Below are 54,437 nucleotides of genomic sequence, written 5' to 3'. Positions count from 1 at the left end.
ATGAACTTAGAATTTATTTATTTTGGGCTTATATCTTTATTAAATTTGGATAATCAATTTAAAAACTGAAAGAAACTTTAGTTTCTTTCTGATTTTTGCTCCCTGCAAGGGCCGGTTAAGGGGGTTCGTTGAAAGGGGTTTAAGGGGAAAAATTGTGGGGACAATCGGAAGTCCCCTAATTTGTCCCCTTAGTAACGAAGTATTAAAAATTAATTGTAATTTAGTAAATCATAGAAAAACATTAAGCTTAAAAAATAAAAAAATCTGCATTTAAAAAAGGACTATTTCTAGTCCATTTTTACTCTTTTTAAAAGTGCCATTGCAAAAATAGCTGTTATTATTACAGAAATAACTCCATTTATTGAAGAAACTCCAAGTTTTTGTACAACTTCTACCATATTTGCTTCAAATGACAATCCCATTGCAACTTTATTTTTTATAAAAGTGTATAACAAATAAAGAATAATATAAGTTATTTGTCCAAAAAATCCTGCAAGAGCTGCTTTTGCTTTTTCATTTTTTATTTTTGTTTTGTGAAAAATCAAACCTGCCACAAAGCCCATCATAAATTTATTTATAAATGTAAATGGTGCTGATGCAAAATAAAGTGGATTTGTTAAATCAAAAATTGCAGAACCAACTCCTGCTGCAAGTCCTCCAAGTCCTGGTCCTAAAATTATTCCTCCCAAAAGACAAAAGGCATTTCCTAAATGAAATCTTGTATCTCCCATTGGCGTTTTGAGTGGTATTTGAAAAAATGCTGAAAAAATAAATACCAAGGCTATAAAAAGTCCTGTATATGTAAGTTTTTTTGTAGATAATTTATTCATTAGTCCTCCTATTTTTATTTCTACGTTTTTCTATCACAAACTAATTATATAATACAAAGGAAAATGTGTAAATATATCATTTTTCTATAAAATGTTTTATAAATATCCATTTTCAAATTTAAAATTCAATTTTTTTCTATAAAATTAAAAATGTAACATGAGTTACAGAAATTAATTTGAATTTTTTATATAATAAATTAAAAACAAAAAGGAGTTATAGATGAGCGAATTTTTAGGACCAATACATTATATGATGTATGAAAAAATAAAATTTCAAGATAAAATTACAAATTTTCTTTTAGATGGCAATACAAAAGAAATTGACGAAAAAATTAAACCAGTTTCAACTGATAATTTGGAAAATTTAATCGACCAAGAAAATATTCACGGCTGGCTTGATTCAAAAATTGATGTTGTAGAAAATAGACTTGCCTATGCAATAAAAAATAGCGAAAATACAAAAGAAAAATTATTTGATTTTGGAAAAAAACAAGGAGAAGGGAAAAATTTCTCTGATTATAATGAAATTTTTCAAGATTTAAACATGATGCTCCTTGATGGAATGCCTTGTGATAACGGACTTTCTGCAACAATAGATGAAAATGGAGATTTATTTTTAATTACAAATGTAAATACTCACGAAAAATATTTCAAAGATTTTATAAATCCAGAAGATTCTCTTTCAAATACTTGTGAAGGAGGTCACAGCCACGATCACCACGAAGCTTTTGAAATTAATAAAAATGGTTTTGAATTAAAAGAAGAAATTTCTCCATACCATGAATATAGGTATGAATTTTTGAAAGGATATTTTGATAATTCCCCTTACGCAGTTGACCTTGTTGGTGGAATTAATTATAGAATTTACAAAAAATAAAAAATATTATACAAAATGGATAAGTATATCTTGGAAAAATAATAAGGAGGCTTTATGAAAAAATTAAGTGCAAATATTTTAGATGGTAAATTTGAACACTTGTTAGACGAAGACAAACTACAAATTACCCACCTTCAAATCAAAAAAGGTGAAGAAATTCCAAGCCATAAGTCAGATAAAAATGTGGTGGTTGTAATTTATAAGGGCAAGGTTGATTTCGTTGGAGAAAATGGAAATGAGATTATAGTTCCTGGCGATATAATATCTATGGATCCTAATGAAATGCACGCCTTAAAGGCAATCAATGATAGTGATTTGATGGTTATAAAGGCAAAAATTTAAAAATTTTAAAAATAAAAAAGGATGTTGCAAAATTATTAAATCGTTCCAATATTATGATAGAAAATCATAACGAAGTTTCGCATAAATAAACCGATAAGCTTAATACGAAACTTCTAAAAAATCTATGATAATAGGACGATAGTAATTTACAATTTGCAACATCCAGTTTTTTATTTATTTTTCTTTTTAATTTTTAATTTTTTTTCTCTTCCAAACAATTTATTTGTTGAATAATTTAGGATATTTTTCTTGTAAACTCTTGCTGCGATTATATACATTAAAACAATTCCTACTAACAAAATTATTAGGGAAATCATTCCTTGTAAAAGGCTTGCGTTTTCGTAGATTAATCTCATTGGCATAAAAAATGTTGACAAGAATGGGATGTAGGATAGGATTTTTATAAAATTATTTGGCTCACTTCCTACAAATGATGTGGAAATAAAATAGCAAAACATAATTATTAGCATAATTGGTGTTGCCATTTTTCCTGCATCTTCTTGCTTTTGTACCAAAGATCCAAGCATAGCTGAAAGGATTATATATAAAATCAATCCCAAAACCATAAATAAAACTATTTCTCCAACTAATTTATAATTTATTCCTTCAAAAATTTCAGAAATATTAAATCCTAGCATCGTTTTTATTTTTTCGTAAAATCCTGTAAATTTAATTATGGCAAATCCAACAAGTCCCAAGGCTAAATAAATTCCAAAATGAACTAGCATAGCAAGAATTGTTCCAAAAATTTTTCCAGCCATATAAGTGCCAGCTTTTACTGATGAGAAAATAAATTCTAGCATTTTTGTGCCTTTTTCAACTGCAATATCTTGCATTATTATTTGTGAATAAAAAATTAAAACAAAATACATTACAAAAATTGTAGCAAATAGGGCTAGCATATTTCCTGGATTTTTTAAATTATCTTTTATTTCGTGAAGATTTACCACAGGTTTTTGGCTAATTATCGCATTTTGCTTGGCGTCAATATTTGAATTTTTTAAATTTTCTTTTCTTTGCATGGACTCTGCCAAAGAATTTATTACAAGCATTGGAGTTTTTGCTGTTGTATCTCCATAATAATCAAAATTTAAAAGTCCGTCTTTGTTTTTCACTTCAAGATAAGCTGAAATATCTTTGTTATCAAGAGCTTTTTTCGCCTCATTTTTTTCTTTAAATTCAAAATCTACCATAGGATTATTATGGAAATTTTTCTTGTATTTTTCTTCCGTTACAACTGCAATTGTGTCTGGAGTTTTAGTTGAATAAGAAATGTAGGAAATTATTCCAATAACTACCGCCATAATAAAAGGCATAAGAACCATAATCCAAAAAGTAGGCGATTTAAGGTGTTTTTTTAAAGTATCAACTGATACAGTCATAAATCTATTCATTTTCTTCCACCTTTCTTGCAAAAATTTCATTTAATGTAGGAGGCGATTGGTCAAAATATGGAACAAAGCCAATATTATCTACAATTTTTTTGAAAATAACTTTTGCGTAATCTTCATTTTTTAAAATAAAAGTCCACTTATTACCGTCTTGGCTAATCATTTCTATATTTTCATCGTTTAAGAAAAATAAATCTTCGCTTGATTCGACTACAATTTTCTTTCTTTCGTAAGAATTTCTAATTTCTTGTGGCGAACCATTTAAAACTATATTTCCTTTTTTAAGCATTATCAATTTTTTGCAAAGACTTTCCACATTTTCCATATTGTGAGATGAAAACATAATTGTCGTTCCTTCTTTGTTTACATCTTTGATTATTTTTTCCAAAAGTCTGATGTTGTATGGATCAAGACCTGAAAAAGGCTCATCCAAAATTACAAACTCAGGCTTATAAATTAAAGCACAAAGAAGTTGAACTTTTTGTTGGTTTCCTTTTGAAAGTTCCTTGATTTTTGACGATAATTTTCCATCAATTTCAAAATATTCAAACCATTCTTTCAATTTATCATCAGAAATATTATTCATTTTATTTAATTTGGCAAAATATCTTATTTGATCTTCAACTTTTCTTTTTGAATCAAGAGATCTTTCTTCTGGCAAAAATCCAATTTTTTCTAAAGGAACTTTTGAAAATTTTTTCCCATTATAAGTAATCTTGCCATCATATTTTGAATAAAAGTTCATTATACACCTAAAAAGTGTTGACTTTCCAGCGCCATTTTGTCCTATAACTCCAAAAAGTTCTCCATCTTTTACTTCAAAATCAAGTTGATTTAAAGCAAGAAGATCGCCAAAACTTTTACTTAATCTTTCTACCTTTAGCATACGTACTCCTTAATTTTTTAAATACAAAATGTATTCATTACTATTTTACCATAGAAAAGTGGATTAAAAAAAGACAAGAGTTTATCTCTCATCTTTTTGTCTTTTGTATTTAATATATTTTAAAATTTCAAAATCAATTGAATTTACCAAAATAGCAATTACAACTCCTACCAATGTATCCAAAGTTCTATTTAGGGCAAAATTTATAGCTCCAAAATTTTCTCCATAATGATTTATTGAAACAGATGCAAAAACAATGCACATAATAGAAATTGCATTTGGCTTATCCATTGATGATAAAATCCAAATTAAAAATGCCATTATTATAGAAATCAAAAAATAATTTCCTATATCATTTGTAAAATTTTTCCTAACAAATAAAAGATATAAAAATCCAACAAAGCCTCCAATGCACGTTCCCAAAATCCTATTTAATCCAATATCAATTGAGCCGTTTACGTCATTTTTTGTACAAATTATAGCAGCTATGGCAGAATAAAATGGCAAGGCATTTGCCGATCTAAAATGCGAAAATGTAAAAGATAAAAATACAGCCAAAGCTGTTTTGAAAATTCTTTGTCCCGGTTTTTTTAATTTCATAAGCCAAGCCTATCAAATAAAAAATCAAAAAATGTATCTTCATTTACTCTGTTTGCTATATATTTTTTATTTTTTGAATTGATTTCAACTATACTTCCCCTATCAAAATCTTCATTTACCTTGATAGCTTTTTCTTCAAAAATAAATGCTTGTGGTTTCAAAACCATATAAATTAAGATTGCAGCTTTGATTTCTCTTTCATTTTTCGGATAAAATTTATAAAGATTTTTGATATTTTCAAAAACAGGATCAGAAGTTGATTTTTTCAAAATTTCATCAGGCAAGGTCAATGAATTCGAAATATCTATTGGCAAAATAAAAGTTTCAATATCTTCTTTCAAAACAATATTTGTAGCCTTTGGGTCGGTAAAAAAATTAAATTCTGAATTTTTTGTAATATCTCCAGAAGAAAAATTTGAACCCAAAATAAAAATATGGTCAATGTATGAAATAAAATCATCATATTTTATTATTGCTTTTGCTATATTTGTAAGAGGACCTGTCGCAATAATATCAAGTCTTCCACAATCTTTCGCCAAATCATATAAAAAATCTTCAGGACTTGCATCAGATAAATAATCTTTTGTCTTGTCAAAAATCAAAGAATTTTCTCCTCTAATCAAAATTTCTTGATTTTTTAAATTTGAAGATGAACCCTCACAAATTGGCAAAATTAAATCTTCCATATTTGCCATAGAAAGAATATTTTTTGCGGCAAATTTCGAATCCATAAAAGAGCTTACAGAAGAAATTCCAACAATTTCAAATTCATTAGAATTAAATGCCATTTTAAGCATCAAAATTTCTGATAAAGTAAAATTTGTATCTATATAAATAAATGGTTTTTCTTTTTCCATAATTCACTTCCTTTTTTTAAAAATTATACCAATATTAATTGAATTTTCTATCAAATTTTATAAGCAAAAATATAAAGAATATATTTTTAATTTTTATAGTCAATTAAAACTTCTTGGTTTTTAATTTTATTTTCAAAATATATAATTGTTTGACAAAATACAAATTAATTAAATAAATATAAGAAGATGAACGATTATTGTGAATATTTACAAATAATAATTTATATAATAAAATAGTTTTTAATGATTAGGAGGAAAAAATGAAAGAATTTTTAAAAAGAAAAGGAATAAGTTTATCGGCAAAAGTTTATTTTATTGATGCCCTAGGCTCAATGGCTTTCGGACTTTTTGCAACACTTTTGGTTGGAACAATTTTAAACACAATCGGCAAATCTTTTGACATAAAATTTTTGTCAGAAACAATTTGGCCTCTTGCCCAAGAAGCCACAGGACCTGCAATCGCCGTATCAATCGCCTACGCTTTAAACGCTGACAGGTTGATTTTATTTTCATCAACAATTGTAGGACTTGCCGCAAATAAATTGGGAGGTCCAATGGGAGTTTTTATAGCTACATTAATTTCAGTAGAAATTGCAAAAATAATTTCAAAAGAAACAAAAATCGACATAGTTTTAACTCCAGTTGTGACGGTTTTAGTCGGAGTAATGATTGCAAATTTAGTAGGACCTTTTATCCAAACGCTTATGACAAAAATCGGAATAATTATAATGGATGCAACAAAACAAAAACCCTTTATAATGGGAATAATTGTTTCAGTAATTGTAGGAATTGTTTTAACCCTTCCAATTTCATCGGCTGCTCTTTGTATGACCATAAGTCTTTCGGGGCTTGCGGCAGGAGCTGCAACAATTGGTTGTTGTTGTCAAATGATAGGATTTGCAGTAATTTCATTTAAAGAAAATAAAACCCAAGGCTTAATTGCTCAAGGACTTGGAACAAGTATGTTGCAAATGCCAAATATAATGAGAAATCCAAAAATTTTAATTCCACCAATACTTGCTTCAGCGATACTAGGACCATTTTCAACAATAATTTTTAAACTAGAAAATTCTCCAATAGGAGCAGGAATGGGAACATGCGGTTTGGTAGGACAAATTTCAACTTTCACAGCAATGGGCCATGTCCCATTTTTAAAATTATTATTTACAATAATAATTATGCACATAATTCTTCCAGCCATAGTTTCCTTAATAATTTATTATTTCATAAAAAAAATAGGCTGGATAAAAGATGGAGATATGAAGTTGGATTTTTCCAAATAAAATTTATTTAATAAAAATATTTTAAATTTAAAAATGGACTATGCAATGCACAGTCCATTTTTATTTGTAATTTTTTAAATTCTTATCCAAGTTTTCATCTGTTAAATTGAATTTATTTATTTTTTCTTTTTTTAGAAACAAATAGGCCGCCTACAGAACCTGCCAAGATTGTCAAAATACTTGCTGATGAACCTACTCCAGTTTTGACATTTTTTGTTTTATTATTAGCTGGTGTAAGTTTTGCTTTTTTAGAATTTGATGTGATTTCTTTTGCTTTTTTACTTACAAGCTTAGAGCCATCAATCATATTTTTTGAACCATCTGGATATGTTATTGTTACACTACCATTTTTTGTCACTTCAATGTTTATAGCCTTTGGATTTGATTTTTTAACCTTACTAGCAATTTCTGCTTTTTCTTTATCAGTCAAATTATTTTTATCTTTAACCAAAGTCTTAGCTGGAATTACTGCTGGATTATTTTGAGCATCTGTTTTATTATTTTGTGCTTGTCCCATTTTCTCAACCAAATCGCTAGCATTAATTGTATCTTTAGAATTATCTGGATATGTTACACTTACATTTCCTTTTTCATCTACTTCTACTTGTGTTCCTTTTGGGAAATTATCCTTGTTTAGTTTCTCAATATTATTTTTAATTTCCTCTTTTTCTTTTTCTGTTAATTTTTCTAAATTTTTAACTTTTACCCTATCTTTTGGAAGAATTGGATCAATTGTATCAGCAATTGGTTTTTGTTCTAAAGCAGCTAACATTTGTCTTTTCTTAATAATTTCAGCTTTTAGATTTTTTATTTCCAAATCTAAACCATTGATTTTTTCATCTATTTCTTTTATTTTTTCTCTTAACTCTTTTTCTTTTTCATCTTCAGCCTTTTGTTCTTCTTCTAATTTCAAGAGTTTTTCTTTAAGAGTTTTTATCTCATTTGCTGTCTTTTCACTTAAAGCCTTGCTAGCATTTTTTTCTTTTTCTAATTCTTCTATTTCTTTCTTATTTGCGTCAATTTTTTCTTGAATTTTTGCTTTTTCTTCTTCAAGATCTTTAATTGCTTGGTCTTTATTGTCTACAGCCTTTAATCTATTTTGTTTTTCTTCAATGCTATTTTGAATATTTTTAAGATTTTCTTCTTCTACTTGCAAATCTTTTTTAGCTTTTTCCAAAAGATTTTCTTGTTCTTCTTTTGCCTTTTTAAGTTCTTCAACTCTTTTTTGAGTTTCTTTTTTAGCCTCTTTTGTACTTTCAATGTATTTTTCTAATTTCTCTATTTTTTTATCAAGTTCATCTAAAGCTATAAAATCTTTTATTAATTCCTTGTTTTCTTTTAAACCTTTTTCAAAAATCTCTTTTGATTGTTCTACAATCCCAATAGCAGTTTCTCCACCCACAACTTTATTTTCAAGAAGTTTTATTTCTTTTTTCAAATCTTCAATTTTATCAAGTAAATCTTTTGAAGGCTTGTTTTGAAGTTGTTTTTCCAAACCATCTAATTCTTTTTGTACTTGTCCTGCTTGGGTTTTTTTATCATTAACACTTGCTTCTAAATTTTGAATTTCTTTACCAATATTTTGATTTTCAAGGCTTAAATTACTTGATGCATTTTTTTCTTCATTTTGTTTGCTGGAAAGTTGGTTGATTTTTCCTTCTATACTTGCTTGTTCAGCTTTTTTAGCTTGAATTTCAGCTTCAATATCCTTAAATATTTTGTCAAAATTAGGAACTTTTTCGCCTGTTTGAGCTGCATTGACAGCATTATCTTTTTTTGAATTCTCATAATTTTTCTTTGCAGCCTTTGCTCTTTCAAGAGAATCATTCAAATTTGAAAGATCTGCCTTTACCTTATCAAGCTTAGTTTTTTCTGCATTTATTTCGCCTTCAAGTCTTTCAATTTCCTTAGTTTTTTGTTTTATCAATTCAGAATTATTATCCTTTTGACCTTTTAAATTTTGAATTTTTGTATCAAAATTTGAAATTTCACTTTCTAATTTTTTGAATTCTTTTTCTTTAGAATCAATTTTACTATCTAAATCCGGATCATAATCTGGATTTTCATCCATAATTTTTTTAAGTTCAGCTTTTTTTATTTCCAAATCAGCTTTAGCCTTATTATATTTTTCTTCGGCATCTTTTTTGAGTATTTCATTGATTTCATTATTCTTTTCTAATTCTGCAATCTTTTCCTCAATTTTTGCCCTATCTATATTTGATTTGTCAGTTTTTTCTTTAAGTTTCTCTTTTTCTTCTTTTAATTTAGACAAGTCCTTTTCAGCTTTAACTAAATCTAAATCATATCTTTCAATAAGGGCGTTTTCCCTATTATAAGCATTTGTTTTCTTAGTTAAATTTTCATTTTCCTTATCTACATTCGCCTTTAAATCTTTTGTTTTTTCCAAAGATTCTTTTTCTTTTTTCTTATCTTCTTCTATACTTTCTTCAAGGGTCTTCTTATCCTTTGCTGGATCAAAGTTTTTTACATCCTCAATTTCTTTTTCCTTTTTCTCAAGGGCTTTTCTTAAATTTTCTTTTTCCTCATTAGCTTTTGCTAATTTTTCATCAAAAGATTTAAGAATTTTTTGGTTTTCAGCTTCTTTATCCTCAAGTTCCTTGATTTTATTTTTTAAATCATCAATTTCCTTAGCCAACTTGTCATTTTTCTTGGATAATTTATTAGAAAGTTCAGATTTTTCTTTAAGCAATTCTTCTTTTTCTTTTAATTTCTCATTCAATTGCTTTTCTAATTGAGCAATTTCTTTTTTAATAAGCTCAATTTTATTTTCAATTTCTTCCTTACTATCCATATTTATAGAATTTACATTAAGATTTTCTTCAGCCCTTACCATTTTTCCATTTGAAAAAATAATGCTAGAAGACAAAGCAAGCACCATAGCGTATTTTGCTAATTTTTGTTTTTTCATAATTTATACCTCATCTTTTATATTGTATTAGTTTTGTTTTATACATTATTTTCATATCTTACCAAAATATTTCTAAAGTGTCAACAAAAAATTTTCAAGAAAGTTTATTGATTTAATTTAGCAAACTTAATAGGTGTATGTTAGTAAATATGAGCTTTTTGTGAAATAAAAATGTATGAAATGTGAGGGATTTTTTAAATAGCAAAAGCAAAATTTGATTTTTAAATAAATATATCTAAAATTTACTCTGGGGAGAAAAAATATTTGAAATTTTAAAGATAAAAATAAATAAAAATTATTTATTAGAAAATTTCAAATTATTCATAGAATTTTTTAAAAATTTTCAAAAAAAGAAAGTGCGAGCACTTTCTAAGTTTTTAAATAGTAGAATTTTTTCTCATTGTCAGTTAATTTTATTTTTTAGAATTTTTTTCCAGCTTTGTGGGATAAATATTAAAAACGTGCACACTGGCACGTTTTTAAGCTAATTATACGCTAACTTATCATTCTTTTTGTAATGATTTTGCATAATATTTTATTTTTCGAAATTTAATTCCTTGTTTTAGTCCGCGGGATAAATATTAAAAATGTCCACACAGGGACATTTTTAAGCTATTTATCTGCTAATTATCACTCAGTTTTTAATAATCTAGCATCGTATTTTATTTTGCATAATTTAATTCTTAGTTATAGTCCGTGGGATAATCATTAAAAATGTGCCACTGGCACATTTTTAAGCTGATTATCAATCCTGGTCGCTGTATTGTTTTAGTTTTCCTAGGGCTTGGTTTTCTATTTGTCTTATTCTTTCTCTGGATAGATTATAAATTGTTCCTATTTCTTCTAGGGTTTTTGGTTTTTCGTTATCCAAACCGTATCTATAAATTATTATTTGTTTTTCTCTATCTGATAATTGATCCAAAGCTTTCATTAGGAAATCTTCCATATCTTTTTTTAGGATTTGATCGTCTACTGGGATTGAATCGTCTCCTACCATATCCATCAATTCATCGCCTGTTGAATCTTCTGAATCTAAATTTATATTCAAGCTTGTTGAATTTACTTGATTTCTATTTATTAAAAATAAATCGTCGGCTTGTTTTTTGTCGATTCCTTCTTGTTTTAAAATCTTGTATAATTCTTCTTCGCTTGCTTCTGGATTTGCTTTTAATATTTGTTTTAATTTGTTTAATTTTAAATATTTTCCTGCTGGTATTCTTATTGTGTGACCTTCTTTGTTGATTGCTTTTCTTATTGCCTTATCAATCCATTTATAGGCATAGGTTGTAAATTTGTATCCTAATGTCAGGTCGAATTTTTCTGCAGCTCTTATCATTCCAAGCATTCCTGATTGGACCAAATCTTCAAGCTCAAGGTCGTTTCCGTGTGAGCGATAAAAATATGAGGCTCTGCTTCTTACTAGTCCTTGGTTTTTGTCTACCAAGGCGCCAAGAGCATTTTGGTTTCCTTCTTGAAATTGTTCTACAATTTGCTCATTTGTTAAATCTGAAAGTCTAATTATGTCGGATCTTTGCCTTGCAACGATAGAATTTTTAATTTTTTTTCTATCTTCTTCCTCTTCTATTTCCAGCTCTTCATCTTCCAAAAACTGTTCAAATTCTTCTTTTTCATCTTCTGTTAAGCCCTTATAAATTTTTTGGGCTTGTTTTTCATCAATATCATCTTCATCGAAAAAATCTTTAAATTTTTCAAAGACTTCTTCGTCATTAAAATCTATTTTATCCATATAACCACCATAATTGATCTGCCTAAGCAGTCAAGTTCTTATAAAAATGATTTGAATTTTTATAAATTGAATTTATCTACCTTTACCATTTATTTTTCCAAGTCTTTTTTTATATCATCAAGTTTTTTTATTACATCTTCTGATAAGGGAAATTGCTTGAAATTATTTGAAAAATCTTTTTTTTGATTTCTTTTTATTTTTACCCTTTTATTTAAAAGATCATTCCTAAGCTCAAGGGCTGTAATCCTGCTTGCTCCTCTTTCAAAGGCAAGTGATTGAACTTGCCCATCGTCGGTTACAACTTTTACATTGTGGCGACGGGCGTATTTGTTGGTCATTTTTTCAATGTAGGTGTCTGCCGTTTGAAATTTTTTAGTATAGACTATTTTTATGCCTAATTTTTCAAATATATTTTCTTTTTCGCCGTCTGAATTGTAGGCATCAAAAACCACAACAAGATTTTCATTTGAAAGGGATGCGTACTCTGCCATCTCGTCTATTAATTTTTCACGAGCAAGCTCTAGGGAATTTTCTTTTATATGATTTAATTCAGGCCAAGAATTTATTATGTTATAGCCATCAACATAGGTTATATTTTTTTTAGTTAAAGCCATTTTGTCTTAGACTTTCATATATTGCGATTGCACTTGCTACCGATGCGTTTAATGAATTTATTTTGCCAAGCATTGGTATTTTTATTAGTCCATCGCAATTTTCTCTTACAAGTCTTGAAAGTCCCTTTCCTTCATTGCCAACAACTAGGGCAATTTTTCCTGTAAGATCTGTTTGGGTAATATCCCCTTCTGCTTCTCCAGCTAGTCCATAAACCCAAAAATTTTCTTCTTTTATTTCTTTTATGGCCCTATTTATATTTTTAACCATGGCTATATCAATGTTGTTGATTGCCCCTGCACTTGTTTTGTAAACTGTTGAGTTAACTTTTGCAGATCTTCTTTCTGAAATAATTATTCCATCAAAACCAAAGGCTTCTGCACTTCTAATTATTGCCCCAAGATTGTGAGGATCTTCTATTTGATCTAGAATCATTAGCCTTTTTTTATCTTTTAAATCATCAAGGTCTTTGTATTTGTAATCTTCAACTTCGATTTCAACACCTTGGTGGTTGCCAGAAATTTTTGAAAAATAATCCTTATCCTCATAAAATATTGGCACATTTTTATCTTCTAATTTATTTATAATTTTATCAATTAGCTTGTGATTTTTGCCCTTGTTGTCCAAAATATGAGCTTTTTTTATATTTTCACCTGCATCAATGGTTTCAAGCACAGATTTTCTTCCATATATACTTGCCATTATTTAAGCTCCCACTTGGTTCCTTCTCTGGTATCTTTGATTAAAATTCCCATTTCAGAAAGTTTGTCACGAATTTCGTCAGCTTTAGCAAAATCTTTTGCTTTTTTCGCTTCTTTTCTCTCATCAATTAGTTTATTTATTAAATCTTCATCAAGAGAATCGTCTGTTTTTTTCCTATTTTCTATACCAAGTACATCTTCAAGTTTTATAAATAAATCTCTAGTTTTTTCTACAAATTCTTTTGAAGAATTTTCATCAAGTTTAGTATTAGCAAATTTTGAAATTTCAAATAAAACTGTAAGGGCATCTGCAGTGTTTAGGTCATCATCCATTACTTTTCTAAAATTATTTTCAAAATTATCAAGCTCTTTTACCAATTCTTTTTCTTCATCTTTTAAATTTCCACTTGCTTTTTCTAAAAGATCATCCATCCTAAATTTGGCGTTGTTTAATCTTTCTAGGGAATTTTTGGCTTGTTCTATTATTTCTCTTGTGAAATTTATAGGGAGTCTATAGCTTGCAGACAAAAGCCAAAATCTTACAATCATAAGGTCATATTCTTTTTTAATATCGTGTAAAGTAAAGAAATTTCCCAAAGACTTGCTCATTTTGGTTCCATCAACTTGGATCATGCCGTTGTGCATCCAATAATTTGCAAATTTTTTGCCTGATCTTGTTTCTGATTGGGCAATTTCATTTTCGTGATGAGGAAATTGTAAATCTTCTCCACCAGCATGAAGGTCTATTGTTTCTCCCAATATTTTTTTACTCATGGTTGAACATTCTATATGCCAGCCCGGTCTACCCTTACCCCAAGGAGAATCCCAAGAGATTTCTCCCTCTTTTTTTGTAGCTTTCCATAGGGTAAAGTCCATAGGATTTCTTTTTTTGCCCTTGTCCTTATCATCTAATCTGTTTGATGCGCCTTCTCTTAAATCTTCAATATTTTTTCCTGAAAGATGACCATAATCTTTGGCTTTTGAAATATCAAAATAAACATCTCCATTTGATTCGTAAGCACAATCCTTATCCACCAATTCTTTTACAAATTCTATAATATCATCCATAGTTTCTGTAGCTTTTGGATGGATTGTATTTTCTTCGTCAAGATTTAAATCTTTTGCATCTTCCATATAAGCTTTTATATACTTATCTGTAACTTCCTTAGTTGATATCTTATCTTTAATGGCCTTATTTATAATTTTATCGTCTACGTCTGTAAAATTTACAACATATTTTACGTCATTGCCAAGATATCTTAAATATCTTCTCATTGTATCAAAAATTACCAAAGGACGGGCGTTTCCTATGTGCATATAATCATAAACTGTTGGGCCGCATACATACATTCTTACCTTATTTTCATCAATTGTCTTGAACTCTTCTTTTTGTCTTGTGAATGTATTATATATTTTCATATTAAAAATTTTCCTTAACGTAATTTAATCTGTCGATCATTTTTTCCTTGCCCATAATTACAAAGGCATTTACAAGTTCTGGTCCGTGAACATTTCCTGTAAGTCCTGCCCTAACTGGGAACCATAAATTCTTTCCTTTTATTCCTGTTTCTTTTTGGATAGATTTCATTATGGTTTTTGCAAAGTCTAGGTCAACTTCATCAACTTCTTCAAGCTTTCCAATAAAGGCATCAAACAAAGTTTTAGCCTCATCAGTTTTTATAGCTTCAACTGCTTCATCAGTCCATTTCATATCTTTATCATCTACATAATAAACATAAGCTTCGTCTTTAATATCTGTGAATTTATCAATTGCTGATTGCCAAGTTGCTGCAAGAAGATTTAATTTTTCTTCTGGATAATCTTCACCGAAAAATCCAGCTTCAATACAATATGGTTTAATAGCTTTTGCTAAATCTTCAACGCTCATTTCCCTTACATAATGACCATTAACCCAATCAAGTTTTCTTACATCAAAAACTGCTCCGGTTTTATTTACCCTATCAAAAGTAAATTGGTCAGCAAGTTCTTTCATTGTAAAAATTTCTTCTTCACTATCAGGTGACCATCCCAAAAGAGCCAAATAATTTATAAGTCCTTCTGGTAAATATCCTCTTTCGATGAAATCTTCAACCATTCCATCTCCATTTCTCTTAGAATATTTTTTGTGATCTTTATTTAAAACTGTAGGAAGGTGGATATATTCTGGAGCTTCCCATCCAAAAGCTTGGTATAAAAATACGTGTTTTGGAGTTGAAGAAATCCATTCGTCCCCTCTTACAACGTGGGTGATTCCCATTTCATGGTCGTCAACAATAACTGCAAAATGATAAGTTGGGTATCCGTCTTCTTTTATCAAAACTTGGTCGTCCATATCATTTGTATTAAAGGTGATTTTTCCCTTAATCCTATCTTCGAAAGAAATATCTGTATCTTTTGGAAGTTTTAATCTTACAGTATATTTTTCTCCTTTAGCAATTTTTTCTTTTGCTTCTTCTAATGTTAATGAACGACAAAGTCCATCATATTTTGGTGTAAGGCCATCAGCTTTTTGTCTTGCTCTTAAATTATCAAGTCTTTCCTTTGAGCAAAAGCAATAATAAGCCTTGCCTTCTTCGATTAATTTTTCAATATATTTATCATAAATTCCAGCCTTAACCCTATCTGATTGGATATAAGGGCCGCAATTTCCTTTTTCGGTAATTTCTCCATTTTCATCAAGCATAACACCTTCGTCAATTTCAATTCCTGACCATTTTAAAGTCTTCAATAAATTTTCCAAGGCTCCTTCAACAAATCTGGTTCTGTCTGTATCTTCAATTCTTAAAAGCATTTTTCCACCAGTATGTCTTGCATAAAGGAAATTAAAAAGTGCTGTTCTAAGTCCACCGATGTGGAGGTAACCTGTTGGTGATGGTGCAAATCTAACTCTTGTTTCTGTCATAAGTCCTCCTTAAAAATATCACTTTTATTATATAATATCTCGACTAATTTATAAACTTATATTTTTTTGAAATTTTTCACATTTTTTAAAAATAGCGAAAAGTAAAGGGAGTGCAAAACTCACTCCCTCCCAAATACTGCTTATATTCTAGCATAAAAAATAAATTTTTTCAAGATTTATTATCAATTATAAGGATCTACTTTTAAATGAAAATAAATTATTTTTCAAAAAATAACTTCCTATTACTAATTGATATTTTTATATTTTAAATATGATATAATTAAATAAAATTAAGGAGGAACAAATGGCAAGATATTTAATAGGCAATTCTAACGATACTTGGAATTTTTATCAAGCTTATTATGCTTGTAGTCCTGGCGATATTTTAGAATTAAAAGAAAATTTTCATCTAATTTTAGAAGATGGATTTTTTGAAATAGATAAAGATTTGACCTTAGAAGGTCACGTTAATTTTGAAGATAATACAAATTATTATACAAATAAAATTGTTGGAAGACTTAACATAAAAAATAAAGCAAATGTAAATATAAATAGTTTGTGGTTAGAATCAAATAATAAATTTGATAATATTTTAAATATTAAAGATTCTTCCACTGTTTTTTTAAATAAAGTAATAATAGATAGGACTGACCTTATAAAATTAGATTCTAGTCAAGAAAAATATCCAGAAGTTTTTGTTTCTGAAAATTCAAGCTTAAATTTTGAAAATGTTACTACATTTGATAAGGGAGATTTTTATTCTAAATTATTTGCAAAAAATTCTAATATAGAAATCAACAATTCAGACTTATGTCTTTCTTTATCATTTGATTATTCTAATGTAAGTATTAACAAGTCCTGTATAAAAAAATATTACACAAATGCAATAAATGCTAAACATTCAGATTTAAAAATTAATAACTCCACTGTCAACGGAGGAGATACCCAAAAAAGATATCCTTGTTTATACATTTATAACACCAATATAAATTCAAATAACAATTTATTTATACAAAAAAATTACCCTAGCTGCTTGTTTTTAAATGAAAACTCATATTTGATCTCTAATGATGACATAGTTTCATCTGTGGATATTAATTCTAGTAGAGCTTTTATTTCAAAATTAACTGTTAATGAAATATTTTGTATAAATCAAAAATCTCTTGCAATTGTAGAAGACTCCTTTAATTTAAAAGGAGAGAATAATGAAAAAATTGACTTGCTTATTCAAGATAACTCCATACTTAAAGCTTACGAAATTTCCCTTAATAGATATTTTGCCCCTAATATTAGAATTAATGGTAGCTCTACCTTATTAACTGAATTTTTATCTATTAACGGCGAATATTATTATGATGAAAATTCTCCAATAAAAATAGAAAGGTCTGATGATTCCTATTATAAGGTCGGCTTAATTGAAAATGATGATTTGGATGAGGAATTTTTATATGACGATATAGATGATGAAAATATTTCATCAAATGAAAACGAGCTTTCGCCATACGATAAGCTTAATAAATTAGTTGGATTAAATTCTGTAAAAAATGAAATAAACAAAATGATTAGGATGGTCGAATTTAATAATAAAAGAATCCAAATGGGTTTTCTTCCTGAAGAAAATTCGCTCCATTCTGTATTTCTTGGAAATCCTGGAACTGGAAAAACAACAGTAGCAAGGCTTATTGGAGAGATATTATTTGAATATAAGGCCTTATATAATAAGGAAGAATTTATTTTCATTGAAGCTAGTGAATCTGATTTAATTTCATCTAACGTCGGTCAAACTGCCGAGCAAACTTATAAATTATTAGAAAAAGCAAAAGGCGGAATTTTATTTATAGATGAGGCTTACACCTTAAATAAGGGAGATTCCTCTGTAAATTTCGGTCAAGAAGCTATAAATACTATTCTTAAATATATGGAAGATCACAGAAGTGAAATTATGATAATTTTCGCTGGATACACTAAGGAAATGGAGGAATTTTTAGATACAAATCCTGGTCTAAACTCTAGAGTTGCCAACAAATTTGTTTTTGAAGATTACTCAAGTGATGAGATTGTTCAAATCGGAGAAAGTATTTTAATTGAAAAGCAATATGTAATAGAAGATAGAAATTATTATGAAAAAAATGTGAAATTTGCTTATGAACAATCTATAGATAAATCTAACGCTAGATGGATTAGAAACTTTAACGAAAAACTACTAAAAGTATTTGCGACAAGAGTTATCGAAAGTGAATCAACAGATCTTTCGACTTTAACAAACGAGGATATTGATCAGGTATTTAATATTGGCAAATACAAAAACTATGATGGAAAAGATGAGGACGCTTATAATAAATTACAAAATCTTATAGGAATAGATCAAGTAAAAAGGCAAGTTGATGAATTTATTTCTATGGCAGAGCTAAATAAAAAAAGAAGAGATTCAGGACAAAAAATCCAAAACTTCACCTTGCATTCCCTATTTCTTGGAAATCCTGGTACAGGAAAAACCACCGTTGCTAGAATTTTAGGTAATCTTCTCTATCAAAAATCTATTATAAAAGAAAATAAATTTATAGAAGTTTCAAGATCAGATCTTGTCGCAGGTTATATAGGTCAAACTGCAATTAAGACAAGAGCCGTTTTAAAATCAGCACTTGGTGGAATTTTATTTATAGATGAAGCCTACAGCCTATCACAAGGATCTGATAATGATTTTGGAAATGAAGCAATAGATGAAATCTTGAAATTTATGGAAGATTATAGAGAAAGCATAGTAATAATATTTGCTGGATATAGCAAGGAAATGAAAGAATTTCTATCTTTAAATTCAGGTCTTCAATCAAGAGTTCCAAACAAATTTTATTTTGAAGACTACACTGTAGATGAGCTTGTAAAAATCGGCTTATCAAGCTTGGATAAATTCGCATATAAGGTTGATGAACAACTTTACTATCAAGTTGTAAAAAATAATTATAACAAATCAAATGACCATAGTAATGGACGATGGATTAGAAATTTTAATGAAAAATTAATCAGAATAATGAGCCAAAGAATTTCAAATACAAATGAAGATGATGTAAACACAATTACAATAGAGGATTTGGAACAAATTAAGGAGTAAAAATGGCTAATCAAAATCAATATATTAAACCACCATCAAAAGATAATGATAAAGTTATTAATAATGATGATGACGAATATATAACACCACCTTCCAAAAAAGAAGCAGAATATGTAAAACCTCCAACAATTGAAGAAACTACCAATCAAAATGTGACTTACGATAATAAGTCTAAAGATGAATTTATTGACCCCTACAAAAATCCATCTTATTTTTCCACACCAAAAATGGGAATAAGATTTTATATAAATTCATATATAATAATTTCTTCAATTTTTATTATTGCTAGCTTTGATTATAGCTTTCTAAAAGGAATGCTTTATTTAGCGTATTTTTTATTAACAAATTATACTTATTCGTGGTATGCAGATTATAAAAGATATGTTGGTGGAAGATTTTCATCATTTTTCAATCCTTATGGAGCTGTAAATATGGCAAAAGCTTCAAGCAAATTTATGAACTATCACGAATCATCAACTAGCACAAATTGGCTTGGCGAAACAAAAACAATCTACAAAAGAGACATAGGATCTTCTTTACTATTATTTTTAGCTATACTAATATTTTCAGAGTTAATTAAATATTTAATAACACTTCCTTTGGCATTCATAACTTTGTTTTTTCACAAAAAAACAATAAGAAAATACAACGAGGCAGTTGATAATAACAAGTAAAAAATAGGTTGTTGCAAAAAATCTTGCAACAGCCTATTTTTTAAATTGCCCTGCCCTTATTTTTTGAATCTAGGATTTTTTCGTCTAGATTTTCTAGGGCGTCTTCTAATTTTTTTATCATTTTTTCTTTATTTCTCATGTGAGATGTTACTTTTACGAGATTTACTATGTGTCCTGATGAGTAGAGGACATTTCCCGGAACATCTAGATTTTTTAATAATTCTATTTGTTCTTCTAGGTTTTCTCTGTTACTTGTTTCTTTAAAATCTCCGTCTTCTCTCATTTTATATAATTTTGACCCTTTTTGGACGTCTGTACTCATTATAAAAATTCCTATTGGTGGATAGAGGTTTAAAAATTTTGCTGTTTCTCTTGCATTTTCTTTTGAATTTCCATTTCCTGCAACTCCTTGCATTACTATGGCGTTGTAGGTCATCCCTGCATATTTCATTTTCTCTATACCTTTTTTATAATCATCAAGGTCAGCTCCCTTATCAAGCCAGTCTAGGACTTTTTGATTTCCTGTTTCTACTCCAAACCAAAGTTCATTGTAGCCTTTTTCTCTTAAGAGTTTTAAATCTTCTTTGGTTTTATTTTTTAAATTATAAAAACTTGCGTAGGATGTTATGGTTTTTACTTCTGGGATATATTTGTGGATTAAATCGGCAATTTCTACTAATTTTTCTGTTGAAAGAACGAAAGGATCTCCGTTTAATAAATAAATTCTTTCGATTGGTCTTGGATAGGTCATGGAAATTTCTAAGATATCACTTTCTACATCTTTTATAAGAGAAATCCCAAAATTTGTCATATGATACATGGTACAAAAGGCGCACTTGTTGTGGGAACAGCCGTAAGTCACTTCCAAAAGTGGAGTATAGGCTTCAAGTGGTGGTCTATAAACTTGTCCTGTGTAATGCATAATACTAAATCCTTTCTAAAAATTCTTCGATTTCTTTTTCTTGGCTCTTGTAGGTTGTTACAAATCTTGCTACGAATTTATCTTCTCTTTTTTCTCCTACTTCAAAATAAGCAAATTTTTCCCATTTTTTTATATCTTTATCTGAAATTTCTACAAAAACTTGGTTTGATTCAAATTCATAGGCAAGTTTGTAGCCTTTTTCTTCAAAGCCTTTTGCCAATTTTTCTGCCATTTTGTAGGCTTTTTTTGCTCCTTTGATATACAAATCATCTTGGAAGAGTCTTTCAAACATAATTCCTGTAACAAAACCTTTGGCAAGCATAGCTCCTTTTTGTTTTTGCAAATTTCTGAAATTTTTCTTCAAATTATCATTTACAATTACAAGGGCTTCCCCGAACATAAGTCCGTTTTTTGTTCCTCCAAAATAAAAAATATCGCAAAGTTTGGTCAAATCTTTAAATTTTAGATCAGATTTTTCATTTGCCATGGCGTGTGCTAGTCTTGCCCCGTCCATAAATAAATATAAGTCGTGTTTTTTACAAAAATCGTAAATCTCTTCTAAATCTTTTTTACTATAAAGTGTTCCAACTTCTGTTGTGTTTGATATATAAACTTTTCTTGGAACTGTGTGGTGTTCGTTGGTAAAAGATTTATATTTTTCTTCCAATAATTTTTTTGTAATTTTCCCGTCATTTGTTGGAATTGTTTCGATTTTTATTCCACAAGCCTCAATTGCTCCAGCTTCTTGGTCTTCGATATGTCCACTTGTTGCAGCAATTATTGATTCTTGTGCCACCATTCCCACACTTGCCCCAAGAATATTTGCTCCTGTTCCCCCGTGGATAAAATATATATCAACATTTTCATCTTCTAATTTTTCTTTAATCAATTTCTCAGCATTTTTGCTGTGGCGATCAACCCCATATCCTGGATTTACTTGGTCAATATTTTCTTTTATAGCATCTAAAATTTCTGGATAACAAATATCTGAATAGTCATTTCTAAAATTAATCATAAATTCTCCTTACAAAAACGATTTTCTTATTCTATCATACATTTTTCATAAGTTTTTTCCATTTTAAAATTTACAACCATCACTTTGTTAGTCGAATTTAATTCCTAGGATTTCTTTACTTTTAATATTTTTAAAATTTTATTTACTAATTGATTAAATTTTCCCAAAGAAAAAACCAAAGCTTTAAACTTTGGTTTTTAAAATTTATATTTTTTCATATTTTCACTTGCTATAGCTACAGTGGAAATATTGTGTAAAAGTGCTGATTGAGTATTTGTTATAAACGATGTCAAACCTAATGCTATCAATAAACTATTAAAGGCAATTATTTTTTCATAATCATTTTTTACTCTCTTATCTACACTTCTTGAAAGTTTTACAAGATCAACTAATTCTTTGAGCGAATCTGTTTTTATTGAAACGTCAGAGATTTCTTTGGCAAGATCTGCACCTTTTGACATAGAAATTCCCACGTCTGCCCTTGATAGGGCAATTGAATCGTTTACTCCATCTCCTATCATTATAATTTTTCTTCCCATTTGTTTCATTTTTCTTACATAATTTTCTTTGTCCTCTGGAAGAACTTGGGATTTATAAAAATCTAAATCAAGTTTTTTGCTTACAGCTCTAGCAGAATTTTCATTATCTCCTGTAAGCATAGCAATATGAGTAAAACCTAAATCTCTCAAAGCCATCACTGTCTTTTTTGCATCTTCTCTAATTGGATCATCAATACACAAAACCGCCATCAATTTATTGTCATAAGCCATAAACAAAAGAGAATATTCTTCTTTTAATGAATTTATCAAATCTCCTTGTTGGGAATTAATTTTTATTCCTTCGTCTTCAAGAATAAAATGTTCGCTTCCTATGAGAGCTGTTTTTCCATTTATTTTTGATTTTATACCATGAGCCATTATATATTCTGGCTTTGAATGCATTTCTTCGTGGCAAAGATTTTTTTCCACAGCTTTTTTCACAACAGCTCTTGCTATTGAATGAGGAAAATGTTCCTCAAGGCAAGCAGCTATTCTTAAAGCCTCATCCTCATCGATATCAAAGGCAATTACTTTTTTGACTTCTGGCTGGGACTTGGTTAATGTTCCAGTTTTATCAAAAATAATTGTGTCAGCTTTAGCTATGCTTTCAAAATATTTTCCACCTTTTACCAAAATATTTTCTTCTCCAGCCTGACTTATAGCCTTCATATATGCAATTGGAATTGTAAGTTTTAAGGCACAAGAATAATCCACCATCAAAAATGATTTTGCTTTTATGAAATTTCTTGTAAATAAATATGTTAATCCTGCCCCAATAAAAGAATATTTTACCAAAGAATCAGCCATAGACTCTGCTTTTAATTGAGCAAGAGATTTATTTTTTTCACTATCTTCAATAAGTTTTATTATGTGATTTAATCTAGAATCTCCATATTTTTTATTAGTTTTTACTAAAAGCTCTCCTTCTTCAAGAACAGTCCCTGCAAAAACAGTAGAATTTTCATTTTTTTCAACAGCTTTTGCCTCTCCAGTAAATGAAGCCTCATTTACCATGGCAAAGCCCTCAACAACTTCTCCATCCACAGGAATTTTACTTCCCATAGAAATATAAATTAAATCTCCGATTTCTACATCTTTTAGATTTTTGATTATTTTTTGATTTCCATCTTTTACAAAAACTTTATCAACATTTAAAGCAAGCGAAGATTTCAAATTAAGTCTTGATTTTTTTAAGGTATAATCTTCAAGCTCTTCTCCCAATGATAAAAGAGCCATTATGCTAGCAGCATCCCCAAATTTTCCTGTAATTATAGAAATTGTAATTGCACTTGCATCCAAAACTGCCACATCTATTTTTTTATTTTTTATAGATTTTAAGCCTTCCTTTACAAAAGGATAAGCTCTCAAAAGTGTAAAAAATGGTCTAATACTGATAGGCATAAGATAACCAAATACAATTCTCTTGTATGCTGAATTTCTTAATATATGAAAAATTGATTTATCAACTTGAGGAATAAAATCCGCATCTTCAATATCAAAATCATCCAAAGATTTAAGATCAAAGTCTAGGATAAATCTTGCAATATTTCCTATCAAATCTTCTTCATAATTTACAATAATAGATTTTGATATATAAGAAATTTCACAAGATTTCACGCCCTTTACTTGTTCAATTTTGTACTTTAATTTATTGACGTTAGATTTTTTTAGATAATCCTCGTAAATAAACCTACTTCTTCCAAAAGTTCTCGCCTTTATGGCCGCTCTCATCCTAGTCCTCTTTAATTTCTTTTATTATTTCTTCCTTAACTTCTTCTTTAGCTTCTGAAGCAACATTTTCTATATCAAGCTTATCTTTTGCTTCAGCTTCAAGTCTTTCTTCAATTTCATTTTTAATTTTTGCTTCAGCCACTATATCATCAGTTGTAACTTTTATATTTTCTACAGTTTTATCAACAGCACTTTTTGCTTTCAATCCTTGTTGGACTGTAGCTACAGCAGCTTTTTTTGCTAATTTTGATGTAAGAACCTTTCCTCCAATAGCTCCCGCTATTACTCCAATACCTGTACTTATAATTTTTTTGTTTACTTTAATCATCTTTTCCTCCTATTTTTTTTATTGAAATAATTATAACCGCTTTAATTATTTTTTGCAAATTTTTTTAGCTTTATTTTAAATTTTGCTAATAAAAATCTTTATCATTTGTAATGATTTTTTATATCAGCAAAATTTATCGCAAATTATTTTATATTTTTAAAAAAGAGCTTTTGCAAATACATCCCTTATGGAAATAATCAATTTACAAAAGCCTTTCTTAATTAAGAATTATTTTAAAATTAAATCAGTCACAATATGGACATGATTTAGATTTTTCTTTATTTTTTTCTTTTTTACTTTGACACTTTCCACTATTGCAAGAAGTTTTTTGAGCACAGTCTTTGCAACCAAAATTTGAGCCTTCTTTTATAAATCTAGTATAGATTATATAAGAGCAAGTTCCCAAAATTATTATCAAAAGTATCCAAGATTGTATATTCATAAAACCATCCCTTCATAATGATTTTTTTATTTTCTTGCAAAATTTAATTTGTAAGATCTTTTTTCTTCTTTGTATTTTACAGGTCTAAAAATCAAATACAAAACACCTATCAACACTATTATTGCAAGTATTGTCATAAATGAAAATTCTTTATATACAAAGAAATTTGCTAAATGATAGAAAATAAATGCAATCGCATAGGCAAATGCCATTTGGTATCCTATAGCAATAAGTGTCCATCTATTATTATTCATTTCTGTTTTTATAGCTCCAACTGCTGCAAAACATGGCATACAAAGCATATTGAAAAGCAAGAATGAGTATCCAGCAACTGGTGTTCCTATTGCTTGGTTGAAAGCTGTAATTAATTGTCTATTTGTTTCATCAAGATCTGCTCCAATTCCAAGAACAACTCCCATTGTTGAAACTACATTTTCTTTTGCAACAAATCCTGTAATTGTTGCTACTGCTGATTGCCATTGTCCAAATCCTAATGGTTTAAATAAAACCGCCAAATATCCACCTAAAACTGCAAGCATTGAGTTTTCTGATTCAGCTTCTACCAATTTAAATGAGAAGTCAAAGTTTGATAAGAACCAAATAATTATTGATGAAACTAAAATTATTGTTCCAGCTCTTTTTACAAAGCTCATTCCTTTATTAAATACATCTCTTAAAACTGAAGTAACTCTTGGTGCATGATAAGGTGGAAGTTCCATAACAAATGGAGCTGGCTCTGATGCAAATTCTTTAAATTTCTTTAAAATAATTCCAGAAATTATTACAGAAACTATTCCAATTATATAAAATGAAAATGTAACTAGGGCTTGGTTTTCTTTGAAAAATGCTCCAGCGATTAAAGCTATTACAGGAAGTTTTGCAGAACATGGCATAAAAGATGTAGTTATAATTGTAATTCTTCTATCTCTTTCATTTTCTATTGTTCTTGATGATTGGATTCCTGGAACTGAACAACCTGTTCCAATCATTACTGGTATAAATGATTTTCCAGAAAGTCCAAATTTTCTAAATACCCTATCCATTACAAAGGCAACTCTTGCCATGTATCCTATATCTTCAAGAATTGAAAGTAGGGCAAACAATACTAGCATTTGTGGTAAAAATCCAAGTACAGCTCCAACTCCTGCTATAATTCCGTCAGTTACAAGTCCTACTAAAACATCATTAATTCCTATATTTGTTAGAAAATCTGCAACGGCAGGTGTCATTGTATCTTCAAAAAATCCATTTACGGCATCTGTTGCCCCAGTTCCTAAAGTTGAAATTGCTATATAATAAATAACAAACATTACAAGGGCAAAAATTGGAAGTCCCAAAATCCTATTTGTAACTATTTTATCGATTTTGTCAGTTGTTGAAAGTTTTGGAGGAGCTTTCTTTAAAACTTTTTCTCCAACTTCTCCAAGAGCTTCATATCTTTCTGTAGTTATAATTCCCTCAGCAACATCATCTTCTTTTTTCTCAAAATCTTCTCTTAAAGTCTTTATATTTTCTTTTTGGCTAGTTGATAAAGAAATATTTTCAAACATATCTTCATCATTTTCAAAAGCCTTTATTGATAAATATCTTTCTAATTTAGAATCAACAGAATCTGAAATTTCACTAGAAATTTTTTCTAAAACTTCTTCTAGCTCTCCAGAATATATCAATGGCTTAGGTAAAGATAATTTATTTTGTGATTTTACAATTTTTTCTATTAAATCTTTTGTTCCTTTTTTCTTACTAGCAACAATTTCTACAACTGGGCAGCCAAGAATTTCAGAAAGATTATCTTTATCAATAACATCGCCGTTTGATTTAACAATATCCATCATATTCAAAGCTATTATTGTTGGAATACCAAGTTCAATAAGCTGACTTGTAAGATAAAGATTTCTAATCAAATTTGAACCATCAACTAAATTTACAATCAAATCTGGTTTTTGTTCAACCAAATATTCTCTTGAAACCACTTCTTCCATTGTATAAGGAGAAAGTGAATAAATTCCTGGCAAATCTTGGATAATAATATCCTTGTGCCCTTTTAATTTTCCTTCTTTTTTATCAACCGTAACCCCTGGCCAGTTACCCACTCTTTGGCTTGAACCTGTAAGCTCATTAAAAAGAGTAGTTTTTCCTGAATTAGGATTTCCAGCTAAAGCAACTGTATAGGTCATCTATTCCTCCACTACTATATTTTTTGCATCTTCTTTTCTAAGAGTTAATTCATAACCACGCAAATTAACTTGGATAGGATCTCCCAATGGAGCAATTTTTCTTACATAAACTTCAGTTTTTTTTGTAAGACCCATATCCATAATTCTTCTTATGGTAGCTCCATCTCCCTTAATTTTTTTTATTATAGCAGTTTCTCCTACTGCTACATCTTTTAAAGTTTTCATTATTATATCTCCCTCACGTATATTCTTTTTGCTAAGTCTTTGTTAAGAGCATATTTGCTATTGTCAACCATAATAATGTAATTTACTCCATCAAAGAAAAATAATTTAACTTTTTTCCCCTTTACAAAACCTAAATTTGAAAGATGGGTTTTCATTTCATCATTTCCAGTTACTCTAATAACTTCTGCTTCTTGTCCATTATTTAATAAGGTTATTGGCATATATTCCTTCTTTCTATTTATTAATCTATTATTTTAAATAAATTTATTTATGGCTTATAATTATATGATTTTTCGTAATAATAGTCAATATCAGCAATCTCTAAAAAAAATAAATCCATCTAACCGAACCAGTGAAGTTTACTTAGTCATAATAATAGTATGTAAAATAATGATATATATTATCACTATCTTCATAAACAATTATACACCGAATAGTATGATATTGAATATCATTATATTGGTTTTATTTTTTGAGAACCTAAATATAAATAAAAAAATTTTGTTATTAAAAAAATTTTTATTTTCTCTACGCAAAAAAAATAAATAGAAATTTCAAATTTATTTTGTAAAATTTTGTGTGAAAATAAAACAAAAATATAATCAAAAACTTTTTAAAATTTTCCAAAAATAAAAAGCCCAGATGATTGGGCTTAGATTATTTACAAAGTATTAAAAATCACATAGCAAAATTTAATACGAAAATATTTTATTTCAAATTATTAAATCTAATTTATTGGAAAAATCGAACAGAAAATTACTCCATCTCCTAAGTGGGAGCCTATTACTGCTGTTACGTCTATTATTTTAAAATCTAGGGCATTTTCTATTTCCCTACTTAGTCCTTCTTTTAAAATTTCAATTTCTTCTCCACTATCTGCTCCGCCAATTATTATTTGATAATCCTTGTATTTTTTGCAAAGCTTTTTCAAATATTTAATCAATTCTTTGTATGATTTTTTCTTTCCCGTAACTTTTTTTATTAATTTTATTTCTCCATCTTCTATGCACAAAACCGGAGAAAATGAAATTAAATTTGCAAGCTTGGCTATAGTTTTTGGAAGTCTTCCGCCCCTAACCAAGGCATCCAAATTTTTTACAACCCCTGCCACATTGCAATATTTTAAATTATCCAGACTTTTTTTGTAAATTTCATCAAGTCCCATTCCGTCTTTCGCATAAATTGCAGCTTTTATTACAGGATAAATTGCAGCTATTGTGGCTGTATTTGTATCTATTATTTTAATTCTTGCATCTGGATTTTCTTCTACAAATTCCTCTTTCATCATATCCATCATTTGATAAATTCCAGAAAATTTCTTTGTAATTGAAAATATTACAAAATTTCTATATCCTTTTTGATATTCTTCTTCCAATAATTTTAAAAATTTCCCAGGAGATGGCATAGAAGTTGTAACTCTCTCCTTGCTTTCCTTATATTTTATAAAAAAATCTTCCCTACTTAACTCGTAAAGGTCGGTGTATGATTTGTCTTTGAAATTTATATTAAAAGGAAGTATTGAAATGTCATATTCCTTCGCCATGTCAAGGTCTATATTGCATCCCGAATCAGCTATAATTTTTACTTTTTCCATAATAACTCCATCAATTAAAGGCTCTTTATTTATATTATAAATATTTTTTGATACATAATCTTTCGTAAAGTAACTATACTTTTCTAGAAATTTAAAACAATCTTATTAACTTTATTTTACAAAGTAATTATAGAGATTTTATTTATTTCCCTATTTTAATTTTCTTTCCTTATATATAAGAAGAAAAAAGGGTATTTATATTATACAAATAACAAATAAGGAAAATTTCCCAAAAATTATAGAGGTGAAAAATGAAAAAAACATTAAAAATTATCTTTTCCATAATAGGAATAATTCTAATAGGAATTTTAATTCTCCTATCATATCTTTGGATAAAAGAGTACAGACCAGAAAAAATTGAAAATATAGAAATCCAAGGAAATGGCGATAAAAATCCAGAAATAGGAAAAAGTTATACGATAATGACTTGGAATATTGGATACGGCGGACTTGATAAAGACACAGATTTCTTTATGGACGGTGGAAAAATGGTCTTTCCAATAAACAAAAGCCATGTAGAAAAATCAATTAACCACATCATTAATTCAAGTCAAAAAATAAATGCCGACATAAAATTTTTCCAAGAAGTAGATATAAATTCAAAAAGAACCTATCACATTAACGAGTACGAAAAAATAAGAAAAAAACTTTTGGGAAACACGACTTTCGCCCTAAATTTTAAGGCATCCTTTATTCCATATCCAATCCCACCAATGGGAAAAGTAGAATCAGGAATAATGACTCAAACAAATTTTAAAATACAAAAATCAAAAAGGTACCAACAAGAAACCCCTCACAAATTTCCATCAAGACTAGTAAACCTAAAAAGAGCCTTCAACCCTTCATATATTGACATAAAAAATTCCGACAAGAAATTAGTAATAGTAAACGTCCACCTAGACGCCTACGAAAAAGGAAACAACGGAAGAATTGCACAAACAAAAGAAATAATAAATTTCGTAAACAAAGAATACAAAAAAGGAAACTATGTGATAGTAGGCGGAGATTTTAACCAAGAGCTAACAGGAAATTACAAAGAATTGCCAGAAGGAATTTGGAATCCAAAAATTTTGCCAAAAGAATTGCTAACAGAAAATATAAAACTCTACTACGACAAAAACGCTAAAACATCAGTAGTAAACGACAAACCATACACAGGAAAAGACGCCTATCTTTCAACCATAGACGGATTTATGGCAACAGATAATATAAAAATAAAAACAATAAAAACCCAAGAAAAAGAAAATTTCCAATACTCCGACCACAATCCAGTTGTGATGGAATTTGTTTTGAAATAAAATTTAAAAGTTAATATCAAATAAAATATAAAAAAGTGCTTTTGTAAAATGAAATTTATTTCATATATTGCAAAAGCGCTTTTTCATTAAATATAATAAATAACACTAAAATTCAAAAATAATTTAGCTAATATCTCAAAATCAATAGCAAAAATAAAATAAAGATACAGAATATCAAATATTCCGTATCTTTACTAAACCCATTATCCTAAATAAATTTTACAGTTTCATCAATATTTTTACGCTTAAAATGATTTTCTAAAGGCTTAACTCCATCATTCGCATAGCCCAAATCAATCATTGCAACAATTTTTTCATTTTTAGGCAAAGAAAATTCTTCGCTAGCCTTATCAGGATCAAAAAGATTTACCCAGCAAGAATCAACACCAAGGCTTGCAGCTGCCAAGACCATGTGACTTGCAACAATCGTAGCATCTTCAACACCAGTATTATATTTTCCTCCCGGATAAACAAAAGCCTCATTCTCATCAAAAGCCACAAGCAAAACAAGAGGAGCCTTATACCTACAAGGAGTAAGCTCATCAATTTTTATAAGAGCATCCTTTGATCTTGCAACGTAAATTCTTTGAATCTGATTGTTCTTAGCAGTAGGCGCAAGCCTTCCAGCTTCAAGAATAATATCAAGCTTCTCCTTTTCAACTTTTTTATCACTAAAATTTTTACAAGAATAACGATTCTTCACAAGTTCAATAAAATTCATAATATCTCCTTTAATAAAATTTCAAGTAATATACAATGTCATATATTTAATTAAACTATATAGTGAAAAGTTCACTTCAATATATCATATGTTATTAATCAACTATGATTCATAAAATTGGAGTTTATCATATGGACTAATTTCAATACATCTAATGTTACTATTCAACATCTCTTCCTCGTAAATTTCCATTTTCTTTGCCTTTATTTCAATACATCTAATGTTACTATTCAACTTAAATGCTTTTAAAATATTTAATTTATATTCTTCATTTCAATACATCTAATGTTAATAATCAACACATCTCCATCATCCCATTGCCAAATATCTCCCCATATTTCAATACATCTAATGTTAATAATCAACATAGAACCCGTTTGAGTAGAAGCTGGCGTTGGGGGATACGTATATTTCAATACATCTAATGTTAATAATCAACTGAGTTTTTTTTCTGGATATGCAATTAAATTTGCATATTTCAATACATCTAATGTTAATAATCAACGATGAGTGTTGAACAAATGAGACCTCTTACCTTAAAATTTCAATACATCTAATGTTAATAATCAACAAGTTGTTTTCCCTCATCTCCTAATATTTTTAAAACATTTCAATACATCTAATGTTAATAATCAACGCTTTTATTTAAGTGAATTTCTTTTCCTATTTTTACAAGTTCACTGTTATCTTCGAAATTTAATTTGTTGGCAAACAAATAACACTGTCTTTTGCAATGAAAATAATAATTTATTATTGTTCCATTCATATTATGTCCTCAAATTCATCATTCTCATTTTTGTAGTTTAATCTTTCATTGTAAATATATTTTTCTCCATCTTCTATATAAACAAGATTTCCTATTATATCATTTGCTTTTCCAATATATTTTATAAAATCTCTTTTTGTAATTCTATAAAGAAAATCTGACATTTGGGCTTTATTTTCTGAAAGTTTTACCATCTTTTCACTATAATCCATATCTTTATTCTCAATAAGATTTGCGTATTGAGTCCAAATTTCAGATCCATTTATTTCTTTTCCATTTATCCTTAAATTTCTATTTAAAAATAATTCTATCATTTGCCTATTATCATCAATTAATTCCATGTGTTTTGATATTTTTTCAAAATTTAATTTAATAAGGTCTTTTTCAAAATTTATATAGGCATATTCATCCCTATCATTTTTTGCTTTTTGTAATTTTAGGGCAAAATATCTAGAGAAATCTTTAGTTTCAAGATCTTTTCTCCTATCCTTATTTCTTAGAGTCAATATATCTTGGGCATTTTTATAAATTTTCTTTTCATCTGCCATATCAAAAAAATATGCAACTGCATCCTTTTTACTTGCCGCTCTTCCAATTCTTCCCAAAAATTGTTCTTCATTTTCAAGCATAGATATATCTTTGTAACCAATATCCATGTCAATATCAACTCCTGCTTCTACAACTTGGCTTGCAATTAATATGGTTTTTTTAATAACTTCTCCACTTATTTGTCCGATAACTTGAGCCTTTCTTCTCAAATTATCATCTCCTGTTAAAATCAAAATATTATATTTTTCAAAAAATTCTTCCTCATTTAAGATTTTAAAGAAATTTTCTGCGTCTTTTTTTCTAATAAATTCTACCAATATTTTTTGGTGGTTTCCTATATTTTCTTCCATGTGCTTTAAAAGATGATTATAGTCAATTTTTCCCAAATATAGCAAATCATAGTTTATTTTGACCCTATTTTTAAATAAAGGCTCATTAAACATTTCTCTAGGATTTTTAATTAATTTTCCTATATTTTTCTTTTTATCATCATTTAATAAAGCTGACAAGTCAGGAAGAGTTGCTGACATAATAATTATTTTTAGATTAAAAATCTTGGCATAAATTTCTAACATTTCTATAATTTCATTCCACAAATCTTCCCTGTAAGCTTGGATTTCATCTAAAACAATTACAGAATTTGTAAGTTGATAAAGGCCGAAGATATTTTTTCTTTTATTTGAAAAAAGCGTATTAAAAAGCCCTACATTAGATGTGATTATAAAGGGAGAATGAAGAAACTGTCTATCTAAGAGAGATTTTATATAATAATCCCAATCTTTCATAAAATCATCATCTTGGACTTTTCCAATTGGAGTTATTGAATTTATAATAGAAATTTTTTCTTCTATGCTGGTTTTTTTATAGTATTTTAAAAGAGTATTTTTGTTCTGTTCCACCAAGGTGTTAAAGGGATAGGCGTATATTATTTTATTAATCTGAGCATTTAATAATTTGAAAGATAAATTCATAGCAGTATTAGATTTGCCAGAACCTGTGGGAGCTTCTAAGAAAAATATATTCTTATCTTTTTCTTCTTCTAAATTTTTTTCTGCATTTAGAAAAATTTTCGTCCTTAGATCATTTATATTTTCTTTTTTCTCATAAGATTTATCCTTTTCGCTTTTTCTAATACTTTTTATGAGTTTTGAATTATTGTATATCTTTATGAGGTCGTTTTGATTTATTTGAGGAAGATTTGTCTTATATCCATTCATATAATCAGTTGTAGCATAAAAATCAGATGCAACTAAAATAGAATATACAAGTCTTGTGTAAATATATATTTCTTTGGATTTTGATTTTTTGAAATCTGTATAAGAGAAGTCCATATCAAAATCATAGACCAGATCCATAATTTCATTAGATATTTCTTCAAAATCATCAAAAAATTCTTCCTTTATATTCTTATCTTTCCTTAAATATTTTAAAGTTTTATAAAATTTACTTCTTTCATCAATAAATAAATCAAAAAAATTATGGATTGAATATGAAAAGTCTGATAAATCACTATGATGTCTTGAAATTACAAAAGCATTTAAAAAAATAAGATAATAAAATTTTTCTTTTAATTCATCATCAATTTTTAAATTTCTAATTTTTCCTACACAAATATAGACATAAATAAATGATGAAAGTATAGAATGTTGACCTTCTATCCCCAAATCTGTAAGGTCTATTTCAAAGTTTTTTAATTTATTTCTTTGAAACCTAGAATTTATCTTTCCTAAATCATGAAACAAAATTACTGAATCTATCAAATCTTTAAAATAAGTATATCCATCTTTTTCATCAAAAATACTTAGGAAAAATCTTTCAAAGACTTTTCCCAAGTTTTTTTCCTCTATAATTTTTTCATAATATTTAAAAGTTTTATTTATGTGATCTTGTAATTTTTCTTTACTATCTCCAACTCCATCAATATGAGCTAGATAATTATCAGAATTTTTAACTATAAAATCAAGTTTCATAAATTCCTTCTTCGCTGTAAAAAGCAAGTTTTAAATTATTATCTAAATCTTTAAATATGACAGTTTTATCTAATTTTTTTCTAACTTCTCCATTGCTCGCCAAGGTTTTTTTTCTTATATATCTTTCAGTGTTTTCTTCTAGGAAAAATGGAAGATTTTCTTCATATTTATAAATCTTACTTTTTAACCTAAGTTTAAAATCTTCAGCTAAAAATAAAGAATCTATAATATTTTCATCACTTTTTTCTAAATCTACTATTTTGCAATCATTAATATTTGCCATGTGATCATTTGTTCCAAGATAAGGAGTAAAAATTGTTTTTTTATTTAAAATAAATTCTTTTATCATTTCACTTTGGTCACTATCTAATAAAATATAAATTAACCATGAAGGATTTTCTAGCCAAACTTGTTTTACTATAAGATTCCCACCTTCTTCATTCGATGCAAAGGCTGTGGAGTTATTAAATATTTGCAACTTCTTATCAAAAATCCCATCATTTCCCTCTGAAACTATAGAAATTTTAAGGTCTTTTAATTTTTTATAAAATTCAGGATGTTTTTCCCTATCTTTCTCATTGTAGCCCTTATATCCAAGAATTGCTCCCAAAAGTCCAAGAAGGGCGACTCTATGAATTTGACCGTAAGTATAATATAGATAAGTATTTACATCTGGCTGTTTGAAAAAACCTGTTTTACCACTTAATCTAAATCTCAAAGCTTTCATATTAAGCCTCGATTTTTTCTCTTGTGTAAATATTATAAATTTCTATATTATCTGGAAAATCAACCAAGTCTATTTTTTCATTGTCATAATAAATTTGAATTTTTTCTATATCATCTCTTTCTTCTAGAATAGTTTTTCCTGTAAAAATTATCTTATCTTTTGAGTTTTCTTCAGAATTTTTTTCAAATTCAATGTAATTTGCAAGGCTTGGAAGATAAGTATCTAATTTTGTTTCAACAAACATAGAAAATTCATTATTTGCTCCTTCTTTTGAGTTTGTAGCATAGGAAGATGCAGAATCAATTGCTGCTAATTTGAATTTTTCATAATCTTTTTCGCTATAGCCCTCTGTTACTCCTAATTGTTTATAATCATCATAAGCCTTTGGATTTATTACAAAAGAATAAAAATAATGAGCTTCATCTGATACAATTTTATTTCCCAAAGTAGAATTTTGAGCATCCTCTCCTGATTTACTTTTTTCTTTAGCATTAGGATCTCTAAAAGGAGATAAAATTTGTTGAACTTGAGCTTTACTGTCTTCATATTTGTTCATTCCTTGGGAAATTTGCACAGCTCCAGTTATAGAAATATTATTTCCTTTTTCTGCAAAGGTAGCTCCAAAATTTTTTACATCTGTTGCAGAAAATAAGTTAGTCAAAATTTTTTCTGATTCACCAGATTTTATTTCTGTATCAAAAACTTGTTCATATCTTTCCTTTAAAGTTCTAGGCATCAAGTTTCCTTTATCACCTATAGTATAACTTTTTATATAAATTACTTTTTCGCCTTCTTCTAGCCATTTTTTCTTCATAGTATATTTCAAGGCTTTATCTGATCCAAAAATTTCACCAGATGGTAAAGATTTTGGAAATCCTGAGAAATCCGCATTCCAATTTGCCATTTTTGATCCTATACCAATAATCCCATAAACTCTTTTGTTAAGCTCTGTCATTTTCTTCTCCTTCACTTAGTTTTTTTCCATAAAGATATGATTCTTCTAAAAATCCTGCCATTATCCACTTATCATCAGCCTTTTCCTTTTCAAATTCATAAACAAGAATTTGGCTTACTGCCCTGTTAAATCTTACATCTTTAGTGCTAATATTGTGGGCATAAGTTACAAGCAAATGTTTTAAATTTTCGATTATCTTAGAAGTTTTTTGTTCATCCAAGAAATTTCTAATAAAGGTTAAATTTTTATCGCCAATCTTTGAATGATTAAGCAATTTTCTCAAAACTTGTCCTAAGGCAAACAAAATTTCTTCATCACCTTCAAGAGAAATATCGCCTGCCGATTCTAATTTTCTTTTCATTTTTTCTTGAAAATCCATATAATTTTCCTCCTTTTTTTCAAAATATTCTTTCAAAGATAAATAATAATTAAATTGGGTTATAGCCTTTGTATTATAATCATTTGTAAGAGAATATTTGATAGAATCTTTCAAGAGTCTATCTAAAATCTTTAAAACTTCTTTATTCTTATTATTTATTATTGCAAATTCCAGACTTTTCCCATAGTTTAAAATTATCATTTTGAAATTTAACTCTTTTATATTTAAATTCTCCAAATTATACTTATTTCTTTGGTAATAATTATAGAAAAAAACCGAATCTATTTTATTTAAAAGTGTATTTTTTTCAGTAACAAGACCGTATTTTTCTTCTCTTTTAGAAATATCCTCAGCTTTAACATTTTCAGGTAAATATTCTTCAATATATTGGTTAATTTTAATTTCTATATCATCAAAATCTTTTGAATAAATATTATAATCTAAGATAGCCGCCTCATTTTTTTCAGGATACAAAAACAATTCAAAACCTATAAAATTTTTATTTTTTTCAAAACTTATTTCTTTATTTCCTGTATTAAAATATATTTTATTATTTCCTCTTTTTACAGATGATGAAAGATAGGAAAAAAATAAATTTTGTAACTTTGCCATATCTGCACTTATTAAATAAGGTTGTTTTACCTTTCTAGATAAATTTTCTAAATAAGGCTTTTTATCATTTATTCCTAAATTATCATCAGAAACACCAAAAGTTTTTCCATTAACTTCTATATTATATTTATTCTTATTAAATAAATTGGTAAGTAAATACCTATCTTGCTCTCTTTGATAGGATTTTTTTGTTTTTTCTTCATCTTCATAGACAAAAAATATTTTGAAATAATCTTTTGAGCTTGTATCAATATCAAATAATTCTTTCTTATCAATATTTTCAATAAGCCACTTCTCGATTTTTTCTACTTCTTCTAAATTTACAGATCCTAATTTTTCTTCATTTTCCAAATAAAGATTTTTTGCTCTTTTATCCTTATATTTTTTAATAGGATTTTTTAAAACCGAAAAATATCTTTCTATCGCATCTTTATTAATCTTATCTTCACAAGAATTTTCTTTGAAGAAAAAACTATAATAATTAGAACTATGGATCGCTTTTTTATTGTCTATGCTTTTGTTCATGTTTAAGAGATTGGAATTAAAATCCAAATCTCTAATAAAAGAATAATTTAATGGTTGATTTTCGATTTTCTTTTCTTTTTTGTCATATTTAATTTTAAAACTTGGACTTACTTCCCAAGGACTTTTTTCTTTCATAGTAACAAGATAATATTTACCATCTTTGGGAATATATCCTCTCAAAACCATATCAGGATCCTCGTCCAAATTTTTCTTAAAGATTTCCAAACATTCTTCTAGCACATAATCACCTCCTAAATTAAATATTTATATCCCAAAAATCCTGCTCCATAAGCTGCATTTTCGCTAAATGTCACAGCAAGTGCAAAATAGGCTAAGTCTTGGCTTCTTTTATCCATATTGATTTCCAGCTCAAGCTTATCGCCCAAAAGTCTTATATTTTTAAATTTAAAAGCGATTGGTCCTTCATTTAAAAATTTAAGGCTTGTATAAAATTTTCCCTCTTCTACATTTTCATCAATAAAAAATTTATATTTTTTAATTAAATTATCTGTGAATCTCTTTTCAAATTCTTCTAAGGTCAACTTTTCCTTCCAATATCCAAAATCATTTTTTATTATTATAGGATTTAAGGTAAATAATTTTGAAATCGGTGATTTTGGAATTATCCTAACATCAACAGTTAAGTTTTTGAAAACCTTGTCCTTGTAATCAGAAAAACCATTTAACATATAATTTACAAATTCTTCATCAACCGACCTAATTCTGTACTGATAAACCATATTTTTTTTGTAGAACTTTTTTATTGGATATAGATTATCATGGCAATAGGATTTATAATTTTTAGATTCGTGAATATCTAAAAATTTTTCATTTTCTGACAAATAAGAAATTATTGCCTTAGAAATAAATCCCAAAGAATCTGATGAATCAATATCTTCTAATAAAAATGTTCTAATTTTCAATTCGTACACATTCATTTTCTCATCTCCTTTCTATAATTATAATATTTTAATTATTAGTTGATTATATTTTTATAATATCATCTTTGAAAATTTTGTCAAATTTATTTCACATCTTATGTTAATAATCAGTCCAATATTTTAATTTTTAGTATTTCAATACTTATCAAGTTACTAATTAAATATATAAATACTCTACCTCTTATGAAAATTTTAACCACAAGTTCATTATTGTTTTAAAAAGTTTATATTATTTTCAAAAAAATTTCTCCCCACACATTGTTAATTTTATATTAATGATTTATAATACCCCTAGAGATAGTATTTAAGTTTTAAAACTATACTCTTTTACACCATTATATTTAAATTTTAAAAAATGAGCTTATATATTTAGTGAGACTCAAAATATTTTGTTACTTGTGCAAGGTTTTTGTCTGTTTATTAAATATAAACTGCTTTTACCTTGCTTTTTTTAAGGAGATTTTATGGAAATTGAAATGTTAAAAGGAAAAATTCATAGGGCTACTGTGACTCAGGCTGAACTTGACTATGTTGGTTCTATTACTGTTGATGAGGCTTTGCTCAATGCAGCTGGAATTAGAGAGTATCAGAAAGTGCAAGTAGTTAATATTAACAATGGAAATCGAATTGAAACTTATACGATTGCTGGCGAGAAAGACAGCGGTGTTATCTGTCTAAATGGAGCTGCTGCAAGACATTTTTCGCCTAATGATTTGGTTATTATAATGGCTTATGCCTCTTATAATGAAAAAGATTTGGAAAAATATAGTCCAAAGGTTGTTTTTGTTGATGATGAAAATAAAATAAAAAAAATTTCATCTTACGAAAAACACGGGAGATTATCATAAATAAATTTTAGTGGTGTATTAGGCTATCTCTAAATATTTTTAGAGGAGAAGAAAATGAAAGTTATCAAAAAAATTGATGAATTGAAAGATGTTTTGAAAGATTTTAAAAAAGAGGGCAAATCAATCGGCCTTGTTCCTACCATGGGATTTTTGCACAAGGGTCATGCAAGCCTAATTAAAAATGCTGTAGAAGAAAATGACATCGTAGTTGTTTCTGATTTTGTAAATCCAATCCAATTTGGACCAAATGAGGATTTGGAGGCTTATCCTAGAGATATAAATGCTGACAGCAAATTGTGCGAAGACTTGGGAGCTGATTTTATTTTTAATCCTAAACCTTCAGAAATGTATCACGACAAAAAAGCTTTTGTTGATATTGAAGGTCTTTCTGATAATTTGTGTGGAGCAAGAAGAGCTGGACATTTTAGGGGCGTTTGTACTGTTTGTACAAAATTATTTAATATTGTTGGACCTAATAGGGCATATTTTGGACAAAAAGACGCCCAACAACTTTCAATCATCAAAAAATTAGTTTTTGATTTAAATATTCCTGTTGAAATTGTTGCTTGCCCAATCGTAAGAGAAGACGACGGACTTGCTATGTCTTCAAGAAATACTTATCTTTCAGCTGACGAGAGAAAAGCTGCTCTTTGTCTTTCAAAGGCAATTTTTTATGGAGAAAAAATGGCAAAGGAAGGAGCAAGTGTAAAAGAAGTTTTGGAAAAAATGGAAGAAATAATTTCATCAGAAAAACTTGCAAAAATTGACTACATCCAAGCAGTTGACCTTGAAACAATAAAAGACGTGGACAATTTCAATAAAGATACCTTGGTAGCCATAGCAGTTTTCATTGGAAAAACTAGATTAATCGATAATTTTATTTATGAGGTATAAAGATGGAAAAATTTTCAAGAATTTCAGATAAAATAACTCAAAATATCGGTTTAATTATTGTAATATTTTCTGTTGTAGCCTATTTTGTCCCAGATTATTTTTCTTGGATGACAAATTACACCACAATTTTTCTTGCCCTAGCAATGTTTGGAATGGGAACTTCAATCGAAGCCGATGCTTTTAAGAAAATTTTAAAAAATCCTAAGGATATTTTCATAGGAGCCTTGGCACAATTTACAATTATGCCCTTACTTGCATGGATTTTAGCAGTAGGTTTTGATGTAAACAAAGATATTGCCTTGGGAATTATCCTTGTTGGATCATGCCCAGGCGGAACTGCATCAAATGTAATAACCCACATAGCTGGCGGAAATGTTTCAATGTCAGTTTCAATGACAATTTTATCAACCCTTCTTGCCCCAATAGTTACACCATTTTTGGTTTATCTTTTGGCAGGAAGATGGGTTGAAGTTTCAATTTTGGCAATGTTTAAATCAGTTGTTACAGTAGTTTTAATACCAGTTTTGATGGGAATTTTCGCAAAAAAATTAAGCCCAGAAAAAATGGAAAAATCAAAATCAATTTTCCCATTAATTTCATCTCTTGCAATTATTTTAATAATTTCAGGAATAATCGGAGCAAATGCAGAAAAAATTGCAAAATCTGGACTAATCGTTTTATTAATAGTAATGATTCACAATGCCTTGGGACTTTTATTGGGACTTGGCGTTTCCAAATTATTCAAAATGGATTACGACAAGCAAACAGCCCTTTCAATCGAAGTGGGAATGCAAAATTCCGGTCTTGCCATCCAACTTGCAACAGCAAATTTTGCCCTAAACCCACTAGCAACCCTACCAGGAGCAATATTTTCAATCTGGCACAATATTTCAGGTTCAATTTTCGCATCAATTAGAAGAAAAGATGTAAAAGAAATAGCTTTTGCTAGGGAAAAATAAATTTTAAATATTTAATTAAAAAAGATGAGGATCTTTGAAGTCCTCATCTTTTTTCTTTAATAAGGTAAACTAGAATCAAGCTATTAAAAATAAATATAGAAATTTACATCTATGATAAATTAATCTACTAATAAGATAATTCTATTTGAATACATGATTATTATTTTAATATGAGATCTTATTGCTTCATATCATCTAAACTAATCTTTTCGCTAATTTTATAGCTTGTATAAGACTATTTTCACTCGCTTTACCTTTTCCAGCTATATCAAAAGCTGTTCCATGATCTACTGATGTTCTTATAATTGGCAACCCTAAAGTTACATTTACTCCATTATAAAAGTCTAATAGTTTTAAAGGAATATGACCTTGATCATGATACATACAAACAACACCATCATAGATTTTATTTGCAGCTTTAAAAAAAACCGTATCAGGTGGCACAGGCCCTTCAACTGGAATATTTTTTTCTATAGCTTCTTTTACTGCTGGAGCTATTTCATTAGCTTCTTGATTTCCGAACATAGAATTTTCTCCTGCATGTGGATTTAATCCTGCAACAGCTAATTTATAATTATCGCCTTTCAATTTTATCAAGGCTTGATTTAATAATTCTATACATTCTAAAATCCTATCTTTTTTTACCAAATCGCAAGCTTTTTTCAAAGGAACGTGAGTAGAAACATGATTTACTATGAGTTTTTCGCTCCATAACATCATTGAATAAGATCTAGTATTTGTCAAATCTGCAAATATTTCAGTATGACCTTGATAATGAATTCCTCCCTTATTAAGAGATTCTTTATTTATAGGACAAGTTACAACTGCAGACACTTTTCTTTCAAGTGCATCATTTATAGCAGCTTTTATATATTCGTAAGCTTGTCTTCCTGAATATGGATCTACTTTGCCTATTTTTATTTCTTGATTAGATTCTATATTTAATACGTTTATTTTTCCCTCGATAAAATCATCTGTTGATTTTATATAATTTATCTCTTCTTCTATTTTTAAAATATCTTTATAATATTCTAAAATATCCCTGCTCCCATATATTATACAATCATTTTTGTATTCACCATGATTAGCTAACATTTTCAAAGAGATTTCCGGACCTATCCCTGAAGGATCTCCCATTGTTATTGCTATTTTGCTCATTTTGAAATTCTCCTTATCTGATTTAAAGAATTATATATAGTTTTTTTATTGCCGAAAGCTCCTGCTTTTGTAACTAAGTATAAATCATTACTTACACCCTTGATTTTATTCATTATAACACCGTTTTCAATTTCATTTATTAAATTTGTACCTGTCGCACCAATAGATTTTAAGAATTCTATACTCGTTGTTCCACCACTTGTAAATACACCAGAAATATCAACTTCATTAATAATACTAATAGAAATTGATTTTAATAATTTTGATAAAATAAGATCGGTTTTCAAATTATTTTCTCTAAGATATTCTAAAGTTTCTGTGTAATCTCTTCGATCTTTTGATGTCACTATTATCACATCTTTATTTTCTTTTAGTAAACATATTACTTGATCAATCTTATTTTTATAACTATTATTAACATAATCCATCAAAGTAATTTTGATTACAGGAACTCCCATTTTTTTACAATATTCTATAGATTCTTTATTTTGCGATGAAACTGAGCCAACTATACCAACAGCTGGTTTTTTTATTATTAATTCATCAAATAACGCATCACACAAACCTGCGGAGCCTATAAATAATACTCTTCGATCGATTTCTAAGCTTTTTTGTGCTATTTTTAGTAAATCATCGTAAATTTCACAATCAAAAGTATTTATTCCTAGTTTTATATTTAAATCTTTTCTTATTTCATCAATATAGTGATGATGCATTTTATCAGCCAATATATTTTTTATATTATCATTAGTAACTGGTTTTTCAGGATCTTGAGAAAATTCAGTATCTAAAATTCTTTTTCCATTTACATATTGAATACCATCTTTAGTTGTTCTTCCTAAATTCGGATGAGCAGGTGCAAAAATAACAAATTGAGGATTTAAATATTTATATATAGCTTCATATTCACTTCTAATATTTCCTCTTAATGTTGAATCAACTTTTTTATAAATCACTAAGTAATCAGATAAATTTTCCAAATTAGAAATTGTTTTATCTACAATGTCATAAGCTTTGTTTTTATTTAAATTTCTAGTTTCTGTATCAATTATATTAATATTTGAATCGAATTTTTCATTACAATTTAAGCTAATACTCGCATCGTAACCTCTTTGAACTATTTTTATTCCAGAATCATTTGCACCAGTAAAATCATCAGCAATTAATAGCATTTTTTTCATTTTATCACCGATTATACAGCTTGTGATTTTGCATGTTTTTTACTAAAATGATCTGTTAATAACGGAGCAAATAAAGCTGTAACTATTATCGCCGCTGTCAATTGCCCTGTAGCTAAAGTTGAAACTTTCTCAGTTATCGCACCAAGCGCTAAAAGAGCAGCTGGAGTTCCAACTGAATTTCCAGCAGTTGTTCCAATAGCCCAACCTACACCAGGATTTTTAACTTTTAATAATTTCATTATTAAGTAACCACCAAGACCTGTCAATAAAGTACAAATTATTCCTAACAATATTCCAGGTATTCCTGCAGCTAAAAGATTTTTAAAATCTAAATTTGCTCCTAAAGGAAAGGCAAAAAATGGTATAAGTATTTCTGTACCAGGCTTAAGAAATTTAGCTATTTTTTCATCTAAATTACCCAATACAAATCCAATTATTATAGGAACAATTGTTGCTACTAAGGCAATAAATGGTATTTTAGCAATTCCTGTTGCTCCAAGTGCGACCATAGTTAAAAATGGACCATCGTTGATTGACAATATTGAAACCGCACCAACATCAGTAGAATCACCATATTCTGATGCCAAAGCAGCATATAATCCACCGTTTGAATTAGTTAAAGATGCAATTATTGCAACTGGTGTAATTGTTAAAAACCCTATTTCTCCAAATATCAAATTAACTAACCAACCAATTCCTGCTCCTATCAAAAATTTAATTAAAGTTAAAGCAAATCCTTTTTTTAAAGAAACACCCGCTTGTTTTAAACTTATTTGTGCTCCATTGCAAAATAGGAAAGCACCTAACAAGGCATTAGCTCCAGTTTTAAAAGTTGCAGTAGTAAATCCACCTATTTCCAAACTTTGTGGAAAAAAAGTATTGATGAATGCGCCAATTAATAAAGGTATTATCATAAGTCCACCAGGGACTTTTTTTACTTTATCTAAAATATTCATATTTTTTCCTTTCAATAAACATATATTTTTAATTTTTCAAAATAAATATAGTTTTTTCCTATCTGTATTTAATTTTTAAATTAAAAAGTTCCTGTGACTTTAAAAATACCAAATTCTTTATGACCTAAAGCTTCAGATTTTGTTTTCTTACCATTTGCCACTTTTTCAATTTCCTCCATAAGTTCATCGCCCATTTGCTCTAATGTTGCGCCTTCAGAAATAATTCTTCCCATATTCATATCAAGATTATCTTTCATTATTTCGTATGTATCAGGATTTCCAGTTATTTTTATAACTGGTGCTATTGGGTTTCCAGTAGGAGTTCCTCTACCTGTAGAAAATAAAATTATTTGAGCACCTGAAGCAACCATTCCTGTATTTGAATCTATATCTTGTCCTGGTGAATCCATAAAGTAAAGTCCTCTCTTGTTATAATCTATTGGTTCAGCATATTCTAATGCCCCAACAAAAGGTGCACTTCCAGCTTTATGCATACATCCAAGTGATTTTTCTTCAATAGATGTTAAACCACCAGCCTTATTTCCTGGAGTAGGTTGTCCACTTCTTAGATCTTCTCCTAGGTCAAGAGCTCTTTGTTCTACGTCATGAACAAAACCCAAGAATTTTTCTTTTTCTTTATCATCAATAAATCTTTTAGCTAAAAGATGTTCAGCACCTATAACTTCTGTGGTTTCACTTAAAATTGTTGAGCCACCCATTTTGCATATTCTATCAGAAGCTATACCTATTGTTGGATTTGCTGCTATTCCACTTGTTGGATCTGATCCACCACATTCTAAAGCAACTGTTAAATGACTAATATCAAACTCTTCTCTTTCTTGACCAGAAATTTTTTGAGCAAGCTCTCTTAGTATTTTTCCGCCTTCAGAAATTGTATTTAAAGTTCCATGTTGTTCTTGAATTACCAAATGCTTTACAGGTTTTCCTGTTTGAGCAATATCTTCTGCAAGCGAACCAGCTTGTATTCCATCACAACCTAAACCAACAACTAAAACAGCTCCAACATTAGGATTTTTTCCAAATCCCGCTAGAGTTCTTTCGGTTTGACTCATATCAGATCCTATTTGACAGCATCCATGTTGGTTAGGAATAGCTATTGCTCCATCTACCTGAGAAGCAATTTTTGAAGCAGTATCTGCTGCACATACTGATGTTGGAATAACTAAAATGTGATTTCTTATTCCAAACGTTCCATTTTCTCTTTTATAACCAAATAATTTCATAATTCCTCCTATTTATCTCCCCTACCTCTTGTTGATTCTACGTTATGTGTATGTATAAAGTCTCCTTCTTTTGCATCTTGAGTCATATCTCCAATTACTTGTCCATATTTGTAAACAAGATCTCCTTTTTTCAAATCTTTTATAGCAACTTTGTGAAATCTGCCAATATCTTCATTTACAGTTATATCTTTTCCATCTACTTTTATAATCTCACCTTTTTTTATTGCTTTTAAGCATGTAACAACGTTATCTTTTTCATCGATTTTTAATACTTTGTTCATAACCGCCTCCTTAATATTTTAATCTCACGTTTGCAAACGATTTTATTAAGCTTATTAGTACTATATCATTTATGTTTTCATATTGCAACACTTAAAATAAAAACTCCACAATATGTTTCATAACGAAACATATTGTGGAGTTTTATAAATTATATTTCTTCATTTTTCTCCATAAAGTTGCTCTGCTAATTCCTAAGCTATCTGCAGCTTTTGTTTGATTATATTCTTCCTTTTCTAAACATAATTTTATTATTTTATATTCAACCTCTTCTAAAGTAAAATTGCTTATATCTCTCAATAAATCTATATTAGATTTTATTAATCTCAATTCAAATTCATCCATACCAATTACCAAATCTTTACTATTATTTATAATAGAATCCAAAACTTTAATTAAATCATATATTGTTTCATTTTCTATTTTATCGAAATCACAAATGAAATCTTCTTTCATTTTTAAAGGTGTTGTTCCTTTGTTGTTGTGATAATAACTTATATAAAAATCAAAGATTTCTACAATATCTTCTTTTCTTTCTTTTGTTTTTGGTAATATAATTGTATTTAATATAAAATCTTCATCTTGTATCCAATTGGATTCGTTAGTTATAATGATAATCTGTTTATTTGAAATATTTGATAATTTTTTAATTTCATTTAATTGATCATGAGTTGTTATATTATTAAATATTATGTTTTTAACAGAATAAGAACTTAAAGTTTTTATATTTTCATTTTTAAATATTTTTAAGTCTACAAGTATACTATTTGATGTATTATCTCGATGATTATGGATATATGCCAAAAAATTTTCTATTGTAAAATAATCATTACTTGACAATACAAGTAGTGTTTTTTTCTTAGATAGATCTACACATTCTTCTAGTGCTTTTTTCATAGACTTCGAATTATAAACAAGTCTATATAAAATATTTGGAGTATATGATATTATACCTTCTGGATAAAGCATATCTTTATATAATTTTTTAAATTTAAATAAATAAAAATAATCATTATTGTACATTATTCTATTTAGTTGTATTTGCAATTTATCAGAATAATCAATATATATTGTATTTTGAGAGTTATATTTATTTTTATTTTTATATTTTAAACCTATCAGGTTTTCATAGGATACCGGCATACATTCATAATTCAAATATTTCGACTGAAATATCCTATCCCCTTTTAAAATACAGTAGTCTTCACAACTTTTTTCAAAAAATTTAGATCTAATTATATTAATAGTAGATTGCTTATTTAATTGATTAATAAGACTTACAGCATAATCAATTGATATTTTTATAGTTTCATAACTAGATTGAAAAAGTATGGTTTCAAACATCAATTCTTTAGCTTTGCTAACAGCTACTATATCCCCTAAAATTTGATCTATTTTTTCTTTTTTTAGTTTTATCAACAATTGAGTTATATCTGTATCGTCATTTATGGTATATATTTTCATGTCTAAATTTAATAATTCTATTATTTCTTTAGCACCTGTTGTTATATTTGGATAGGCTACAATAGCTGTTCTATGTCCATTATTCGCAAGTAATATTGCTTTTAATATGTCGTTTCCTGAAAGTTTCATATCGACAAGAGGAATATTCATATATTTTTTTATTATTTTAGCAGTACCGCCTCTTGATATTATCGCATCATAGCCCATATTTCCTGCATTTTTAGCTAATTTTAAACCATCATATATATTTCCAATACCGTAATCTATTGTTACGCCATCATAATTATTTTTGATTTTTTTTAAAGATGCCTCCATAGCAGAGTATGGAGCAACAATATATATTTTCAAAATTTACCTCCTAAAGCTAGTAAAGATATTATATCAAATAAATAGTAAAACAAGTACATTTTAAATATATAAAATTTCAAATAAAGCTGATATTATTAAACCAAAATAATTTAGGCATACAAGCTTATTTTTATATATTGTAAATATATATTGAATAAATCACTCTTTGTTCAACTAAATAAACTAAAATTGATGACAAAAAAATGAGGACATTGAGTCCTCATCTTTTTATTTTATATTTTTTGCTTTTGGGAGTTTCCTCTTATGTCAACTTCTATTATTTTTTCAAGCTCATCATTTCTGTAGCCGTAAAAATAATTTGTTAGGTTTGCTGTTGAGCATGAGTGGTTTGGAATTATTTGGATTCTTTGTCCAACTTTTAATCCCTTTTTATCATCTTGAACTTTTCCTACTTCTTCTGATAGGGATTCTATTAAAGAGTTTTCATGTCCAACTATTACTCCATGACCTTTTATCGAATCATTTCCGTGTGCTCCCTTATCAAGTCCAAGGCATTTTGCTCCTGCATCTACCATAAAGGTATTTTCTCTTGGATTTGATGTGACTGATGCCAAAACTCTTAGGGCACAGTCTTTTTCTTTTGCGATACCCAAAGACATTTGGATTGCATCCAAAAATACATAATTTCCTGGATGAAATACATTTATTGTATCATCTTTTACATCCTTTAAATATGTTGGAGTTGATCCTGAAGTAACATATTTTATTTCGTAACCCGCATCTTTCAAAACTTTTTTCGCATAAGCCAAAGTTTCGATTTCATCTTGTACAAATTTGTCCACTTCTTCTGGAAGAGATGCTGAGTAAACATGACCTGGGTGGGATGAAATTCCTACAAAATTTAAGTTTTCAAATTCTTTCATTTTTTCGGCAAATTCTAGAATATTTTCTTTTTCTATTCCAAATCTGTTTAAACCACAATTTACAATTATAGTATAGTTGATTTTTGTATTTTTTTGATGAGCTTTTTCGTTTATTAGTTTTCCTGTTTCTAGATTATCAATTCTTACTATAAAATTGGTTTTTTTGGATAAATTTATTATTCTTTCTATTGCAATTTCGTCTGAAACTGGATATGCGTACATAATATTTTCAAATCCAGCATCCATCGATTTTTCGCACTCATCTAATGTTCCACATAAAACTCCGCTCGCCTTGTTTTCTTTTTGCATTTTTAAAATTTCGCTAGATTTGTGTGTTTTAATCATTGGCCATATTTCTTTATTATTTTTTATCGCCAAATTGTGAAATTTTTTTATATTATTTTCTAAAGCATCAAGATTTAAAATTATTGATGGTGTTTTTAATTCAGTTAATTTCATTTTTTCTCCTTATTAAAGAAGTATTAATTTTAAAACAAAAACTACTACCAAACCTGTTAGAGCTTGAAGAACTGATGCTATTGAGAATGATTTATATCCAAGACCTGTATCGATTTCTAATGTTGAAGTTGCTACCCAGAAGAAATCATCGTTTGCGTGGAAAATCATTGATCCACCTGATGCACAAGCAAGCATTGCAATAACTAGTCCCATTGGACTTGAAATACCCAAAACTCCTAAAAGTGGTGCAAGCATACTTGCTGCTGTAACCATGGCAACTGTTCCTGAACCGATTGCTGTTCTAAATATTGCTCCAATTATAAATGGTGCAAGGATTCCTATATCTATTCCTGAGAAAAAGTTTATTAAAATATCTTGTAATTGTGATGCTCTTAATATTCCACCAAAAGCTCCACCTGCTCCTACTATCAAAACTATTTGTCCAGCTGTTTTTAAAGCTTCTCCAAATCCGCCGTCAAATGTATGAATTTCTTTATCATCTCTATTTAAATTTTTATAAGAAATTAGTGCTATGATCATTCCTATTAACAAAGCAATCATTGGTTCTCCAATAAAGCTTATTATATTTAATAAAGTATTTGCACTTTGTGCATCTTTTGTCATCATATCCGCAAAAGTTTTTACTAGCATCAAGACAATTGGCAAAACTATTGGTGCAAATGACATAAATACTGATGGTAATTGTTGATCTTTTTCAATTTCCATTTCATGTTTTGGTTGAACATAGTATTTTTTTCCTATAAATTCTCCGTAAAAATGTGCAACCAACATTACTGGTATTGATACTAATGCACCAAAAGCTATTACGTATCCTAAATCCGCTCCAACAATTCCTGCAACTGCAAGAGGACCTGGTGTTGGTGGAACAAACATATGTGTTGCATGAAGTCCCATTGTTAACGAAACTGCTATTGATGTCATAGAAATTTTTGTATCTTTACTAATTCTTTTTGCGATTGGTGCAAGAAGAACCACTGCTGCATCGCAAAATACTGGAATTGATACAAAATATCCTGTTATAGCAAGACCCAAGGCAGCGTGTTTTTCTCCTGTTATTTTTAAAATTGTTTGAGCCATAGTTTCTACAGCCCCACTTTTTTCAAGCAAATATCCTGTAACTGTCCCAATGGCAATAACAATTCCAATTCCTGCTATAGTAGAACCCATGCTTTCTTGGAAAGCTGTTAGCATATCAGAAAGTGGCATTCCAGAAATTATTCCAAAAGAAAATCCTGCTGCTAATAGAGCAAAAAATGGATGTAATTTTAATTTTACTGTAGCAAATATCAATATAAATAATGATAAAAATAAAGCTACGACTGTTAAGGTTGATGTGTTCATTTTATCCTCCAATTATAAATAAGTTTTTAAATATTTTTCCATTATTTCATCTGGAACTAGTTTTCCACCTGTTGCCCAAGCAAAATGATTTATATTTTCTTTAATATCAAGCAAATTATTTTCTTCCAAATATTTTTTGCTTTCCTCATACTCAAATAATTTGATAGGTCCTTCAAAAGCAGAGCAAGCTGAAGGTTCAATTTTTATTCCTTCGCTATTATTTAAATCTCTCATATAATCAAATAATTTGTTATCATTCATTGTAAAAATTCCAGAAATTATAGGTTCCATTACTTTTCCAACAAAACCTGATGGTCTTCCAACTGCAAGTCCGTCTGCTTCAGTTTTTCCATCAATCCCAAAATCTTGTACGCAAATATCTCCATTTAATCCTGTAGCCATTCCAATTAACATAGATGGGGCATGAGTTGGTTCAATGTAGAAAATGTGGCAAGAATCTCCAAAAACTTTTTTAAGTCCAAAAGAAACTCCGCCTGGTGATCCACCAACTCCACATGGAAGATAGAAAAATGCTGGATGGTCTTTGTCAACTTTTATTCCTTGATCTTCTATTTGTTTTTTAATTCTATTTGCAGCAACTGCATAGCCCAAAAATAAGGTAGAAGAATTTTCATCATCAACAAAATAAGAATTTGGATCTTCGTCAGATTTTTTTCTACCAAGCTCAACTGCCTTTGTAAAATCTCCATCATATTCTACAACTTCAGCACCCTTTGATCTTAATAAATCTTTTTTCCATTGTTTAGCATCATTTGACATGTGAACAATAACTTTAAAACCTAAAGTTGCTGAACTAATTCCAATAGACAAACCTAGATTTCCAGTAGATCCAACTTGGATTGTATGTTTTGAGAAAAATTCCCTAAACTTATCACTAGCTAAAATTCTATAATCATCATCTTCTTTTAGCATTCCAGCTTCCATTGCAAGTTTTTCAGCATGGTACAAAACTTCATAAATTCCACCTCTTGCCTTGATTGATCCAGCAACAGCCAAGTGAGAATCCATTTTTAAATATAAATTTCCTTCCAAAGAAGTTTTTTCCTTCAAAATTTTTTCCATATTAGGAATTTTTTTAAGAGGAGATTCAATAATTCCATTTGTAGCTTTCGTATCGTCAAAATATTCCATCAACAAAGGAGCAAATCTTTTTAATCTGTCCTCAGCATCTTTTATATCGTTTTCATCAAAAGGAAAATTTTTCCAAACTTCTTCGCCAGTTTTTTTCTTTTTATTAATCCAAACTGTTTCCTTTTTTTCAGCCACTTCTTTTAATACTGGTTCTCTTTCAACAAATTTCGTGATGTCCATTTTTGCCTCCTAATTAAATTATATTAAACTTTATTTAATTTAATTTAATTCTATCACAGAAGAAAACATTGTCAAGCTTTTATAAAAAATAAAATCAATGGTATAATAATAAAGCAAACAAAAAATAGAAAGGGTGATTAAAATAGATAAGCTAGGATCAAATATTAAAAAATTTAGAAGTATAAAAAAATTATCACTCAAAGAACTAGCAAAAGAGATTGACGTATCTCCATCTATGCTTAGTCAAATCGAAAGTGGGAAGGCAAATCCTTCTTTAAATACACTAAAATTAATTTCAAAAAATTTAGACGTTCCAATGTTTACTTTATTTGAAGAAGAAAACAAAGAATATGCTATGATTGTAAAAAAAGAAAATAGAATAAGAATTACAAGCGGAAGAGCAAATTCAGATGAATACCAGCTAAGCTACGATCTTTTAAGTCCGGATATGAAAGGCGATGTGCAACTTTGTGAGATGAAACTTTCAGGTTTTCAATATAATTCAGATGATTTTAATATACATAAAGGAGAAGAAGTTGCAGTTTGCTCGCTTGGAAAAATAGAATTGATGTTAGAAACAGGCACATACCTACTTCAAAACGGAGATTCAGTAAGAATCCCAAGCGGAACAAAACACAGATGGAAAAACCCAGGAAAAGAAGACTGCGCAATAATATTTGCCATAAGCCCACCAATTTTTTAAATTAAAAAAGACCTTTAATCTATGTAAAGATTAAAAGTCTTTTTTTTATTTCTTCTTAGCCTTATCCCAAATATCAAGATAGGATTTGTAGAAAGAAAGATCTTGGACAGTTTCCAAAACTCCTAAATAATTTTCGTTTTTATCCCTAACTGCATAATATGTTACAGCGTGGTCGTGGCCTTTTATATTTTTTATAATTTGAAATTTATCCTTGCTACCTTTTTTAAATTTATCGATAAGCCTTCTTACAATTGGCTCAACTTGTGGTGGGTGACATGAATAAACTTCTCTTCCCAAAGATGTCTTAGCCCTTTTAAAAATTTTATCAGCTTTTATGTCATTATAATAAGAATTTATATCATTTTTATCTACAAAAGTTATCTCAATTTCCAAAGTATCAAGAAGGGCCTCAAGCTCGTCAACTTTCATCTTTCCCTTAGAAAAATTAATATATCCATCCATAGAATCTTTCTCATTATTTGTATTTTCTCCATCATCCCAAATTTCTTTTTTGATTATATCATCAGGATAATCTTTCAAATCCTCATAAAGACCCAAAAAATCTTCATTTGAAATCACATCTTCCATCAAAGGATACAAGATATTTTCTTCCTTATAAGTCATCTCCCTTGCTCTTTCAAATACCTTTTTGACCTCATCAAAATCTGATTTTTTGAAAGCTTTTTTGAAATTTTTAGAAATTTCAATATCAACTCCCCACATAATATCAGATGGACCTGGCTTATTGTAATTTTCCTTTAACAAAGGATAAATCAAATCCCCCTTTTTCCTATAATGTGAAGTGATTTTATTAGAAATATCTTTAATTTTTTCCAAATCTTGACTATTTTCTCCTAAATCGATAAGTTCTTTAATTTTTTCATTTTCCAAAAAGAAAAACCTAAGAGGATGACCAGAAATATTTATTAATTTCAAATCCTTTCCATCTTCACTTTCAGTTTTCCCATGAAAAAGTGAGGAATGTACATCACAAAGCCTTTGAACATCAGCCCTATCAACTCCCCCTTCAAGAAGAGCCTCTTCAGCATCCATAATTTCAGAAGATGAAACATTTTCGAAATTTTTTACAAAATCCTTTCTGACACTTTCAAGATCTTCCCCTTCTGACAATCTTTTTACATAAGATTTAATGAGATTTCTTCTATTTTTAACTTCAAAATCATCATAAGAGTTAATAATTTCATAACCCAAATCTTCTAATTTTTTCTCAATATTATCAATTCCAACCATCTTTGCCCCACGCCTAATAGACATTTTCTTGCCTATAGTTTTAAGCATAAGAGGATTAGAAAGATTTTTAAAACCAAGACCTATAAGATCTTCTTTCAATTTATCATCATGATTAACCAAATCATAAATATCCTTATTAATATCAATTTTTTTAGTCATAATATCCTCCAACATTATTATACTCTTCAATTGATAATGTCTATTATTTAAATAAAAAAGCAAGAATTCTCTTGCTTCAGACTGCAGACAAAGTAGATGAAAAACGCAACTTCATCTACTTTTTCTATACAATAAACGCTTAAATCAAGCCATCTATTGGTATAAATATACTAAAGATGGAGGAAGTTATTCTACATAAAAACGAAAAAAATAAAAATGAACAAGTCCAAATGGTATTAATAGAATAACTAGTCCCAAAAGATCACATATTAAGAAAAATAGACAAATACATAAAGTTTAACTTCATATACGACCTAGTAGAAGATAAATATTCACAAACAACAGATAGGCCAAGTATAGACCCAGTAGTATTAATAAAACTTGTAATCCTACAATACTTTTTCAACATAAACAGCATGAGGCAAACAATAAGAGAAGAAGAAATAAACCTAGCCTATCGTCGGTTCTTAGGACTAGACTTACACGATAAGGTACCACACTTCTCAAGTTTCGGAAAAACTATGAAAGAAAATTTAAAAATACAGACCTATTCAATCAAATATTCGAAAATATCCTAGACCAAGCAATGAATTATGGATTCGTAGACACAAAAATACAATTTGTAGACTCAACCCATGTAAAAGCCCACGCTAACAGACATAAAAATCAGAAAGTAAAAATAAAGAACAAATTAAAAGCAAGGTAAAAGTAATAATCAGACATATCTGGCAAGAATACATAGACTATTGCGAATGGTACAGATTAACCAAAGCAGGAAAAGCTGAATACAAGCAAAGAAA

47 protein-coding genes, 1 pseudogene and 1 CRISPR repeat array are annotated in these 54,437 nt (G+C 28.5%); of the genes and pseudogenes, 11 read left to right on the top strand and 37 right to left on the bottom strand.

Features of this window, described 5'->3' with window-relative positions; genetic code table 11:
- Positions 1-287: 287 nt before the first annotated feature.
- On the bottom strand, positions 288-830 hold the full coding sequence (locus tag HMPREF2782_RS06145) for an ECF transporter S component (RefSeq protein ID WP_070641621.1): 543 nt from the start codon (positions 828-830) through the stop codon (positions 288-290).
- 220 nt (positions 831-1,050) lie between these two features.
- On the opposite strand from HMPREF2782_RS06145, the gene HMPREF2782_RS06140 reads away from it, so the two are divergent.
- The gene (locus HMPREF2782_RS06140) at positions 1,051-1,707 is read left to right on the top strand and encodes a hypothetical protein (RefSeq protein WP_070641617.1); all 657 of its coding nucleotides are present in this window, start codon (positions 1,051-1,053) and stop codon (positions 1,705-1,707) included.
- Positions 1,708-1,761: 54 nt separating this feature from the next.
- The gene (locus tag HMPREF2782_RS06135) at positions 1,762-2,049 is read left to right on the top strand and encodes an AraC family ligand binding domain-containing protein (protein ID WP_070641612.1); all 288 of its coding nucleotides are present in this window, start codon (positions 1,762-1,764) and stop codon (positions 2,047-2,049) included.
- Positions 2,050-2,219: 170 nt separating this feature from the next.
- Here HMPREF2782_RS06135 and HMPREF2782_RS06130 read toward each other — a convergent pair whose 3' ends face one another.
- From HMPREF2782_RS06130 to HMPREF2782_RS06115, 4 genes are all read right to left on the bottom strand, one after another.
- Positions 2,220-3,443, bottom strand: a complete 1,224-nt coding sequence (locus HMPREF2782_RS06130; protein ID WP_070641607.1) for an ABC transporter permease — start codon at positions 3,441-3,443, stop codon at positions 2,220-2,222.
- On the bottom strand, positions 3,436-4,326 hold the full coding sequence (locus tag HMPREF2782_RS06125) for an ABC transporter ATP-binding protein (protein WP_070641604.1): 891 nt from the start codon (positions 4,324-4,326) through the stop codon (positions 3,436-3,438). Before HMPREF2782_RS06125 ends, HMPREF2782_RS06130 begins: the two co-directional genes overlap by 8 nt.
- A gap of 81 nt (positions 4,327-4,407) precedes the next feature.
- The gene (locus HMPREF2782_RS06120; RefSeq protein ID WP_070641601.1) at positions 4,408-4,926 is read right to left on the bottom strand and encodes an FUSC family protein; all 519 of its coding nucleotides are present in this window, start codon (positions 4,924-4,926) and stop codon (positions 4,408-4,410) included.
- Entirely contained in the window at positions 4,923-5,783 is an 861-nt protein-coding gene (locus tag HMPREF2782_RS06115) for a nucleoside hydrolase (protein ID WP_070641598.1), read from the bottom strand. Before HMPREF2782_RS06115 ends, HMPREF2782_RS06120 begins: the two co-directional genes overlap by 4 nt.
- Before the next feature lie 260 nt (positions 5,784-6,043).
- Between HMPREF2782_RS06115 and HMPREF2782_RS06110 the strand changes: the two genes are divergently transcribed.
- Positions 6,044-7,066, top strand: a complete 1,023-nt coding sequence (locus HMPREF2782_RS06110; RefSeq protein WP_070641595.1) for a PTS sugar transporter subunit IIC — start codon at positions 6,044-6,046, stop codon at positions 7,064-7,066.
- 112 nt (positions 7,067-7,178) lie between these two features.
- On the opposite strand, the gene HMPREF2782_RS06105 is transcribed toward HMPREF2782_RS06110, so the two are convergent.
- The 6 genes from HMPREF2782_RS06105 to gltX all read right to left on the bottom strand — a co-directional run bounded on the left by HMPREF2782_RS06105 (position 7,179) and on the right by gltX (position 15,957).
- Positions 7,179-9,995, bottom strand: coding sequence for a MiiA motif-containing surface protein (locus HMPREF2782_RS06105; protein ID WP_070641592.1), 2,817 nt, complete (start codon positions 9,993-9,995; stop codon positions 7,179-7,181).
- Positions 9,996-10,740: 745 nt separating this feature from the next.
- Entirely contained in the window at positions 10,741-11,742 is a 1,002-nt protein-coding gene (locus HMPREF2782_RS06100) for a sigma-70 family RNA polymerase sigma factor (protein ID WP_004839833.1), read from the bottom strand.
- An 89-nt stretch (positions 11,743-11,831) separates the two neighbouring features.
- Positions 11,832-12,356, bottom strand: a complete 525-nt coding sequence (locus HMPREF2782_RS06095; protein ID WP_070641589.1) for an NYN domain-containing protein — start codon at positions 12,354-12,356, stop codon at positions 11,832-11,834.
- Positions 12,343-13,056 carry a 23S rRNA (guanosine(2251)-2'-O)-methyltransferase RlmB gene (gene rlmB, locus HMPREF2782_RS06090; RefSeq protein ID WP_070641586.1) on the bottom strand — a complete coding sequence of 238 codons (714 nt, stop codon included), beginning with the start codon at positions 13,054-13,056 and terminating at the stop codon, positions 12,343-12,345. The genes HMPREF2782_RS06095 and rlmB overlap by 14 nt, the downstream gene beginning before the upstream one ends.
- Positions 13,056-14,474: a cysteine--tRNA ligase gene (gene cysS, locus HMPREF2782_RS06085; RefSeq protein WP_070641583.1), complete on the bottom strand. Its 1,419-nt coding sequence runs from the start codon at positions 14,472-14,474 to the stop codon at positions 13,056-13,058. Before cysS ends, rlmB begins: the two co-directional genes overlap by 1 nt.
- Before the next feature lies 1 nt (position 14,475).
- Complete coding sequence (gene gltX / locus HMPREF2782_RS06080; protein WP_070641582.1) at positions 14,476-15,957, bottom strand: glutamate--tRNA ligase; 1,482 nt, start codon at positions 15,955-15,957, stop codon at positions 14,476-14,478.
- 304 nt (positions 15,958-16,261) lie between these two features.
- Between gltX and HMPREF2782_RS06075 the strand changes: the two genes are divergently transcribed.
- A complete protein-coding gene (locus HMPREF2782_RS06075; RefSeq protein ID WP_070641580.1) occupies positions 16,262-19,066 on the top strand; it encodes an AAA family ATPase in 2,805 nt (934 codons plus the stop codon).
- Between the two features lie 2 nt (positions 19,067-19,068).
- A complete protein-coding gene (locus HMPREF2782_RS06070; RefSeq protein ID WP_070641578.1) occupies positions 19,069-19,740 on the top strand; it encodes a hypothetical protein in 672 nt (223 codons plus the stop codon).
- 40 nt (positions 19,741-19,780) lie between these two features.
- Here HMPREF2782_RS06070 and HMPREF2782_RS06065 read toward each other — a convergent pair whose 3' ends face one another.
- The 9 genes from HMPREF2782_RS06065 to HMPREF2782_RS06025 form a co-directional block, all read right to left on the bottom strand.
- On the bottom strand, positions 19,781-20,662 hold the full coding sequence (locus HMPREF2782_RS06065; protein ID WP_070641576.1) for a radical SAM protein: 882 nt from the start codon (positions 20,660-20,662) through the stop codon (positions 19,781-19,783).
- A 4-nt stretch (positions 20,663-20,666) separates the two neighbouring features.
- Positions 20,667-21,677 (bottom strand): threonine aldolase family protein, encoded by a 1,011-nt coding sequence (locus HMPREF2782_RS06060; RefSeq protein ID WP_070641573.1) that lies wholly within the window; start codon positions 21,675-21,677, stop codon positions 20,667-20,669.
- Between the two features lie 197 nt (positions 21,678-21,874).
- Entirely contained in the window at positions 21,875-23,947 is a 2,073-nt protein-coding gene (locus HMPREF2782_RS06055) for a heavy metal translocating P-type ATPase (RefSeq protein ID WP_070641570.1), read from the bottom strand.
- A gap of 1 nt (position 23,948) precedes the next feature.
- Positions 23,949-24,275 (bottom strand): DUF6110 family protein, encoded by a 327-nt coding sequence (locus HMPREF2782_RS06050; RefSeq protein ID WP_019118922.1) that lies wholly within the window; start codon positions 24,273-24,275, stop codon positions 23,949-23,951.
- 244 nt (positions 24,276-24,519) lie between these two features.
- On the bottom strand, positions 24,520-24,717 hold the full coding sequence (locus HMPREF2782_RS06045; protein WP_004839813.1) for a hypothetical protein: 198 nt from the start codon (positions 24,715-24,717) through the stop codon (positions 24,520-24,522).
- Positions 24,718-24,743: 26 nt separating this feature from the next.
- A complete protein-coding gene (gene feoB, locus HMPREF2782_RS06040; protein WP_070641568.1) occupies positions 24,744-26,894 on the bottom strand; it encodes a ferrous iron transport protein B in 2,151 nt (716 codons plus the stop codon).
- Positions 26,895-27,119, bottom strand: a complete 225-nt coding sequence (locus HMPREF2782_RS06035) for a FeoA family protein (protein ID WP_019118925.1) — start codon at positions 27,117-27,119, stop codon at positions 26,895-26,897. It abuts the gene before it with no gap.
- 2 nt (positions 27,120-27,121) lie between these two features.
- Positions 27,122-27,340, bottom strand: a complete 219-nt coding sequence (locus HMPREF2782_RS06030; protein ID WP_004839809.1) for a FeoA family protein — start codon at positions 27,338-27,340, stop codon at positions 27,122-27,124.
- Between the two features lie 506 nt (positions 27,341-27,846).
- Entirely contained in the window at positions 27,847-28,713 is an 867-nt protein-coding gene (locus tag HMPREF2782_RS06025; protein ID WP_070641565.1) for a DegV family protein, read from the bottom strand.
- Positions 28,714-28,964: 251 nt separating this feature from the next.
- On the opposite strand from HMPREF2782_RS06025, the gene HMPREF2782_RS06020 reads away from it, so the two are divergent.
- Complete coding sequence (locus tag HMPREF2782_RS06020; protein ID WP_070641563.1) at positions 28,965-30,011, top strand: exonuclease/endonuclease/phosphatase family protein; 1,047 nt, start codon at positions 28,965-28,967, stop codon at positions 30,009-30,011.
- A gap of 208 nt (positions 30,012-30,219) precedes the next feature.
- On the opposite strand, the gene HMPREF2782_RS06015 is transcribed toward HMPREF2782_RS06020, so the two are convergent.
- From HMPREF2782_RS06015 to HMPREF2782_RS05990, 7 genes and pseudogenes are all read right to left on the bottom strand, one after another.
- On the bottom strand, positions 30,220-30,732 hold the full coding sequence (locus HMPREF2782_RS06015) for a nitroreductase family protein (RefSeq protein ID WP_070641561.1): 513 nt from the start codon (positions 30,730-30,732) through the stop codon (positions 30,220-30,222).
- Positions 30,733-30,805: 73 nt separating this feature from the next.
- A CRISPR array of direct repeats spans positions 30,806-31,369; the repeat unit is 30 nt; unit sequence ATTTCAATACATCTAATGTTAATAATCAAC.
- Positions 31,370-31,387: 18 nt separating this feature from the next.
- Positions 31,388-31,498: pseudogene (locus tag HMPREF2782_RS09360) on the bottom strand (Dna2/Cas4 domain-containing protein); the annotation flags it as partial.
- Complete coding sequence (locus tag HMPREF2782_RS06010) at positions 31,495-34,017, bottom strand: CRISPR-associated helicase/endonuclease Cas3 (RefSeq protein ID WP_070641559.1); 2,523 nt, start codon at positions 34,015-34,017, stop codon at positions 31,495-31,497. The gene HMPREF2782_RS06010 and the pseudogene HMPREF2782_RS09360, both read right to left, overlap by 4 nt.
- Positions 34,007-34,744 (bottom strand): type I-B CRISPR-associated protein Cas5b, encoded by a 738-nt coding sequence (cas5b, locus tag HMPREF2782_RS06005; protein ID WP_070641558.1) that lies wholly within the window; start codon positions 34,742-34,744, stop codon positions 34,007-34,009. Before cas5b ends, HMPREF2782_RS06010 begins: the two co-directional genes overlap by 11 nt.
- Position 34,745: 1 nt before the next feature.
- On the bottom strand, positions 34,746-35,699 hold the full coding sequence (locus HMPREF2782_RS06000) for a type I CRISPR-associated protein Cas7 (protein ID WP_070641556.1): 954 nt from the start codon (positions 35,697-35,699) through the stop codon (positions 34,746-34,748).
- Positions 35,686-37,455: a hypothetical protein gene (locus HMPREF2782_RS05995; RefSeq protein ID WP_004839791.1), complete on the bottom strand. Its 1,770-nt coding sequence runs from the start codon at positions 37,453-37,455 to the stop codon at positions 35,686-35,688. The genes HMPREF2782_RS06000 and HMPREF2782_RS05995 overlap by 14 nt, the downstream gene beginning before the upstream one ends.
- Positions 37,456-37,466: 11 nt before the next feature.
- Positions 37,467-38,153, bottom strand: coding sequence for a hypothetical protein (locus tag HMPREF2782_RS05990; RefSeq protein ID WP_004839790.1), 687 nt, complete (start codon positions 38,151-38,153; stop codon positions 37,467-37,469).
- Between the two features lie 467 nt (positions 38,154-38,620).
- Between HMPREF2782_RS05990 and panD the strand changes: the two genes are divergently transcribed.
- From panD to HMPREF2782_RS05975, 3 genes are read left to right on the top strand one after another with little or no spacing between them, the layout of a single operon-like run.
- Positions 38,621-39,004: an aspartate 1-decarboxylase gene (panD, locus tag HMPREF2782_RS05985; RefSeq protein WP_070641554.1), complete on the top strand. Its 384-nt coding sequence runs from the start codon at positions 38,621-38,623 to the stop codon at positions 39,002-39,004.
- 54 nt (positions 39,005-39,058) lie between these two features.
- Entirely contained in the window at positions 39,059-39,898 is an 840-nt protein-coding gene (gene panC, locus HMPREF2782_RS05980) for a pantoate--beta-alanine ligase (RefSeq protein WP_070641552.1), read from the top strand.
- Between the two features lie 2 nt (positions 39,899-39,900).
- Positions 39,901-40,857 (top strand): bile acid:sodium symporter family protein, encoded by a 957-nt coding sequence (locus HMPREF2782_RS05975; protein WP_070641550.1) that lies wholly within the window; start codon positions 39,901-39,903, stop codon positions 40,855-40,857.
- 195 nt (positions 40,858-41,052) lie between these two features.
- Here the strand turns inward: HMPREF2782_RS05975 and pdxA are convergent, their stop codons facing one another.
- The 9 genes from pdxA to dsdA form a co-directional block, all read right to left on the bottom strand.
- Positions 41,053-42,015, bottom strand: a complete 963-nt coding sequence (gene pdxA / locus HMPREF2782_RS05970; protein WP_070641548.1) for a 4-hydroxythreonine-4-phosphate dehydrogenase PdxA — start codon at positions 42,013-42,015, stop codon at positions 41,053-41,055.
- Positions 42,012-43,196: a four-carbon acid sugar kinase family protein gene (locus HMPREF2782_RS05965; protein ID WP_070641546.1), complete on the bottom strand. Its 1,185-nt coding sequence runs from the start codon at positions 43,194-43,196 to the stop codon at positions 42,012-42,014. Before HMPREF2782_RS05965 ends, pdxA begins: the two co-directional genes overlap by 4 nt.
- Before the next feature lie 11 nt (positions 43,197-43,207).
- Positions 43,208-44,152 (bottom strand): 2-keto-3-deoxygluconate permease, encoded by a 945-nt coding sequence (locus HMPREF2782_RS05960; RefSeq protein WP_070641544.1) that lies wholly within the window; start codon positions 44,150-44,152, stop codon positions 43,208-43,210.
- An 80-nt stretch (positions 44,153-44,232) separates the two neighbouring features.
- Positions 44,233-45,396 carry a UxaA family hydrolase gene (locus HMPREF2782_RS05955; RefSeq protein ID WP_070641542.1) on the bottom strand — a complete coding sequence of 388 codons (1,164 nt, stop codon included), beginning with the start codon at positions 45,394-45,396 and terminating at the stop codon, positions 44,233-44,235.
- A gap of 8 nt (positions 45,397-45,404) precedes the next feature.
- Entirely contained in the window at positions 45,405-45,677 is a 273-nt protein-coding gene (locus HMPREF2782_RS05950; RefSeq protein ID WP_070641540.1) for a UxaA family hydrolase, read from the bottom strand.
- A 142-nt stretch (positions 45,678-45,819) separates the two neighbouring features.
- Positions 45,820-47,487 carry a sigma-54-dependent Fis family transcriptional regulator gene (locus HMPREF2782_RS05945; RefSeq protein WP_070641538.1) on the bottom strand — a complete coding sequence of 556 codons (1,668 nt, stop codon included), beginning with the start codon at positions 47,485-47,487 and terminating at the stop codon, positions 45,820-45,822.
- A 233-nt stretch (positions 47,488-47,720) separates the two neighbouring features.
- A complete protein-coding gene (locus tag HMPREF2782_RS05940; protein ID WP_070641536.1) occupies positions 47,721-48,830 on the bottom strand; it encodes an alanine racemase in 1,110 nt (369 codons plus the stop codon).
- A 12-nt stretch (positions 48,831-48,842) separates the two neighbouring features.
- Entirely contained in the window at positions 48,843-50,192 is a 1,350-nt protein-coding gene (locus HMPREF2782_RS05935) for a GntP family permease (protein WP_070641534.1), read from the bottom strand.
- Positions 50,193-50,204: 12 nt separating this feature from the next.
- Positions 50,205-51,524, bottom strand: a complete 1,320-nt coding sequence (gene dsdA / locus HMPREF2782_RS05930) for a D-serine ammonia-lyase (protein ID WP_070641532.1) — start codon at positions 51,522-51,524, stop codon at positions 50,205-50,207.
- 133 nt (positions 51,525-51,657) lie between these two features.
- Between dsdA and HMPREF2782_RS05925 the strand changes: the two genes are divergently transcribed.
- A complete protein-coding gene (locus HMPREF2782_RS05925; protein ID WP_070641530.1) occupies positions 51,658-52,227 on the top strand; it encodes a helix-turn-helix domain-containing protein in 570 nt (189 codons plus the stop codon).
- A 45-nt stretch (positions 52,228-52,272) separates the two neighbouring features.
- Here the strand turns inward: HMPREF2782_RS05925 and HMPREF2782_RS05920 are convergent, their stop codons facing one another.
- Entirely contained in the window at positions 52,273-53,637 is a 1,365-nt protein-coding gene (locus HMPREF2782_RS05920) for a DUF438 domain-containing protein (protein ID WP_070641528.1), read from the bottom strand.
- Positions 53,638-53,903: 266 nt separating this feature from the next.
- On the opposite strand from HMPREF2782_RS05920, the gene HMPREF2782_RS09760 reads away from it, so the two are divergent.
- Positions 53,904-54,215, top strand: a complete 312-nt coding sequence (locus HMPREF2782_RS09760; protein ID WP_083304898.1) for a transposase — start codon at positions 53,904-53,906, stop codon at positions 54,213-54,215.
- The last annotated feature ends 222 nt before the right edge of the window (positions 54,216-54,437 follow it).

The organism is Anaerococcus sp. HMSC068A02 (genome assembly GCF_001811125.1).
In the GTDB taxonomy this organism is placed as follows: Bacteria; Bacillota; Clostridia; order Tissierellales; family Peptoniphilaceae; genus Anaerococcus; species Anaerococcus vaginalis_C.
Note: the sequence above shows the minus strand (reverse complement) of the source record. Positions and strands in the feature narration are given on the sequence as shown.

Coding starts and splice junctions, on each gene's coding strand:
- HMPREF2782_RS06145 (WP_070641621.1), bottom strand. CDS start 830: ATGAATAAATTATCTACAAAAAAACTTACATATACAGGACTTTTTATA.
- HMPREF2782_RS06140 (WP_070641617.1), top strand. CDS start 1,051: ATGAGCGAATTTTTAGGACCAATACATTATATGATGTATGAAAAAATA.
- HMPREF2782_RS06135 (WP_070641612.1), top strand. CDS start 1,762: ATGAAAAAATTAAGTGCAAATATTTTAGATGGTAAATTTGAACACTTG.
- HMPREF2782_RS06130 (WP_070641607.1), bottom strand. CDS start 3,443: ATGAATAGATTTATGACTGTATCAGTTGATACTTTAAAAAAACACCTT.
- HMPREF2782_RS06125 (WP_070641604.1), bottom strand. CDS start 4,326: ATGCTAAAGGTAGAAAGATTAAGTAAAAGTTTTGGCGATCTTCTTGCT.
- HMPREF2782_RS06120 (WP_070641601.1), bottom strand. CDS start 4,926: ATGAAATTAAAAAAACCGGGACAAAGAATTTTCAAAACAGCTTTGGCT.
- HMPREF2782_RS06115 (WP_070641598.1), bottom strand. CDS start 5,783: ATGGAAAAAGAAAAACCATTTATTTATATAGATACAAATTTTACTTTA.
- HMPREF2782_RS06110 (WP_070641595.1), top strand. CDS start 6,044: ATGAAAGAATTTTTAAAAAGAAAAGGAATAAGTTTATCGGCAAAAGTT.
- HMPREF2782_RS06105 (WP_070641592.1), bottom strand. CDS start 9,995: ATGAAAAAACAAAAATTAGCAAAATACGCTATGGTGCTTGCTTTGTCT.
- HMPREF2782_RS06100 (WP_004839833.1), bottom strand. CDS start 11,742: ATGGATAAAATAGATTTTAATGACGAAGAAGTCTTTGAAAAATTTAAA.
- HMPREF2782_RS06095 (WP_070641589.1), bottom strand. CDS start 12,356: ATGGCTTTAACTAAAAAAAATATAACCTATGTTGATGGCTATAACATA.
- rlmB (WP_070641586.1), bottom strand. CDS start 13,056: ATGGCAAGTATATATGGAAGAAAATCTGTGCTTGAAACCATTGATGCA.
- cysS (WP_070641583.1), bottom strand. CDS start 14,474: ATGAAAATATATAATACATTCACAAGACAAAAAGAAGAGTTCAAGACA.
- gltX (WP_070641582.1), bottom strand. CDS start 15,957: ATGACAGAAACAAGAGTTAGATTTGCACCATCACCAACAGGTTACCTC.
- HMPREF2782_RS06075 (WP_070641580.1), top strand. CDS start 16,262: ATGGCAAGATATTTAATAGGCAATTCTAACGATACTTGGAATTTTTAT.
- HMPREF2782_RS06070 (WP_070641578.1), top strand. CDS start 19,069: ATGGCTAATCAAAATCAATATATTAAACCACCATCAAAAGATAATGAT.
- HMPREF2782_RS06065 (WP_070641576.1), bottom strand. CDS start 20,662: ATGCATTACACAGGACAAGTTTATAGACCACCACTTGAAGCCTATACT.
- HMPREF2782_RS06060 (WP_070641573.1), bottom strand. CDS start 21,677: ATGATTAATTTTAGAAATGACTATTCAGATATTTGTTATCCAGAAATT.
- HMPREF2782_RS06055 (WP_070641570.1), bottom strand. CDS start 23,947: ATGAGAGCGGCCATAAAGGCGAGAACTTTTGGAAGAAGTAGGTTTATT.
- HMPREF2782_RS06050 (WP_019118922.1), bottom strand. CDS start 24,275: ATGATTAAAGTAAACAAAAAAATTATAAGTACAGGTATTGGAGTAATA.
- HMPREF2782_RS06045 (WP_004839813.1), bottom strand. CDS start 24,717: ATGAATATACAATCTTGGATACTTTTGATAATAATTTTGGGAACTTGC.
- feoB (WP_070641568.1), bottom strand. CDS start 26,894: ATGACCTATACAGTTGCTTTAGCTGGAAATCCTAATTCAGGAAAAACT.
- HMPREF2782_RS06035 (WP_019118925.1), bottom strand. CDS start 27,119: ATGAAAACTTTAAAAGATGTAGCAGTAGGAGAAACTGCTATAATAAAA.
- HMPREF2782_RS06030 (WP_004839809.1), bottom strand. CDS start 27,340: ATGCCAATAACCTTATTAAATAATGGACAAGAAGCAGAAGTTATTAGA.
- HMPREF2782_RS06025 (WP_070641565.1), bottom strand. CDS start 28,713: ATGGAAAAAGTAAAAATTATAGCTGATTCGGGATGCAATATAGACCTT.
- HMPREF2782_RS06020 (WP_070641563.1), top strand. CDS start 28,965: ATGAAAAAAACATTAAAAATTATCTTTTCCATAATAGGAATAATTCTA.
- HMPREF2782_RS06015 (WP_070641561.1), bottom strand. CDS start 30,732: ATGAATTTTATTGAACTTGTGAAGAATCGTTATTCTTGTAAAAATTTT.
- HMPREF2782_RS06010 (WP_070641559.1), bottom strand. CDS start 34,017: ATGAAACTTGATTTTATAGTTAAAAATTCTGATAATTATCTAGCTCAT.
- cas5b (WP_070641558.1), bottom strand. CDS start 34,744: ATGAAAGCTTTGAGATTTAGATTAAGTGGTAAAACAGGTTTTTTCAAA.
- HMPREF2782_RS06000 (WP_070641556.1), bottom strand. CDS start 35,699: ATGACAGAGCTTAACAAAAGAGTTTATGGGATTATTGGTATAGGATCA.
- HMPREF2782_RS05990 (WP_004839790.1), bottom strand. CDS start 38,153: ATGAATGTGTACGAATTGAAAATTAGAACATTTTTATTAGAAGATATT.
- panD (WP_070641554.1), top strand. CDS start 38,621: ATGGAAATTGAAATGTTAAAAGGAAAAATTCATAGGGCTACTGTGACT.
- panC (WP_070641552.1), top strand. CDS start 39,059: ATGAAAGTTATCAAAAAAATTGATGAATTGAAAGATGTTTTGAAAGAT.
- HMPREF2782_RS05975 (WP_070641550.1), top strand. CDS start 39,901: ATGGAAAAATTTTCAAGAATTTCAGATAAAATAACTCAAAATATCGGT.
- pdxA (WP_070641548.1), bottom strand. CDS start 42,015: ATGAGCAAAATAGCAATAACAATGGGAGATCCTTCAGGGATAGGTCCG.
- HMPREF2782_RS05965 (WP_070641546.1), bottom strand. CDS start 43,196: ATGAAAAAAATGCTATTAATTGCTGATGATTTTACTGGTGCAAATGAT.
- HMPREF2782_RS05960 (WP_070641544.1), bottom strand. CDS start 44,152: ATGAATATTTTAGATAAAGTAAAAAAAGTCCCTGGTGGACTTATGATA.
- HMPREF2782_RS05955 (WP_070641542.1), bottom strand. CDS start 45,396: ATGAAATTATTTGGTTATAAAAGAGAAAATGGAACGTTTGGAATAAGA.
- HMPREF2782_RS05950 (WP_070641540.1), bottom strand. CDS start 45,677: ATGAACAAAGTATTAAAAATCGATGAAAAAGATAACGTTGTTACATGC.
- HMPREF2782_RS05940 (WP_070641536.1), bottom strand. CDS start 48,830: ATGAAATTAACTGAATTAAAAACACCATCAATAATTTTAAATCTTGAT.
- HMPREF2782_RS05935 (WP_070641534.1), bottom strand. CDS start 50,192: ATGAACACATCAACCTTAACAGTCGTAGCTTTATTTTTATCATTATTT.
- dsdA (WP_070641532.1), bottom strand. CDS start 51,524: ATGGACATCACGAAATTTGTTGAAAGAGAACCAGTATTAAAAGAAGTG.
- HMPREF2782_RS05920 (WP_070641528.1), bottom strand. CDS start 53,637: ATGACTAAAAAAATTGATATTAATAAGGATATTTATGATTTGGTTAAT.